This window comes from Sporosarcina sp. FSL W7-1283, from assembly GCF_038003105.1.
GTDB classification, from domain to species: domain Bacteria; phylum Bacillota; class Bacilli; order Bacillales_A; family Planococcaceae; genus Sporosarcina; species Sporosarcina newyorkensis.
Genome location: NZ_JBBOOL010000001.1, coordinates 1,153,430 through 1,211,100 on the forward strand (window position 1 = coordinate 1,153,430; position 57,671 = coordinate 1,211,100).

The 57,671-nt window shown below is 41.9% G+C and carries 62 protein-coding genes (2 of these 62 running past the window's edge); 44 read left to right on the forward strand and 18 right to left on the reverse strand.

The genetic code is table 11. The features are described 5' to 3' along the window. From MKY93_RS05355 to MKY93_RS05365, 3 genes are all read right to left on the reverse strand, one after another. On the reverse strand, positions 1-30 hold the start of the coding sequence (locus tag MKY93_RS05355) for a TlpA family protein disulfide reductase (RefSeq protein WP_078817852.1). The gene continues 426 nt to the left of window position 1, outside the view; 30 of the gene's 456 nt are visible here — the first part of the coding sequence; the start codon lies at positions 28-30; its stop codon lies beyond the left edge, outside the window. Positions 31-134: 104 nt separating this feature from the next. Further along, positions 135-677, reverse strand: a complete 543-nt coding sequence (locus tag MKY93_RS05360; RefSeq protein ID WP_078817851.1) for a peroxiredoxin — start codon at positions 675-677, stop codon at positions 135-137. A 175-nt stretch (positions 678-852) separates the two neighbouring features. Beyond that, positions 853-1,155, reverse strand: coding sequence for a hypothetical protein (locus MKY93_RS05365; RefSeq protein ID WP_040758299.1), 303 nt, complete (start codon positions 1,153-1,155; stop codon positions 853-855). A 202-nt stretch (positions 1,156-1,357) separates the two neighbouring features. Between MKY93_RS05365 and MKY93_RS05370 the strand changes: the two genes are divergently transcribed. From MKY93_RS05370 to MKY93_RS05390, 5 genes are read left to right on the forward strand one after another with little or no spacing between them, the layout of a single operon-like run. Continuing rightward, complete coding sequence (locus tag MKY93_RS05370) at positions 1,358-2,464, forward strand: ABC transporter ATP-binding protein (protein ID WP_009765664.1); 1,107 nt, start codon at positions 1,358-1,360, stop codon at positions 2,462-2,464. Beyond that, positions 2,454-3,278, forward strand: coding sequence for an ABC transporter permease (locus tag MKY93_RS05375; RefSeq protein WP_078817849.1), 825 nt, complete (start codon positions 2,454-2,456; stop codon positions 3,276-3,278). Before MKY93_RS05370 ends, MKY93_RS05375 begins: the two co-directional genes overlap by 11 nt. After that, positions 3,262-4,062: an ABC transporter permease gene (locus MKY93_RS05380; protein WP_340758491.1), complete on the forward strand. Its 801-nt coding sequence runs from the start codon at positions 3,262-3,264 to the stop codon at positions 4,060-4,062. Before MKY93_RS05375 ends, MKY93_RS05380 begins: the two co-directional genes overlap by 17 nt. Beyond that, positions 4,059-5,132: an ABC transporter substrate-binding protein gene (locus MKY93_RS05385; RefSeq protein WP_340758492.1), complete on the forward strand. Its 1,074-nt coding sequence runs from the start codon at positions 4,059-4,061 to the stop codon at positions 5,130-5,132. The genes MKY93_RS05380 and MKY93_RS05385 overlap by 4 nt, the downstream gene beginning before the upstream one ends. Before the next feature lie 45 nt (positions 5,133-5,177). Beyond that, positions 5,178-5,837 carry a potassium channel family protein gene (locus tag MKY93_RS05390; RefSeq protein WP_078817846.1) on the forward strand — a complete coding sequence of 220 codons (660 nt, stop codon included), beginning with the start codon at positions 5,178-5,180 and terminating at the stop codon, positions 5,835-5,837. Positions 5,838-5,891: 54 nt separating this feature from the next. On the opposite strand, the gene rnjA is transcribed toward MKY93_RS05390, so the two are convergent. The 3 genes from rnjA to def form a co-directional block, all read right to left on the reverse strand. Continuing rightward, complete coding sequence (gene rnjA, locus MKY93_RS05395) at positions 5,892-7,559, reverse strand: ribonuclease J1 (RefSeq protein WP_009765658.1); 1,668 nt, start codon at positions 7,557-7,559, stop codon at positions 5,892-5,894. A gap of 4 nt (positions 7,560-7,563) precedes the next feature. Next, entirely contained in the window at positions 7,564-7,773 is a 210-nt protein-coding gene (locus tag MKY93_RS05400) for a DNA-dependent RNA polymerase subunit epsilon (protein ID WP_040758295.1), read from the reverse strand. Between the two features lie 241 nt (positions 7,774-8,014). Next, positions 8,015-8,572 carry a peptide deformylase gene (gene def, locus MKY93_RS05405; protein ID WP_009765656.1) on the reverse strand — a complete coding sequence of 186 codons (558 nt, stop codon included), beginning with the start codon at positions 8,570-8,572 and terminating at the stop codon, positions 8,015-8,017. Between the two features lie 98 nt (positions 8,573-8,670). Between def and MKY93_RS05410 the strand changes: the two genes are divergently transcribed. The 7 genes from MKY93_RS05410 (at position 8,671) to MKY93_RS05440 (ending at position 15,823) form a co-directional block, all read left to right on the forward strand. Further along, positions 8,671-9,306 carry a YkyA family protein gene (locus MKY93_RS05410; protein ID WP_009765655.1) on the forward strand — a complete coding sequence of 212 codons (636 nt, stop codon included), beginning with the start codon at positions 8,671-8,673 and terminating at the stop codon, positions 9,304-9,306. 280 nt (positions 9,307-9,586) lie between these two features. After that, the gene (gene pdhA / locus MKY93_RS05415; protein ID WP_009765654.1) at positions 9,587-10,702 is read left to right on the forward strand and encodes a pyruvate dehydrogenase (acetyl-transferring) E1 component subunit alpha; all 1,116 of its coding nucleotides are present in this window, start codon (positions 9,587-9,589) and stop codon (positions 10,700-10,702) included. 3 nt (positions 10,703-10,705) lie between these two features. Then, a complete protein-coding gene (locus MKY93_RS05420) occupies positions 10,706-11,683 on the forward strand; it encodes an alpha-ketoacid dehydrogenase subunit beta (protein WP_340758493.1) in 978 nt (325 codons plus the stop codon). Between the two features lie 39 nt (positions 11,684-11,722). Then, complete coding sequence (locus MKY93_RS05425) at positions 11,723-13,081, forward strand: dihydrolipoamide acetyltransferase family protein (RefSeq protein ID WP_340758494.1); 1,359 nt, start codon at positions 11,723-11,725, stop codon at positions 13,079-13,081. Between the two features lie 5 nt (positions 13,082-13,086). Continuing rightward, positions 13,087-14,499, forward strand: a complete 1,413-nt coding sequence (lpdA, locus tag MKY93_RS05430; protein ID WP_078817843.1) for a dihydrolipoyl dehydrogenase — start codon at positions 13,087-13,089, stop codon at positions 14,497-14,499. Between the two features lie 76 nt (positions 14,500-14,575). Further along, positions 14,576-15,538 (forward strand): NAD(P)H-dependent flavin oxidoreductase, encoded by a 963-nt coding sequence (locus tag MKY93_RS05435; protein WP_340758495.1) that lies wholly within the window; start codon positions 14,576-14,578, stop codon positions 15,536-15,538. A gap of 12 nt (positions 15,539-15,550) precedes the next feature. Continuing rightward, positions 15,551-15,823 (forward strand): UPF0223 family protein, encoded by a 273-nt coding sequence (locus MKY93_RS05440; protein ID WP_078817841.1) that lies wholly within the window; start codon positions 15,551-15,553, stop codon positions 15,821-15,823. 97 nt (positions 15,824-15,920) lie between these two features. Here MKY93_RS05440 and MKY93_RS05445 read toward each other — a convergent pair whose 3' ends face one another. After that, positions 15,921-16,553 (reverse strand): YktB family protein, encoded by a 633-nt coding sequence (locus MKY93_RS05445; protein ID WP_176132552.1) that lies wholly within the window; start codon positions 16,551-16,553, stop codon positions 15,921-15,923. Between the two features lie 159 nt (positions 16,554-16,712). Between MKY93_RS05445 and MKY93_RS05450 the strand changes: the two genes are divergently transcribed. Then, positions 16,713-16,913: a hypothetical protein gene (locus tag MKY93_RS05450; RefSeq protein WP_009765647.1), complete on the forward strand. Its 201-nt coding sequence runs from the start codon at positions 16,713-16,715 to the stop codon at positions 16,911-16,913. 151 nt (positions 16,914-17,064) lie between these two features. Next, positions 17,065-17,856 (forward strand): inositol monophosphatase family protein, encoded by a 792-nt coding sequence (locus MKY93_RS05455; RefSeq protein ID WP_078817840.1) that lies wholly within the window; start codon positions 17,065-17,067, stop codon positions 17,854-17,856. A gap of 67 nt (positions 17,857-17,923) precedes the next feature. On the opposite strand, the gene MKY93_RS05460 is transcribed toward MKY93_RS05455, so the two are convergent. After that, positions 17,924-18,109 (reverse strand): YlaF family protein, encoded by a 186-nt coding sequence (locus MKY93_RS05460; protein ID WP_009765645.1) that lies wholly within the window; start codon positions 18,107-18,109, stop codon positions 17,924-17,926. 298 nt (positions 18,110-18,407) lie between these two features. On the opposite strand from MKY93_RS05460, the gene typA reads away from it, so the two are divergent. Together typA and MKY93_RS05470 are read left to right on the forward strand one after the other, a co-directional pair. Then, positions 18,408-20,249, forward strand: a complete 1,842-nt coding sequence (typA, locus tag MKY93_RS05465; protein ID WP_009765644.1) for a translational GTPase TypA — start codon at positions 18,408-18,410, stop codon at positions 20,247-20,249. A 24-nt stretch (positions 20,250-20,273) separates the two neighbouring features. After that, a complete protein-coding gene (locus MKY93_RS05470) occupies positions 20,274-20,609 on the forward strand; it encodes a YlaH-like family protein (RefSeq protein WP_245799498.1) in 336 nt (111 codons plus the stop codon). A gap of 859 nt (positions 20,610-21,468) precedes the next feature. On the opposite strand, the gene MKY93_RS05475 is transcribed toward MKY93_RS05470, so the two are convergent. Then, complete coding sequence (locus MKY93_RS05475) at positions 21,469-21,672, reverse strand: YlaI family protein (protein ID WP_078817839.1); 204 nt, start codon at positions 21,670-21,672, stop codon at positions 21,469-21,471. A gap of 13 nt (positions 21,673-21,685) precedes the next feature. After that, a complete protein-coding gene (locus MKY93_RS05480; RefSeq protein WP_078817838.1) occupies positions 21,686-22,186 on the reverse strand; it encodes a hypothetical protein in 501 nt (166 codons plus the stop codon). Positions 22,187-22,537: 351 nt separating this feature from the next. Between MKY93_RS05480 and MKY93_RS05485 the strand changes: the two genes are divergently transcribed. The 3 genes from MKY93_RS05485 to pyc all read left to right on the forward strand — a co-directional run bounded on the left by MKY93_RS05485 (position 22,538) and on the right by pyc (position 27,511). Next, positions 22,538-22,819: a YlaN family protein gene (locus MKY93_RS05485; RefSeq protein WP_040758289.1), complete on the forward strand. Its 282-nt coding sequence runs from the start codon at positions 22,538-22,540 to the stop codon at positions 22,817-22,819. Between the two features lie 64 nt (positions 22,820-22,883). Continuing rightward, positions 22,884-24,050, forward strand: a complete 1,167-nt coding sequence (locus MKY93_RS05490; protein WP_009765638.1) for an FtsW/RodA/SpoVE family cell cycle protein — start codon at positions 22,884-22,886, stop codon at positions 24,048-24,050. Positions 24,051-24,064: 14 nt separating this feature from the next. Next, entirely contained in the window at positions 24,065-27,511 is a 3,447-nt protein-coding gene (gene pyc, locus MKY93_RS05495) for a pyruvate carboxylase (protein ID WP_078817837.1), read from the forward strand. A 119-nt stretch (positions 27,512-27,630) separates the two neighbouring features. Here the strand turns inward: pyc and MKY93_RS05500 are convergent, their stop codons facing one another. After that, a complete protein-coding gene (locus MKY93_RS05500) occupies positions 27,631-28,539 on the reverse strand; it encodes a COX15/CtaA family protein (protein WP_040758288.1) in 909 nt (302 codons plus the stop codon). A 411-nt stretch (positions 28,540-28,950) separates the two neighbouring features. Between MKY93_RS05500 and cyoE the strand changes: the two genes are divergently transcribed. From cyoE to MKY93_RS05535, 7 genes are all read left to right on the forward strand, one after another. Then, positions 28,951-29,868, forward strand: a complete 918-nt coding sequence (cyoE, locus tag MKY93_RS05505; protein WP_078817836.1) for a heme o synthase — start codon at positions 28,951-28,953, stop codon at positions 29,866-29,868. Positions 29,869-29,970: 102 nt separating this feature from the next. Beyond that, positions 29,971-31,038: a cytochrome c oxidase subunit II gene (gene coxB / locus MKY93_RS05510; RefSeq protein ID WP_078817835.1), complete on the forward strand. Its 1,068-nt coding sequence runs from the start codon at positions 29,971-29,973 to the stop codon at positions 31,036-31,038. Positions 31,039-31,071: 33 nt separating this feature from the next. Further along, positions 31,072-32,949, forward strand: coding sequence for a cytochrome c oxidase subunit I (locus MKY93_RS05515; protein WP_078817834.1), 1,878 nt, complete (start codon positions 31,072-31,074; stop codon positions 32,947-32,949). Further along, a complete protein-coding gene (locus MKY93_RS05520) occupies positions 32,949-33,575 on the forward strand; it encodes a cytochrome (ubi)quinol oxidase subunit III (RefSeq protein WP_009765632.1) in 627 nt (208 codons plus the stop codon). Before MKY93_RS05515 ends, MKY93_RS05520 begins: the two co-directional genes overlap by 1 nt. 1 nt (position 33,576) lies before the next feature. Continuing rightward, positions 33,577-33,924 carry a cytochrome C oxidase subunit IV family protein gene (locus tag MKY93_RS05525; protein WP_078817833.1) on the forward strand — a complete coding sequence of 116 codons (348 nt, stop codon included), beginning with the start codon at positions 33,577-33,579 and terminating at the stop codon, positions 33,922-33,924. Positions 33,925-34,154: 230 nt separating this feature from the next. After that, positions 34,155-35,078, forward strand: coding sequence for a cytochrome c oxidase assembly factor CtaG (gene ctaG / locus MKY93_RS05530; protein WP_246602845.1), 924 nt, complete (start codon positions 34,155-34,157; stop codon positions 35,076-35,078). 25 nt (positions 35,079-35,103) lie between these two features. Further along, positions 35,104-35,565, forward strand: a complete 462-nt coding sequence (locus MKY93_RS05535) for a DUF420 domain-containing protein (protein ID WP_078817831.1) — start codon at positions 35,104-35,106, stop codon at positions 35,563-35,565. Between the two features lie 50 nt (positions 35,566-35,615). Here MKY93_RS05535 and ytvI read toward each other — a convergent pair whose 3' ends face one another. Both ytvI and MKY93_RS05545 read right to left on the reverse strand, forming a co-directional pair. Further along, entirely contained in the window at positions 35,616-36,671 is a 1,056-nt protein-coding gene (gene ytvI / locus MKY93_RS05540) for a sporulation integral membrane protein YtvI (RefSeq protein ID WP_078817830.1), read from the reverse strand. Positions 36,672-36,775: 104 nt separating this feature from the next. Continuing rightward, a complete protein-coding gene (locus tag MKY93_RS05545) occupies positions 36,776-37,135 on the reverse strand; it encodes a YugN family protein (protein ID WP_176132551.1) in 360 nt (119 codons plus the stop codon). A gap of 215 nt (positions 37,136-37,350) precedes the next feature. Between MKY93_RS05545 and MKY93_RS05550 the strand changes: the two genes are divergently transcribed. Beyond that, positions 37,351-38,418 carry a CAP domain-containing protein gene (locus tag MKY93_RS05550; protein WP_340758496.1) on the forward strand — a complete coding sequence of 356 codons (1,068 nt, stop codon included), beginning with the start codon at positions 37,351-37,353 and terminating at the stop codon, positions 38,416-38,418. Here MKY93_RS05550 and MKY93_RS05555 read toward each other — a convergent pair. Further along, complete coding sequence (locus tag MKY93_RS05555) at positions 38,415-39,146, reverse strand: amino acid kinase family protein (RefSeq protein WP_009765625.1); 732 nt, start codon at positions 39,144-39,146, stop codon at positions 38,415-38,417. The two genes, MKY93_RS05550 and MKY93_RS05555, sit on opposite strands and share 4 nt — an antisense overlap. Positions 39,147-39,281: 135 nt before the next feature. On the opposite strand from MKY93_RS05555, the gene MKY93_RS05560 reads away from it, so the two are divergent. Together MKY93_RS05560 and MKY93_RS05565 are read left to right on the forward strand one after the other, a co-directional pair. Next, on the forward strand, positions 39,282-40,694 hold the full coding sequence (locus tag MKY93_RS05560; RefSeq protein ID WP_246602856.1) for a UDP-N-acetylmuramoyl-L-alanyl-D-glutamate--2,6-diaminopimelate ligase: 1,413 nt from the start codon (positions 39,282-39,284) through the stop codon (positions 40,692-40,694). 68 nt (positions 40,695-40,762) lie between these two features. After that, complete coding sequence (locus MKY93_RS05565) at positions 40,763-41,206, forward strand: YlbF family regulator (RefSeq protein ID WP_009765623.1); 444 nt, start codon at positions 40,763-40,765, stop codon at positions 41,204-41,206. Between the two features lie 625 nt (positions 41,207-41,831). Here MKY93_RS05565 and MKY93_RS05570 read toward each other — a convergent pair. Continuing rightward, on the reverse strand, positions 41,832-42,710 hold the full coding sequence (locus tag MKY93_RS05570) for a glycerophosphodiester phosphodiesterase (RefSeq protein WP_221836990.1): 879 nt from the start codon (positions 42,708-42,710) through the stop codon (positions 41,832-41,834). A 246-nt stretch (positions 42,711-42,956) separates the two neighbouring features. Between MKY93_RS05570 and MKY93_RS05575 the strand changes: the two genes are divergently transcribed. Continuing rightward, positions 42,957-43,229, forward strand: a complete 273-nt coding sequence (locus MKY93_RS05575) for a YlbG family protein (RefSeq protein ID WP_040758281.1) — start codon at positions 42,957-42,959, stop codon at positions 43,227-43,229. 5 nt (positions 43,230-43,234) lie between these two features. Here the strand turns inward: MKY93_RS05575 and MKY93_RS05580 are convergent, their stop codons facing one another. After that, positions 43,235-43,627 (reverse strand): DUF7147 family protein, encoded by a 393-nt coding sequence (locus tag MKY93_RS05580; RefSeq protein ID WP_445683504.1) that lies wholly within the window; start codon positions 43,625-43,627, stop codon positions 43,235-43,237. Between the two features lie 107 nt (positions 43,628-43,734). Here MKY93_RS05580 and MKY93_RS05585 point away from each other — a divergent pair, with 107 nt between their 5' ends. From MKY93_RS05585 to coaD, 3 genes are read left to right on the forward strand one after another with little or no spacing between them, the layout of a single operon-like run. Next, positions 43,735-45,177: a hypothetical protein gene (locus MKY93_RS05585; protein ID WP_340758498.1), complete on the forward strand. Its 1,443-nt coding sequence runs from the start codon at positions 43,735-43,737 to the stop codon at positions 45,175-45,177. Further along, a complete protein-coding gene (gene rsmD / locus MKY93_RS05590) occupies positions 45,174-45,728 on the forward strand; it encodes a 16S rRNA (guanine(966)-N(2))-methyltransferase RsmD (protein ID WP_340758499.1) in 555 nt (184 codons plus the stop codon). The genes MKY93_RS05585 and rsmD overlap by 4 nt, the downstream gene beginning before the upstream one ends. 4 nt (positions 45,729-45,732) lie before the next feature. Further along, positions 45,733-46,215: a pantetheine-phosphate adenylyltransferase gene (gene coaD / locus MKY93_RS05595; protein WP_040758278.1), complete on the forward strand. Its 483-nt coding sequence runs from the start codon at positions 45,733-45,735 to the stop codon at positions 46,213-46,215. Positions 46,216-46,298: 83 nt separating this feature from the next. On the opposite strand, the gene MKY93_RS05600 is transcribed toward coaD, so the two are convergent. Continuing rightward, positions 46,299-47,186 carry a hypothetical protein gene (locus MKY93_RS05600; RefSeq protein ID WP_340758500.1) on the reverse strand — a complete coding sequence of 296 codons (888 nt, stop codon included), beginning with the start codon at positions 47,184-47,186 and terminating at the stop codon, positions 46,299-46,301. A gap of 128 nt (positions 47,187-47,314) precedes the next feature. Between MKY93_RS05600 and MKY93_RS05605 the strand changes: the two genes are divergently transcribed. Next, on the forward strand, positions 47,315-48,361 hold the full coding sequence (locus tag MKY93_RS05605) for a SepM family pheromone-processing serine protease (RefSeq protein WP_340758501.1): 1,047 nt from the start codon (positions 47,315-47,317) through the stop codon (positions 48,359-48,361). 7 nt (positions 48,362-48,368) lie between these two features. Here MKY93_RS05605 and MKY93_RS05610 read toward each other — a convergent pair whose 3' ends face one another. Next, positions 48,369-49,580, reverse strand: a complete 1,212-nt coding sequence (locus MKY93_RS05610; protein ID WP_340758502.1) for a nucleotidyltransferase — start codon at positions 49,578-49,580, stop codon at positions 48,369-48,371. A 117-nt stretch (positions 49,581-49,697) separates the two neighbouring features. Between MKY93_RS05610 and MKY93_RS05615 the strand changes: the two genes are divergently transcribed. From MKY93_RS05615 to mraZ, 10 genes are all read left to right on the forward strand, one after another. Next, positions 49,698-50,225, forward strand: coding sequence for a YceD family protein (locus MKY93_RS05615; protein WP_340758503.1), 528 nt, complete (start codon positions 49,698-49,700; stop codon positions 50,223-50,225). A gap of 24 nt (positions 50,226-50,249) precedes the next feature. Beyond that, complete coding sequence (gene rpmF / locus MKY93_RS05620; protein ID WP_009765612.1) at positions 50,250-50,423, forward strand: 50S ribosomal protein L32; 174 nt, start codon at positions 50,250-50,252, stop codon at positions 50,421-50,423. An 80-nt stretch (positions 50,424-50,503) separates the two neighbouring features. After that, on the forward strand, positions 50,504-51,307 hold the full coding sequence (locus MKY93_RS05625; protein ID WP_340758504.1) for an enoyl-CoA hydratase/isomerase family protein: 804 nt from the start codon (positions 50,504-50,506) through the stop codon (positions 51,305-51,307). A gap of 136 nt (positions 51,308-51,443) precedes the next feature. After that, positions 51,444-51,659, forward strand: a complete 216-nt coding sequence (locus MKY93_RS05630) for a biotin/lipoyl-containing protein (RefSeq protein ID WP_009765610.1) — start codon at positions 51,444-51,446, stop codon at positions 51,657-51,659. Positions 51,660-51,716: 57 nt separating this feature from the next. Beyond that, positions 51,717-53,228, forward strand: coding sequence for an acyl-CoA carboxylase subunit beta (locus tag MKY93_RS05635; protein ID WP_445683505.1), 1,512 nt, complete (start codon positions 51,717-51,719; stop codon positions 53,226-53,228). A 56-nt stretch (positions 53,229-53,284) separates the two neighbouring features. Continuing rightward, a complete protein-coding gene (locus MKY93_RS05640) occupies positions 53,285-54,181 on the forward strand; it encodes a ketopantoate reductase family protein (RefSeq protein WP_009765608.1) in 897 nt (298 codons plus the stop codon). Further along, positions 54,181-54,561, forward strand: a complete 381-nt coding sequence (locus MKY93_RS05645) for a DUF3397 family protein (RefSeq protein WP_340758506.1) — start codon at positions 54,181-54,183, stop codon at positions 54,559-54,561. Before MKY93_RS05640 ends, MKY93_RS05645 begins: the two co-directional genes overlap by 1 nt. 86 nt (positions 54,562-54,647) lie before the next feature. Continuing rightward, on the forward strand, positions 54,648-56,264 hold the full coding sequence (gene bshC / locus MKY93_RS05650) for a bacillithiol biosynthesis cysteine-adding enzyme BshC (protein ID WP_078817819.1): 1,617 nt from the start codon (positions 54,648-54,650) through the stop codon (positions 56,262-56,264). Between the two features lie 194 nt (positions 56,265-56,458). Next, positions 56,459-56,650 (forward strand): hypothetical protein, encoded by a 192-nt coding sequence (locus MKY93_RS05655; protein ID WP_340758507.1) that lies wholly within the window; start codon positions 56,459-56,461, stop codon positions 56,648-56,650. Positions 56,651-57,532: 882 nt separating this feature from the next. Then, positions 57,533-57,671 carry the start of a division/cell wall cluster transcriptional repressor MraZ gene (gene mraZ / locus MKY93_RS05660; RefSeq protein WP_040758850.1) on the forward strand. The gene runs 293 nt beyond the window's last position, so the window shows 139 of its 432 coding nt (coding positions 1-139); the start codon lies at positions 57,533-57,535; its stop codon lies off the right edge, out of view.

The following is a 57,671-nucleotide window of genomic DNA, read 5'->3' on the forward strand; positions in this document are numbered from 1 at the left end:
GAGTTCAGGCATTTGTGTACGTAATTTCATCCAAAGTTCCTCCTAGCTAAGTGTAAAAGAATAAATTTTATAAAAAAATCCCCACGATTGGTGTCATGCGTGGGGGTGCTTGTCCATCTTGAAATCGGAGTAAATTAAAGTGTTTCTTGACCCGGGCGCCAGTTTGCAGGGCAAAGGCCGCCAGTTTGCAATGCTTGCAGTACACGAAGAGTTTCATCCACATCACGACCAATGTTATTATGGAAAACTGTTTGGTATTGAAGTTCTCCTTCAGGATTGATGATGTAAAGACCGCGTAATGCGATTCCTTCTTCCTCTATCAATACGCCGTAATCACGTGATACTGCATGGTTCGTATCTGCTGCAAGTGGGTAGTTAAGTTGTTCAAGGCCATTATCTTTGCGATCTGTATTAATCCATGCAAGATGTGTATGGATGGTATCAGTTGATACGCCGATTACTTCAGCATCCAAGTCTTCGAATTCATCATAGCGATCAGACATCGCAGTGATTTCTGTTGGACAAACAAAAGTGAAGTCCATTGGATAGAAGAAAAGAACTGTCCATTTGTCGTTTTTAATGTTTTCTTGTAAACTAACTTTCCCAAAAGATTTGTCAGCTAATACTGCCTCCATTGTGAAATCTGGAGCTTGTTTACCTACCATGCGCTCAGCCATTTATAAACCCCTCCAATTAATCTTGTATGCAAAACCTAGTCTGTATTGCACAATTCTTATATAGACTATCAAATAGTGAATCCAAATACAATTAGATTGACTTGAAAATTATAACAATTAGTAAATGTTAGTGAAGATAGTATATGCGAAGAAATTGGGCAAGCTAAGTGTAAGCTTACTCAAAATCTTGTTGGCAGTCAGAGGGCTTCAATGGTCGCGATTGGCAGGTTTGGCAATTGGGATCACAGATCATTTCACGCCATTCATCGCAGTCTTTGCAGTAGCGTGCATCAAACTCATCGCTATAATGCAGAGGTTCCATACACTCAATACAATGAGAGGCCATTTCTTTCCAAGATCGGATTTTCTTCTTGTTTACAAGAAAGATTCCCTCTAGTTGATTTTCTCTCGTTGCTGGTTCTGTTTTCCGATTCCGCTTGGCATCAGAATCCAAATAAAAAAACAAATGGTCTTCCAACTGAATCCCTCCTTAATCAATGGCTTTATTTTACTATGCCCGTTGCAAAAAAACAATTTTCATGACTATTTTCCTGTATGTTATATTTTCGCTTGAAACCATGAGGATATTTGCTTTCGGGATCGTTTTGTGTATAATGATTAGGTTTATAAGTTTTCATGTAGTATATGTAATAAGTAGAGTAGTGTAAGGAGGAATCATATTGACAAATCAACCGATTATCCGCTTTGAAAATGTCACGAAGCGATATGACGAGTCGACGACTGTACTCAATCGCGTTTCATTTGAAATGGAGCGGGGGAAATTTTATACATTGCTTGGCCCTTCTGGTTGTGGGAAGACTACAATCTTACGTTTGATTGCTGGATTTACAGAAGCTACGGATGGCACAATTCTTTTCAATGGAAAGAAGATTAATTCTGTTCCGGCAAACGAACGACAAGTGAACACTGTATTTCAAGATTATGCACTTTTCCCCCATTTAAATGTATATGAAAATGTAGCATTTGGATTACGCATTAAAAAAGTAAAAAAGAATGAAATTGACCGCAGAGTGAAAGAAGCGTTGAAATTTGTCAATTTGGCGGGCTATGAATCTCGAGAAATCACAGAAATGTCAGGTGGCCAGCGTCAGCGTGTTGCTATTGCACGAGCAATTATCAATGACCCTGAAGTGATTTTGCTGGATGAACCTTTATCGGCGCTCGATTTAAAGTTGCGGTCAGAAATGCAGTATGAATTGCGGGAACTGCAACAGAGACTTGGAAAAACATTCGTCTTTGTAACACACGATCAAGAAGAGGCGCTTGCGATGTCGGATGAAATTTTCGTAATGAACAATGGAGAGATCCAGCAATCCGGCACCCCAATCGATATTTACGATGAACCGATCAACCGTTTTGTTGCAGATTTTATCGGTGAATCAAATATTGTATCTGGAAGGATTATCAAAGATTATTTAGTGGAGTTTACAGGTAAGCAATTCGACTGTGTGGACGGTGGATTTTATCCGAATGAGAAAGTAGACATTGTCATTCGTCCCGAAGATCTGGAGATGACCACGATTGAAAAAGGGAAGCTGAGTGTCACAGTAGATACACAGCTATTCCGCGGAGTTCATTATGAATTATCTACTTACGACACGGACGGTAATGAGTGGTTGGTCCATTCGACGAAGCCTGCAGACGTAGGCACGATGATTGGATTGGATTTTGCTCCGGCGGATATTCATGTCATGCGACTGAATGAATCGGAAGAAGACTTTGATGCACGTCTGGAGTCGTTTGGAGTGGCGGAAGATGAAGAATAATCCGCTGCGCTTTGTTTATGCCGTGCCGTATGCTGTGTGGATGCTGTTATTTGTCTTGGCTCCGATAGCGGTCATAGTCTATTATTCATTTTTTGATTTGTCGGGGAATTTAACGCTAGGTAATTATCGTAACTTCTTCAGTTCAATCTATTTTAAGTTGACGATGAGTTCTTTTTGGTATGCATTTCTAATTACTTTTTTTTCTTTGCTGATCTCCTATCCGACGGCTTATTTCCTTACAAAAACAAAGCATAAGCGATTGTGGTTGCTGTTGATCATCATTCCTTCTTGGATTAATCTTCTATTGAAGACTTACGCATTCATTGGTTTGATGGGGCTGTATGGGCCGATCAATGGTTTTTTGGAAACGATCGGAATCGGCAGTCAGCAGATCTTATTTACAGATTTCAGCTTTGTATTCGTATCGGTCTATATTTTTATACCATTTATGATTTTACCAATCTTCAATTCGCTTGATAAAATCAACCCGACTTTGCTTGACGCTTCGAAAGATCTGGGTGCGAGCAGTTGGGTAACGTTTAAGCGGGTCGTATGGCCAATGACGATCGATGGTGTGAAGTCGGGTGTGCAGGTCGTCTTCATTCCTGCGCTTTCTTTGTTCATGATCACCAGGTTGATCGCGGGCAACAAAGTGATTACGTTAGGTACCGCAATTGAGCAGCAATTCCTAGTAACACAAAACTGGGGAATGGGATCGACGATAGCAGTGTTCCTCATTATCTTCATGTTTTTGATCATGTTGCTGACATCAGGAAAAGAGAAAGGAGCCTCCGCTAATGGGAAAACTAAGTAGTCTGCCAAGGATCTATTTGGCCCTAGTTTTTGTAGTTTTATATGCTCCTATTTTCTATCTCATTTATTATTCCTTTAATTCCGGTGGCGGGATGTCTAATTTTGAATCCTTTACTTTGGAACATTATCAAGCGGTGTTCCAGGACACACGCCTTTTGATCATCGTCATGAATACGATAATTATTGCTTTGCTGTCTGCCTTGTTATCTACAACCATCGGGGTAATTGGAGCGTTAGCAATTTATTTTATGAAAAATAAATCCATGCGGCAAACTGTATTGTCATTGAATAATATCTTAATTGTCAGCCCGGATGTAATCATCGGTGCATCATTTTTAATATTATTTACACTGATCGGTGTCAAACTGGGATTTGCTTCCGTCTTAATCTCACACATTGCGTTCAGTATACCGATTGTGGTGATTATGGTGCTGCCTAAGCTGCTTGAGATGAGCACTTCTCTAGTGGATGCTGCACTCGATCTCGGGGCTTCTCGCAGAGAAGTTCTGACACGTGTAGTACTGCCGTATATTAAGCCGGGGATTTTCGCTGGATTCTTTCTTGCGTTGACGTATTCATTGGACGACTTTGCGGTGACCTTTTTCGTGACAGGGAATGGTTTCTCGACGTTGTCGGTTGAAATCTATTCAATGGCTCGAACAGGTATTACATTGACGATCAATGCGCTGTCCGGCTTGATTTTCGTTATTACCATGGTATTGGTGCTGGGTTATTATATCATCGGCAATAAAACGAAATCACCTAACCAGGGGGTGAAGAGATGAAAGGGATTTTAAGCAGTGCGGCAACCATTTTGCTCGTTTCTTTTGTCTTATTGTTCATCAACCTCCAGCTTGAAAATAAACATGGGCGAGTAGGGAAAGATACGATAACCGTCTATAATTGGGGAGAATATATCGACCCGGAACTGTTGAAGCAATTTGAAGAACAGGAAGGTATTAAAGTAATATATGAAACGTTTGATTCAAATGAAGGAATGATGGGGAAAATTGAGCAGGGCGGTACTTCTTATGATATTTCGGTGCCTTCAGAATACGCTGTTCAAATGATGGAGCAAAAGGATTTATTACTGCCTTTGGACTTTGATAAAATCCCGAATATCAAGAATATTGACCCGTACTTTATGAATCTCGCGTTTGATCCGCAAAATAAATATTCGATTCCTTACTTTTGGGGGACGCTGGGTATTGCCTATAATCCATCTCTTTTGGACGGACAGACTTTCGAGAGTTGGGAAAGTTTATGGGACGCATCATTGCGTCAGAAGGTGATTCTAGTCGACAGTGCAAGGGAAGTACTTGGTGTCGCATTGAATTCATTTGGTTATTCATTGAATTCGACTAGCTTGCAGGAGTTGAAAGAGGCTACGGATAAACTTGAAACAATGGGCCCCAATGTAAAAGCTGTAATTGGTGATGAAGTTACCCAGTTGATGATTAACAACGAAGCTTCTGTCGCACTTACATGGTCGGGTCAAGCGGCAGATATGATCTCAGAAAACGAAGACATTGATTATATCGTGCCTGAAGAAGGATCGAATCTGTGGTTTGATAATATTGTTATCCCTCGCACTGCTACAAACATTGAAGGTGCCTATAAATTTATCAACTTCATGTTGGACCCTGAAGTTGCAGCGCAAAATGCGGAATACGTAGGTTACTCTACGCCGAATGTTAAAGCGTTATCCTTCATGGATGAGGAAATCACGGAAGATGAAAGATTCTATCCGGATGAAGAGGCGAGAGAACATTTGGAAGTGTATAAGAATTTGGGACTGGAGACGCTCGGAGTGTATAATGAGTTATTCCTGAAATTCAAAATGGGATTACGATAAGGCAAGGGAGCCGGATGGTTTCTGCGTAATGTGAGGAGCATGGATATGAAAAAAGAATTTGTGGTCATCGGTTTAGGGCGTTTTGGCGGCAGTATTGTCAAAGAACTGATCGAACTTGAAGCGGATGTTATGGCGATTGATAAATCACAGGAACGAGTGGATGAGTTTGCGAACATTGCTACACAAGCAGTAGCGGTCGATACGACAGATGAAGCGGCTTTGAGATCTTTAGGTATTCGAAATTTTGAGCATGTTGTCATCGCGATTGGTGAAAACATTCAAGCTAGCATTTTAACCACGTTGATTCTCAAAGAAATTGGTGTCTCTCGGATCACAGTCAAAGCGCAGAATGATTATCATGAGAAAGTGCTGCGGAAGATAGGGGCAGATCAAGTCGTCCATCCTGAACGTGATATGGGGAAGCGTATTGCAAATAATTTAGTTTCCAATAACATACTGGACTACTTGGAACTGTCGGATGAATATTCCATCGTGGAGATACAAGCAAACGATCATCTTGCCGGATCTTCCCTGATTGATTTGGATATCCGTGCTAAGTTTGGAGTAAATATCGTCGCGATCAAAAGAGGTACGCACATTCTGGTGTCCCCTCAAGCGATAGAACAAATCGAAGTCAATGATATATTGATTGTCATCGGTTCGGATTTAGATATTCATCGTTTTGAACGAAAGGCGCTACACTAATACTTAACAAAAAAGCAAGTGCAGATTAGATGCACTTGCTTTTTGTATACCATTTTATAGTTCCATAATAACCGGAAGAATCATCGGCTTACGTTTTGTTTTTTCGTAGAGATACGGAACGAGTGTGTCGATAATATCGCTTTTCAATTGATTAACGGAATCTGGCTTAGTTTCCAATTTCCGTTTCAATGTTTTGGAAAGCATATATTGCGCTTCGTTGATCATGGCGCCTGATTCACGCATGTAAACAAATCCGCGGGAAATCAAATCAGGACCGGATACAAGGCGGTTTTTCTTCGTATCGATCGTTGCGACAACGATGACTAAACCGTCTTCTGATAAAATTCGGCGGTCGCGCAATACTACATTGCCGATATCGCCGATGCCGCTTCCGTCAATGTAGACATCCCCAGAAGGAACTCGGCCGGCAAGTCTGGCTGTTTGATCAGTAAGTGCAAGCACATCACCGTTCGCCATGATGAATACATTTTCACGCTCTACATCGCAATCTACAGCGAGTTGTTCATGCATCGTCATCATACGGTATTCACCGTGAATCGGCATGAAGTACTTCGGCTTGATCAGACGTAGCATCAACTTCTGTTCTTCTTGTGACCCGTGACCGGATGTATGAATATTATTTAACGGACCGTGGATGACTTCTGCTCCTGCGCGGAATAACGAATTTATCGTCTTGTTGACGCTGAGCGTGTTGCCAGGAATCGGAGAAGATGAGAAAATCACCGTGTCACCCGGCTGAATTTGTACTTGTCTATGCGTACCATTTGCAATACGTGATAGTGCCGCCATTGGTTCCCCTTGGCTGCCCGTACAAAGAATCATCACTTCATTTGCAGGCAGACGATTGAGTGATTGGGAATCGACGAATAAATCTTTTGGTGCATCGATATAACCTAGTTCTCGTCCGATCGTGATGGCATTGTCCATACTGCGTCCGAAAACAGCAATCTTCCTGTTGAAGTTTTGAGCGGCTTCGATCACTTGTTGCAAACGGTGGATATTCGAAGCGAAAGTAGCGAAAATGATTCGTCCATCTACAGTACGGAAGATATCATTCAAGCTTTCTCCGACTTTTCTTTCGGACATTGTAAAGTTCGGAACTTCGGCATTTGTACTATCTGATAGTAGACATAGCACGCCTTCGCTTCCGATTTTCGCCATCTTGTGCAAGTTCGCAGGTTCTCCTACAGGCGTGAAATCGAACTTGAAATCTCCTGTATGCACGATATTGCCGGATGGTGTTTTGATTACAACACCAAAAGCGTCTGGTATACTGTGCGTTGTTCTGAAGAAAGATACGGCTGTTTTACGGAATTTAATAAAATCATCTTCTTCGATTTCATGTAGCTTCGTAGTACGAAGCAATCCGTGTTCTTCTAATTTATTACGTAATAAACCAATCGCAAGTTTTCCTCCATAGACTGGGATATTTACTTTGCGCAATAGATAAGGGATTCCGCCGATATGGTCTTCATGTCCGTGCGTGATAAAAAGTCCTTTGATTTTGTCGACATTACGTTCAAGATATGTGTAATCAGGAATTACATAGTCAATGCCTAACAAGTCATCTTCAGGAAATTTAATCCCAGCGTCAATGATGATAATTTCATCTTGGAATTGCACACAATACGTATTTTTACCGATTTCACCTAGTCCGCCTAGGGCAAATACGGCCGTTTCGTTATTTTTAATCGACTTCATTTATTTAGACCTGCTCGACCTGGAAGTGAGGGGAAGCTTGTTCGTACTCTAAATGTTCGCCTTCCAGCTTTTGAATGTATTCGATCATAATCTGGCGGTCTTGCAACTGATCGCGGACGGCCTTCTCTGTTTCGGCTTCAACGTATAAGCTCTGTGTGTTTTCGCGGACTGGAACTTGGTGTACGTTTTCATGGTAATAAACTTTAAAAATCATAATGAACTCTCCTTTTTTACGTTCGATATAAAACATATTCTTCATAATAGCACTTAATTTCTTTAAAATAAAGAAAAGCCCACCAATTGCTTGGCGGGCGTAAAAGTCTAGGCAATAGTCTTTTTACCGAGCAGGCCATTCAGTCGTCTAAGCAATTTGCGTTTAAGACGTTTGTACATGGCTTCATCACTCCTTGACAAGACTATACCATAATCTGAACTCTCTGTCAAGTTTTATTCCTTTACTCTCTTTCGAATGGGATAGCACCTGGGATATCTTTATAAGGAGCATTCTCATCAATATGGTCATAAAACATAATGCCGTTTAGATGATCCAGCTCATGCTGAAAAGCGATGGCAGGTAACCCTTTTAAACGTTTCTTTATTTCATTGCCTTCTTTATCATATGCTTTAATTGTGATGCGCGAATAACGTGGGACATATCCTGGTACGTCACGGTCTACAGATAAGCAGCCTTCTCCAGAAGAAATATACGTTTTTTCTACAGAGTGGCTTACGATTTTCGGATTAATGGCAATGAAGTTCGTCAAAGGTTTTTCATCGTCAGGTATATGCAAAGCAAATACTCTTTTTGAAGCATTCACTTGAGGTGCTGCTAGACCGATTCCTGAACGTAAGTTATATTTTTCACAGAGCTCTTCATCTTGACTGTTTACTATATATTCTAATAGGTCATCACATAATTGTTGATCTTCAACACTTAATGGGAAAGTCATCTCTTTTGCTTTCGCGCGCAAGGTTGGATGCCCCTCACGAATAATATCTTTCATTAAAATCATTTCTACTCTTCCTTTCGGATATGGTTGTTACTAGTATAAACGAACCTGAAAAATGGTGAAAGAGAAAAGTACGGAGAATAGTTTAGGAGGCTTCTTCTATGAAGAAAATAACATTGATAATTGCAATGGTCGCAGTGTTGAGTGCATGCTCTGAAGACCAGACAGTGGAACAGCAGCTTACAGACACGCTGGCCGACGTGAATGAAAAGGAGAAACAAGGAATAAGCTACGTGAAAAAGCTGAACCAGCAAGAATTAAAAGAACAAAAACGATTCACCGATACGATGGAACTAACCCAAGAACAATATCCAGAAGTGAAAAAGCAAGTTGCATCTTTGAAAAAATCAGCAAGAGAACGAACGATCATAATAGAAAAAGAAGAGAAAGCTTTAAGCGAGGCTAGAGAAGCGGCAGACAAGTTGTCTGCGTTGATTGACATAGTGGACAAAGCAGAAAAAGAGACGTTGGAAAAACTAATTCAAGCTTTAGAAGAACGTTTTGAAAAACATGAGCAATTGATTTCGGATTACAAAAAACTCATTGATGCACAAACTCAGCTGTATACTCAATTGGAAGACCGAGAAATTCGCTCCAGCCAATTACAAAAACAAGTTAAGGAAGTGAATATCTTAACTTCTGGTCTTCAACAGAAAATAGACGAATTCAATAAATCCACAAATGAGGTCAATCGATTACAAACACGTGCGTTTGGAAGTTTAGAGAAAGCGAAATAAGGAAAGAGAAAAGCAGGGAGAATATACCCTGCTTTTTTGGAGAGTCTAATTTCGGGAGGAATATTGACTAGTCAAACAGTGGAATTGCAGCATCTGTACCAATACAGAAGTAATATTGTTTTAGTACAGAGTGTTTTTTGAAAAGACAGGTAATGAGCGGAAACTCTTTAAATACAATGTTTGACCAAGCGCTCAGTTTTGAGTATACTTGGAAATATAGTTAGTTGTATTAATTTTATTCGAAAACAATATAATACAGATACGAAGGAGAGATCAAGATATGGTAGCTAAAAAAGGAAATCAGTATGATCCGGTGAAAGCGCTTCAACTGATTGAAAGCCAATTTGATATGGTGCAAATTCTCAATGAAGAAGGAAAAATTGTAGATAAGGACCTAGATCCGAAACTTCCTGACGAAGAATTAGTTGAATTGATGACTCGCATGGTTTATACACGAATTTTGGATCAACGTTCCATTTCTTTAAACAGACAGGGGAGATTAGGTTTCTATGCTCCTACGGCAGGTCAAGAAGCTTCTCAGCTTGCTTCTCAGTATGTTTTGGAAAAAGAAGATTTCATTCTTCCAGGTTACCGCGATGTGCCTCAATTGCTTTTCCACGGCTGGCCGTTAGATATGGCGTTTTTATGGTCAAGAGGCCATTATGAAGGCAGCGTGATTCCGGATGGTTTAAATATTTTCCCTCCTCAGATCATCATTGGCGCTCAATATATACAGGCAGCGGGAGTCGGTCTGGGTTATAAGAAAAAAGGAAAGAAAGCAGTTGTTATAACATATACAGGTGACGGTGGTACTTCTCAAGGTGACTTCTATGAAGGGTTGAACTTCGCGGGAGCTTACAAAGTACCGGCAATCTTCATTATCCAAAATAACCAATATGCAATCTCTACTCATCGGGATGTGCAGACGGCTGCAAAGACACTAGCTCAAAAAGGCGTGGCTGCAGGCGTGCCAAGTGTTCTGGTTGACGGCATGGATCCGTTGGCGGTATATGTAGCGACTCGTGACGCAAGAGAGCGTGCAATCAATGGCGACGGTCCAACATTGATCGAGACGATGTGTTACCGTTACGGACCGCATACAATGGCTGGGGACGACCCAACACGCTATCGTACATCTGATATTGACAGCGAATGGGAAAAACGTGACCCGATCGTTCGTTTCAGAACTTACTTAGAGGGCAAAGGCATCTGGTCTAAAGAACAGGAAGAAAAAGTTATTGAACGGGCGAAAGAAGAAATTAAAGAAGCAATTAAGAAAGCAGATGCGGCTCCAAAACAAAAAGCAAGCGATTTTATGAAAATCATGTATAAAGGCGATCTGCCATTTAATTTACAAGAACAATTGGATGTGTATGTTGGAAAGGAGTCGAATTGATCGATGGCACAGTTGACAATGATTCAAGCAATTACAGAAGCACTTCGCACTGAACTAAAAGCGGATGAAAATGTTTTGTTGTTCGGGGAAGATGTAGGTGCAAACGGAGGTGTCTTCCGGGCGACGGAAGGCCTTCATAAAGAGTTCGGGGAAGAGCGTGTATTCGATACGCCGCTTGCCGAATCAGGAATTGGCGGATTGGCAATCGGGCTGGCGTTGACCGGCTTCCGTCCCATCATGGAAATTCAATTCTTTGGCTTTTTATTTGAAGTAATGGATTCCGTTAGCGGACAATTGGCTAGAATGAGCTTTAGAACGGGTGGCCACTTCAATGCACCTGTCACGATTCGTGCGCCGTTTGGCGGCGGGGTAGCTACTCCGGAAATGCACGCAGATAGTTTAGAAGGCCTTGTGGCAGCGCAGCCTGGTTTAACAGTCGTCATCCCTTCTACACCTTACGATGCAAAAGGCTTGTTGATCTCTGCGATTCGGGATGATAATCCTGTAATATTCTTAGAGCATATGAAATTATATCGTTCATTCAGACAGGAAGTACCTGAAGAGGAGTATACAATTCCGTTAGGGAAAGCAGATGTTAAGCGTGAAGGAACAGATTTGACGATCATTGCCTACGGTGCGATGGTTCAAGAAAGCCTGAAAGCTGCGGAAGCGTTGGAAAAAGAAGGGTATTCTGTGGAAGTAATCGACTTGCGGACGATTCAGCCACTCGACATCGAAACAATTATTAACTCTGTCGAAAAAACCAATCGCGTGATCGTTGTTCAAGAAGCGCAGCGTCAAGCAGGGATCGCAGCGAATGTCGTAGCGGAAATCACTGAACGAGCAATTTTGAGTTTGGAAGCGCCTGTATTGCGTGTAACAGCGCCAGATACTGTTTATCCGTTTGCAGCTGGTGAAAATACATGGCTTCCGAATGCGAAAGATATAGCAGCAAAAGCAAAAGAAGTACTGACATTTTAATCAGACCAATTGTAAGACAATCCAGAAAGGGTGAATTACGTGACCTATGAATTTCGTTTACCGGACATTGGGGAAGGTATACATGAAGGAGAGATCGTAAAATGGTTTGTGAAACCAGGCGATTCGATCCAGGAAGATGATACATTGCTAGAAGTACAAAATGATAAAGCCGTGGTGGAAATCCCATCACCTGTATCAGGTACAGTTGAAGAAATCTATGTCAATGAAGGCACAGTGGCAGTTGTTGGCGATAAGTTAGTTCGTTTTGACGCACCGGATCATGATATTCCGGATCATGATGAGGGCGCTGGTCAAGATTCTTCATCCGAAGAAGCGAGCGCTGAAAAATCACATGAACAAGTGGAAGAGGCGTTTGGCGCAGCCGAAGCGAAAAAGCCGGAGCAGCCTGCTGATGATCACCAACCTGTCGGAACAAAACAAGAGGGTTCTTCACAATCTGCTGATGAACATCGCAGAGTAATCGCTATGCCTTCTGTCCGTAAGTATGCAAGAGAGCAAGATGTAACGATTTCAAGCGTTACAGGCAGCGGGAAAAACGGCCGGGTACTTAAAGAAGATATCGATGCATTTAAAGCAGGCGGTCAGCAACAGCCAAGCGCAGAAGCTCCTCAAACAGAAGAGCCTGCGGTGGATGAAACTGTTTCAGAAAAACAGAAACCTGTTTTTGAAGGTGAATTCCCTGAAACACGTGAAAAATTGTCTCCTATACGTAAAGCGATATCGAAGGCTATGTCGAATTCCAAGCATACAGCAGCGCATGTTACATTGCTCGATGAAGTAGATGTCACAGCACTTGTTGCACACCGAAAAGAATTCAAAGCGATTGCAGCGGAAAGAGACATTAAGCTGACGTACTTGCCGTATGTTGTCAAAGCTTTGGTAGCGACTCTTCGTGAATTCCCGCAACTGAATACATCACTGGACGATGCGACGGAAGAATTGATTCAGAAACATTATTACAATATTGGGATTGCGGCAGATACAGATCGCGGCCTTTTGGTACCTGTCGTGAAGAATGCAGATCGTAAATCCGTGTTCTCTATTTCGAATGAAGTAAATGAATTGGCTGAAAAAGCTCGTTCAGGTAAATTGCAAGCTTCAGAAATGAGAGGCGCGTCATGTACGATCACGAATATCGGCTCAGCAGGCGGCCAATGGTTTACACCAATTATTAACCATCCAGAAGTAGCTATTTTAGGTGTCGGAAGAATTTCTGAAAAACCTGTAGTAAAAAATGGTGAAATTGTAGCAGCACCTATGTTAGCATTATCTTTAGTGTTCGATCACCGAGTAATTGATGGCGTAACGGGGCAATTAGCGTTAAACTATCTTAAGGAATTACTAGGTAACCCATCACTTTTATTAATGGAGGCGTAAAGCACATGGTAGTAGGAGATTTTCCAATCGAAGTAGACACACTCGTAGTCGGGTCAGGCCCAGGAGGGTATGTAGCAGCAATTCGTGCAGCTCAACTGGGACAGAAAGTAACAATCGTAGAAAAAGAGACGATAGGCGGCGTTTGTTTGAACGTAGGATGTATTCCATCCAAGGCGCTGATCTCTGTCGGACATCGGTATGCAGCAGCTCAAGATTCTGATTCTATGGGGATCACTACTGAATCTGTCAAATTAGACTTCTCAAAAGCTCAGAAATTTAAAGACGGAGTAGTTTCTAAATTGACAGGCGGCGTGGAAGGACTCTTAAAAGGCAATAAAGTTGAAACTGTTAATGGTGAAGCATACTTTGTGGATGCTAATACAGTACGTGTGATGACAGATAACTCTGCACAAACATATAAATTCAATAATGTGATCATTGCAACAGGTGCACGCCCTGTCGAAATCCCATCGTTCAAATTTACTGACCGTGTAATTAATTCAACAGGAGCTTTAAATCTGAAGGAATTGCCTAAAAAACTTGTCGTTATTGGTGGCGGATATATCGGCACTGAGCTAGGTTCGGCTTATGCGAACTTAGGTTCCGAAGTGACGATCATTGAAGGGGCAGATGACATTCTTGCAGGCTTTGAAAAACAAATGACTCAAATCGTTAAAAAAGGCCTGAAGAAAAAGGGCGTTGAAGTTGTCGTTAAAGCATCTGCTAAAGGTGTAGAAGAGACAAAAGATGGTGTAGTAGTAACGTATGAAGCAAACGGTGAAGAAGTAAAAGTTGAAGCGGACTATGTTCTTGTGACAGTTGGCCGCCGTCCGAACACTGACGAAATCGGTCTTGAAGGACTAGGCTTGAACATGACAGACCGCGGCTTGATTGAAGTGGATAAACAGTGCCGTACGAATGTTCCGAATGTCTATGCAATCGGTGATATCGTACCAGGTCCACAACTTGCTCATAAAGCTTCCTATGAAGCGAAAATCGCAGCTGAAGCAATTTCTGGTGAGAAATCTGAAGTAGACTACTTGGCTATTCCGGCTGTCTGCTTTACAGATCCTGAACTTGCTACTGTTGGTTTGAATGAACAACAAGCAAAAGATGAAGGTTATGATGTAGTAAGCGGTAAATTCCCGTTTGCTGCAAATGGTCGCGCACTTTCTTTGGATGCAACAGACGGCTTCGTGAAGCTTGTTGCACGTAAGGAAGACGGTTTGCTTCTAGGTGCACAAATCGTTGGTGAAAATGCTTCTGACATGATTGCTGAAATGGGACTAGCCATTGAAGCGGGAATGACTCTTGAAGATATTTCTATGACGATCCATGCGCATCCTACACTTGGCGAGATTTCCATGGAAGCAGCTGAAGTTGCTCTTGGTAAGCCAATCCATATGATGACGAAATAAAACAACTAGAAATTAAACAACTCATGGGGATTACTTTCTCATGAGTTGTTTTTGAATTGAGAAAAGGGGTGGAGTTGTGATTTGGAAAACAAGGGTGACTGAGTTGTTTGGAATTGAATATCCAATTGTACAAGGAGGTCTTGCGTATTTAGCTTATGCAGATTTGGCTGCGGCAGTTTCGGAAGCTGGAGGTTTAGGGCAAATTACCGCAATGAGTCTACCTTCGCCGGAAGCATTGAAACAGGAAATACGCAGTGTACGAAGGAAAACAGCTAAGCCGTTCGGAGTGAACTTCGCAATTGGTAATCACGGCAGAGCGTATGAATCGATGGTGGAAGCTGCCCTTGAAGAAGATGTAGAGATTCTTTCGGTGACAGGTGGAAATCCAGCACCTTTATTTGATATGCTAAAAGGAACGAGCGTTAAAAAGATGGTATTGGTAGCTGCAAGGAGACAGGCACAAAAAGCAGAAGAAATTGGTGCGGATGCAGTTATTGCTGTCGGACAGGAAGGCGGAGGTCATCTAGGGCGCGATGATATTGGAACAATGGTGCTGATTCCTCGAATTGCAGACGCTGTGAGTATCCCTGTCATTGGTTCAGGTGGAATAGGAGACGGCCGCGGCTGGATGGCTGCGCATGCTCTTGGCGCGGAAGGTATTGAGATGGGTACCAGATTTATCGCCACAAAAGAATGTGTTCATGCATCTGAAGCTTACGTTCAGTCCTTGCTGGACAGCACGGAGCAAGATACTACGATAATTAAAAGAACAATAGGAGCACCGGCACGTGCATTGAAGAATGAATGGACGGAGCAGATTTTGCGGTTAGAGGCTGAGGGCGCCGATTATGAGGGATTAAAATCGTATGTCAGCGGCGAAGCGAACTGTAAGCTCATCCACGATGGAGCTGCAAGCGAAGGCTTTGGATGGGGCGGTCAGATCGCTGGAATGATTGACGACGTCCCGAGTGTTTCTGAGTTATTTGCTCGAATGAAAAATGAAGCTGAAAACATCCGAGAAAAATGGTATATCCAATAAGGGGAGAGCTAAATGGCTGAATATCAATATCCGCTGCGAGCAGATTGGTCTACGGAGGAAATCGTGTCAGTAATCGATTTTTTCACTAAAGTAGAACAAGCCTACGAGTCTTCTGTTGAGCGAGAAGATTTTATGAACCATTATCGTTCATTCAAGAAAGTTGTGCCCTCTATGGCGGAAGAAAAGACGTTGTGTAAAGAGTTCGAGGAAAGCAGCGGTTATGTCGCTTATCGAGTTGTAAAGTTAGCGAGAGAACGCAAAGCTGGAGAGTTGTTAAAAGTGTAATACTTATAAATCTAACACTGCTTGCATTGAAAAAAACATACTGAAAAACACGGTATCAGAAGTAAATTACTGATACCGTGTTTTTTTGTTCAACATATCAATCATAAGAATTTATCACAATATCATAGACAGGCAGAAGGTGATTGAACGTATCTGTGGCAAAGTTGTAAAATTGCTGCTCTGTCATTTCTGCTGCATCCTCTTTAGATAGATGCCGTCCGACTAGAAATTCAGCTTTCTTCACTGTCTGCAAGCGCTCCAACAGCTTTTTAAGGCCTTCTGTACGTACTTCGCTAATTAAGTCGACATCCGGCTTCATATGATCCCCCGAAACAATGAAATCATTCGGCAAAGACGTCAAAACTTCCAAGTTTTTTTCTAACCGTTCTGCAATCCCTTTTTTATCAGGATTTTCATAAATAATTGCCAGCACGATGAATAAATGAGTGCCCCACAAGCCAATCTGAAAGTGAGGTAACGCTTTGTATCCTCTTTTCGCGGGAGCGAATGCCACCCAGCTATCTTTTGGTGGATTTACTGTACGTCTAGCATGTTTTGCAACATGAGGGAAAAATTCTCCTTTACCGTGAGTTGAAAGGGTGTGTGAAAAATGGTCTCCTAATTCCTTGAATTTCGGTTGAATTTTTTGTTGCAGTGCAGCCATGCGTTGATCAAGGCCTTCTATCGTAAAAACATTGAAATCTGTTGCTGACCAATAATTTTGAGTCAATGAAATTCTCCTCCAGTTTGAAATGTCTACGTTTATCTTATCAATAAACGGGGAATAATTTAAAATAACAAGGCTTCTAACCACTTAAAGTCGGAATTTTCACATACTATGATATAAGGCGGTTAGTGAAAGCTAATTAATTAAAAGGGGTGCTTACTCATGAAACAAGTTGTTCATTTCATACGCAAAGAAGATGTGGAAAGAGAATATGTCCGAACGCTGAATTTAGAACTTGATTACGAATTGGCGACTCTGTATGATGCATTGCAAGAAGAGGATTCAAAACAAGTTGAAAAAAGTAAACAACGGCTTGCTGAAATCCACAGCGAGTTGGAGACGCTAAATGTTTTCACAGCGTGAGTGTCGAATTGTAAAAGGCATCCCCATTTCCTTCAGATTTGAAGAAAATGTGACGGATGCCTTTTTACTTAACAGGCTGTAACCGTATTCTCTTCTGTTCTTTCTACTGTATGTTATACTAACACTAGTCGGAATGGGAAGAGGTGGCAAGATGAATCTTAATGCGATCGATCGATATGCAAAATCGTTAATCAAAGAGGCTGGCCACAAAATACGTGTGTCTTTTTTTAATACGATAGACATCGATTCAAAAGCAGATGCAAATGATTTAGTTACAAATATCGACAAGGAAATCGAAAGGTTCGTTGTGGATCGAGTGAAACAAGATTTTCCGGAACATAAAATTGTTTCTGAAGAGGGATTTGGAGATAAAATTACTTCATTGGACGGGACTGTATGGTTCTTGGATCCAATAGATGGGACGATGAATTTCATCCATCAAAGAAGGAATTTCGCTATTTCCTTGGGGATTTATGTAGACGGCGTGGGGATGCTGGGCTACATATATGATGTAATGGGTGATGATTTATATCACGCTGCAAAAGGCGAGGGAGCTTACTTCAATGATGAGCGACTTCCACAACTTGAAATAACGCCTCTTGAGGAAGCGTTAATTGGTATTAATGCAAGTTGGGTGGCGCCAAACACTAAGGTAGATAATGATAAAATCATTCAACTCGTAACTCGTTGTAGAGGAACGCGCTCTTATGGCTCTGCGGCGATTGAGTTAGCATACGTTTCATCAGGCAGGATCGATGCCTATATCTCGATGCGATTAGCGCCATGGGACATAGCGGGCGGCATCGTAATTGCCCAAGAAGTAGGAGCTGTAGCAACAAGCTTGCAAGGCGAAGCGCCTCATTTACTTGGGACGGATACATTTATTGTAACACGACCAGGTTTGCATGAGGAAATACTATCAAAATATATCCGACTAAAATAAAAAAGGGGCTGTTTGTTAAACCGGTTTGGTTTAATGTACAGTCCCTTTACCTGTATGTAAAATATAGTTACAATGTACCTTGTTCGCGCATACGAGCTTTTGTTTTAAAGCCATTCCCCATGATTAGAATAAGGGCGACGATGGCAAGAACGACAACAAAAATGCTCCGCATGCCTATCCCAATGCCGATCGCAGACATAGATAAAACGGCCCCAAGTGAATAAAGAACAAAAATCCACTTAATATCTTTCAAGAAAATCCCTCCTTATCAATTATGCCTCGGTGTAATTGTGTCCAGATTTTGAATTGTGCTTAGGCCTGCGTGACGCAGGCAGTTAACCTTTAACACCATCAAAATCGGAGGCTATCTCTTTGTTCAGCAAGCATTTGAGCACCCGCTGAACAGGAAATAAAACTGCAATCATCCCAACCACCTATAGAGGTGGAAGTCTTCTGCTGAAAAAAGATAAAATTAAATATTATTGAAATGAACTATCTTGTGCTATAATAACACAGTTGAACATCTGAAAAAAGATAAACGGAGTGAAAAAATGACAAACGAACGAGCAGATCTTAGAAATATTGCAATTATAGCCCACGTTGACCATGGTAAAACTACATTAGTTGACCAGTTGTTAAAACAGTCAGGTATTTTCCGATCAAATGAGCATGTAGACGACCGGGCGATGGATTCTAATGAATTGGAACGTGAACGCGGAATTACGATATTAGCTAAAAACACAGCTATTGAATATAAAGATACGAAAATTAACATCATGGATACACCAGGACACGCGGACTTTGGTGGAGAAGTGGAAAGAATTTTACGAATGGTAGACGGCGTAATCCTAGTTGTCGACTCGTTTGAAGGGTGTATGCCTCAAACTCGCTTCGTTTTGAAGAAAGCATTGGAAACGAACTTGAAACCAATCGTTGTAGTAAATAAAATTGACCGTGAATTCGCAAGACCTGAAGAAGTGGTTGATGAAGTACTGGAATTATTCATTGAGCTGGATGCGAACGATGAGCAATTAGAATTCCCTGTAGTGTATGCATCAGGCTTTAATGGTACTGCGAGTCTTTCGCCGGATCCAGCAACACAGGAAGATACTTTGCGTGTTCTATATGATGCGATTTTGGAACATATCCCGGCGCCGATCGATAATCGTGATGAGCCTTTACAGTTCCAAGTGTCTCTATTGGACTATAATGATTATGTTGGCCGTATCGGAATCGGACGAATTTTCCGTGGAACGATGAAAGTAGGCGAGCAAGTCTCCGTATTGAAACGTGACGGGTCTGTGAAAAATCTACGCGTGACTAAATTATATGGATTCATGGGTCTAAAGAGAGTGGAAGTTGAGGAAGCTTTTGCGGGAGATCTCGTGGCGGTTTCAGGAATGGGCAATATTGATGTCGGAGAGACTGTATGTCCGACGGATCATCAGGAAGCTCTACCAGAACTTCATATTGATGAGCCGACGCTTCAAATGAGATTTTTAGTGAACAACAGTCCATTCGCAGGTCGGGAAGGTAAATGGGTTACAGCCCGGAAGATTCAAGAGCGTTTGGATCAACAATTGGAGACGGACGTTTCATTACGTGTAGATCCTACTGATTCCCCGGACGAGTGGATCGTTTCAGGACGCGGTGAGCTTCATTTATCCATCCTAATTGAAAATATGCGTCGCGAAGGATATGAATTGCAAGTATCGAAGCCGCAAGTCATTATCCGTGAGATTGACGGTGTGCGTTCCGAGCCTTTTGAGCGTGTTCAGATCGACGTTCCAGAAGATCATACGGGTTCGATCATCGAGTCGATCGGTGAGCGAAAAGGTGAAATGTTAGATATGATCAATAATGGGAATGGACAAGTTCGTCTAATTTTCCTAGTGCCTGCGCGTGGGTTGATCGGTTACACAACTGAATTCCTTACATTGACTCGTGGTTATGGTATCTTAAACCATACATTTGATAGCTATAAACCGGTCACTTCAGGTAAAATTGGTGGAAGAAGACACGGAGTTCTAGTTTCTATGGAAAATGGAACTGTGACGGGCTACGGAGTTATGCAACTAGAAGACCGTGGTACAATGTTTGTTGAAACAGGTGCTGAAATCTATGCAGGTATGGTAGTGGGCGAGAGCAATCGTGACAGCGATTTGACGATTAACTTAACAAAAGTTAAGCACGCGACTAATGTCCGTTCTGCTACGAAAGATCAAACGGTTACGACGAAAAAACCGCGTATTATGTCACTAGAAGAAGCTCTTCAGTATATTGGGGACGACGAGTATTGTGAAATTACCCCACAAACGATTCGTTTACGAAAGAAAATTCTCGACAAGAGTGAACGTGATCGCGCAAATAAAAGGAAAAAACTTGGGGAATAATATAGATAGAAGGGAATGTATGGAATGAGAGTAGAGGATTCGGAAATGGTCTACAATCGGATGTCGGGAATCGCACGGATGGTCTATGAACTAGCTCCTAATTTCGACATCGCGGGCTATATTCTGTTCGCCCTCGTTTTCATCATGTCTGCTATTGTTTATAAGCTTGGATTTGCGAAAAAAATCAATTTTTGGCAGAATGTCGTAATCTATGCATTTTTGTTTATAGGGTGCTTGGTTTTGACTTTCTTGGCCTTCTTCCTTCCAATCGTAGAAGGATTGATCGTAGCCGCTGCCATTCTTATTATTTACCGTGTTCGTCGTTTAAATGAACATAAAAAAGACTCCGTTGTGCAATGACAACGGAGTCTTTTTATGTGAATAGAAGAATTCGACAGAGGGTACGGCACCGTTGATTTGCGTTCCGGGTGGACGCTTTCCGTGGGGCGCTCGGTGAGCCTCCTCGTCGCTTCTGCGGGTTCTCACCTGTCGCGCTGTCCCCCACAGGAATAGCCGTAACGTGGAACTGCTTTTGCGAACAAAAGCGTAGCGTTGAGAGCATATCTTTGCCTTTCGCCACCCTGCACTCCGATCAACTGCGTATTTAACTGAAGTTATTGAGTGTATCTTCGCGCTCAGAAAGCTATAAAACAAGGAAGAACATCTCGGGACTTAAAGGCTTTTCATTACGAGCAAGCAAACACTTGCTGTAAACGAAGAATTCAATACGTATCCGAGCTAACTATCTAGATTGGAACAAAAGCAAAGTGTTAGCGGCACATTTCGCTTAATGTCTTTGAACATAATCAAGGAAAGATGCCCGTTTTATAATCTGAGTAAGGCTATTCTTCTTAGATTTTAAGAAAAAATCCAGTGAGATTGCTATATGCTTCTACATTCGAAGTAAGGATTGGAGCGGAAGATGGGGCGACTTCGGGAGGATCAGCGTTCTTCTTGTGGCCTTGGACTGTGCAAAGCGTTAGGAGTATGTGCTGTAAAAATTCTGCAAAGAAACACAGTAATTTTACAAATCGGACCCTTCGCTGTTCGATTAGCTCTAGCCACTCCCTACGGAAAATGTCTCCATTTGGAGCGCAAATCCTGAACCGCAATCCCAGCTTTCTTTTATTGATTTTAAACTCCACTACTCAGCACTTAAAATATCTATAAAGCAAAAAACTCCGTTGTGTGATGACAACGGAGTTTTTTGCTTTAAAAATCAAAAATCTTTTTCAGTTAAGTGTGAACTTCGATGGAAAACGAAGTTGCCTGTTGCTATTCTCGACTCGGTTAATTCGCTGATTCGCAGCTTGCATGTGGGACACATATATGTGTGAATGGGCCGATTTCGCAGCTTTTTAGCATGAGGATCATCATCTGCTAACTGGTCGATTTGGTCGCATAGGACGCATTTGACACGCATGCGGTCATCTCCTTCAATCCACTTCGATTGCTTGAACATGACGGATCGGGGAGTGTTGATTCGAGCCGTCCTTAAATAGTACATGTACAGGCCCGTCTTCTCTCAGAGGTTTGCCTTCATGACTGAATTTAAAAAGAATATTTGTAGCATCGGAAAGTGGATACGTGTATTTTTCATTGTCTTTTGTAATGAGTGAAAACGTTGATGCGCTAGCATTCGGCACTGCATTGTGAATGAAAGGCTCTAGAACCATAGCGAAGCTGCCTGTCAACATTTTATCTTTTTCATATCTTTTTTCACTTTTTAAAGTTGGCGGATATGTAGCACCTTCCATGATTTCTCTTGACCAGTGCTTGCCCATTTTTTCTTTATACTCTTCCATTTCATCTCTTTCAACAAAATCCTCTGTAAAGAAAATATCTAGATCTATACGCCGATCGTCAAATATCCAAACTGTAGGGTCCAATGTGATAGCGTGCTTCACATTACCTCTAATTGGTACAATTGATTCCAAAATTCTTCCCCCTCAATCATTATCCATTATGCCACGGCAGAATTATATCCGGATTTTTCGAGCTTGCTCTAAATCTCTGTGACATTCGCCGGAAGCTTTATCTGAATTCAACAAGCGTTTGAACACCATCTGAACAGTAACAAAATTGCATTTCCCTCACTGCCTTTAGAAGTGGAAGCTTTCTGCTGAATTCAAATAAACTATTTTAAGTATACCTTTTCATCATAGAAGTGAAAAGGAATTCATTTTGGTTATATATTTTCATCGGGTAATACTTGCAATTTTTAATTGCAAAAGATACAATTTAGACATCAACACCTTGCGGGAATAATGAATAATGGGGGCGTCTCCATGGATATAGAAGTTCAAGATACTTACAAAGAAAAAGCGATGAAGCAGCTGCATATAGATGCGGAGAAGATTGCTAAGTTGATAAAGGTTCAGATGGACAACTTAACTATGCCGCAATGCCCGCTTTACGAGGAAGTGCTCGATACGCAAATGTACGGGCTATCTCGTGAAATTGATTTTGCTGTGAAACTCGGTCTGGTTGAGCAAGAAAAAGGCCGTGAGATACTCGCGTTGTTGGAAAAAGAGTTGAACGTCTTGCACGAACTGTATACAAAAAAATAAATGAAAGACTCAAACTTCTCATACGGTTTGAGTTTTTTATTTAGGACGATGAGGTAGCTAGTACATGAAGACTTATGTAAACCGAATTCTACGAAACTTTGATTATCCGCTATTTGCAGTCTATTTGATGCTCTGTTTATTCGGATTAATTATGATTTACAGCGCTAGTATGGTATGGTCAGTAAATATTTATAATTTTGAACCAACTCATTTTTATCGAAAGCAGTTAATAAATCTGATTATTGCTATACCTGCATTTCTTATAACAGCCATCATACCTTACAGACATTATCGAAATAAAAAATTCTTGTATCTCACAGTTGGAGTAATGTTTGCTCTATTAATTCTTGTCAAGATGATTGGTTTCGGAGATACGGTAGGCGCGAAAAGTTGGATAGCAATTCCGGGATTAGGAAATCTTCAGCCGACAGAAGTAGCTAAAATTGCATTTATCATTTATTTCTCAGGTGTATTTGCGAATAAATATTATGCAGGTACGCTTGATGAAATTAAGACTACCATCATTCCGACATTCTCCGTATTGACCGCTTCACTTGTTCTAGTCATCCTGGAGCCTGACTTTGGAGCGACTATGATTTTGTTCCTTGTTGCGGTGTCAGTAATTGCAGCAAGTGGAATGAATATGAGGAATTATTTGAAAATTAGTAAGTTTTTTGCTGTATTAGGGGTTGCGTTGAGCCTCCTTTTATGGATAAAGTGGGATGACGTCATGACGGGTTCCCGTATCGGACGTTTTCTTGCATTCACCGATCCGTTTGAATATATTCAAGGGTCGGGTTTACAAATTGTCAACGGTTATATTGCAATAGGTGCCGGTGGCTTGAAAGGGGTGGGGCTTGGAAACTCTATACAAAAACTTGGTTATTTACCTGAACCTCATACAGATGTCATAATGGCAGTAATCTCAGAGGAAACTGGTTTGTTGGGTACGACGGCTGTTCTAGGAGGTTTGCTTTTCATTGTATCGAGGGCGTTTATTGTCGCCTTGCGCACGAAAGATGCACATGCAAGAATGTTGGCAGCCGGTGTCGGTAGTCTGATTTCCATTCAGACACTAGTAAACTTAGGTGGTTTAACAGGATTAATTCCATTAACAGGTGTCACGCTGCCGTTTATTAGCTATGGCGGTACGTCTGTTGTCTTCTTGTCGATTGCGCTTGGTATACTGATGAATGTATCTATGTTTGTGAAGTATGAGAAATCGAAGTAGAGAGGATTGTGTTGTTGGTGGAGAGAAGAGAGATTAAAAAAGTGCTGGTCGCAAACCGCGGGGAAATTGCGATCCGAGTGTTTCGAGCATGTACAGAATTAGGTATTGCTACAGTTGGTATTTATTCAGCAGAAGATCGTGCATCTTTACATCGATATAAATCCGACCAATCGTTTTTAGTAGGTGAAGGAAAAAAACCGATCGATGCCTATCTGGACATTGAAGGGATTATAGACATTGCAAAGAAAGCAAATGTTGATGCGATTCACCCGGGTTATGGATTCCTAGCAGAGAATGCAGAATTTGCGGCTCGGTTGGAAGAGGAAGGTATCATTTTTATCGGGCCAACATCTAAACACTTAGAGATGTTCGGGGATAAAGTGAAGGCGCGCGAGCAAGCAATTGCAGCGGAAATTCCAGTCATTCCAGGAACGGACGGACCGGTAACTTCTGTCGAGGAAGTAGAGGCTTTCGGTGCGCAGCATAAATACCCAATTATTATAAAGGCTTCATTAGGCGGAGGCGGACGTGGCATGCGTATCGTGGAATCTGCAGATGAAGTACAAGAAGCGTATAATCGTGCGAAATCTGAAGCGAAATCAGCTTTTGGTTCGGATGAAGTATATGTAGAAAAGTATATTAACCAGCCAAAACATATCGAAGTGCAAATACTTGGTGATACATATGGGGAGATTGTCCATCTGTATGAGCGTGATTGTTCGATCCAGCGACGTCATCAGAAAGTAGTAGAAATTGCACCTTCCATCTCTTTAACAAATGAATTAAGAGAATCTATTTGTGAAGCTGCTGTCAAGTTGGCTAAAAATGTAGGCTATATAAACGCTGGAACCGTTGAGTTTTTAGTAGCAGACAACGAATTTTATTTCATAGAAGTCAATCCGCGTATTCAAGTGGAACATACTATAACTGAAATGATTACAGGTATCGACATTGTCCAATCGCAAATTCATATTGCAGGGGGCGAAGAACTTCATTCTGGCAAAGTAAATATTCCTGAACAACAAGACATTCCATTGTTCGGTTATGCGATTCAGTCTCGTGTAACGACGGAAGATCCGCTAAACGATTTCATGCCGGATACTGGAAAGATGAGCGTGTATCGTTCCGGAGGCGGATTTGGGGTTCGGTTAGATACAGGAAACGCATATCAAGGCTCTGTCATCAGTCCATACTACGATTCATTGCTAGTCAAAGTTTCTACGTGGGGACCGACATTTGGCGATGCTGCAAGCAAAATGCTCAGAAATTTGAAGGAATTCAGAATCAGAGGGATTAAAACTAACATTCCATTCCTTGAAAATGTAGTATGCCATGAAGACTTTTTATCTGGCGAATACAATACGAGCTTTATTGATGAAACACCCGAGCTATTTGTCTTTGATAACAGACAAGACCGCGGTACGAAAATGCTATCCTATCTTGGAAACGTTACCATTAATGGATTCCCAGGCATTGATGACCCGACACGACCTGTTTTGCACCCGGTGAGGATTCCTGAGATTGACAAGAATGCTCCGCTGCCGAAGGGGACAAAGCAAATATTGGACGAGCAAGGTCCGGATGGGTTGGTCGACTGGATTCGCAAGCAAGAAGATGTGTTACTGACGGACACGACTTTCAGAGATGCACATCAGTCTTTGTTAGCAACACGCATGAGAACATCTGAATTGACTAAAATCGCTACGGAAAGTGCGCATCTACTGCCAGATTTATTTTCCTTTGAAATGTGGGGAGGCGCCACATTTGATGTTGCTTATCGTTTCTTGAAGGAAAGCCCGTGGGATCGTTTGGAAAGACTTCGTGAGCAAATTCCGAACGTATTGTTCCAAATGCTCTTTAGAGGTGCTAACGCAGTCGGTTACACGAATTATCCGGATAATGTCATACGGGAGTTCATTAAGGAATCTGCGGCATCTGGAATTGACGTGTTCAGAATATTCGATAGCTTGAACTGGATCAAAGGAATGGAAGTTGCCATAGATCAGACGCGCGCGTCAGGCAAAATTGCAGAAGCAGCAATTTGCTATACAGGTGATATTCTCGATGATAATCGTGCCAAGTACACGGTCAATTACTACAAAGAAATGGCGAAAGAATTAGAAGCAGTCGGTGCTCACATGTTGGCAATTAAAGATATGGCGGGGTTATTAAAGCCTGAAGCTGCCTATCGACTAGTATCCGAATTGAAAGCTACTACTGATCTTCCAATTCATTTGCATACACATGATACAAGCGGAAACGGAATTTATATGTATGCCAAAGCGATTGAAGCAGGTGTGGATATCGTTGACACGGCAATCGGCGCAATGTCTGGCATGACATCTCAGCCTTCTGCTAACTCACTGGCATATGCACTGCAGGATAACCAGAGGAAAGTTCGTGCGGAAACAGAGTCCTTAGAAAAACTTTCTCATTATTGGGAAGACGTAAGAAAGTATTACAAGCCATTTGAGAGTGGTATGAATAGCCCGCACTCCGAAATCTATGTTCATGAAATGCCGGGAGGCCAGTATTCCAACTTGCAGCAACAAGCGAAAGCGGTCGGTCTTGGTGAGCGCTGGGAAGAAGTAAAGAAAATGTATTCTCGTGTAAACTTCCTGTTCGGAGATATTGTGAAGGTAACTCCATCTTCTAAGGTAGTAGGGGATATGGCACTTTTCATGGTTCAAAACGACTTGAATGAACACTCAGTCATTTCTAAAGGTCAGTCAATTGATTTCCCGGAATCGGTTATTGAATTCTTTGAAGGCTCGATCGGACAACCTTATGGCGGCTTCCCGAAAGAACTGCAAGAGGTAATATTGAAGGGCCGAGAAGCGATTACAGTTCGTCCTGGTGAGCTGTTAGAACCTGTTAATTTTGAAGAAGTATTGAGCGAACTGACGGAAAAGATGGAGAAGCCTGCTACGATGCATGATGCGCTAGCTTACGTCTTGTATCCGAAAGTGTTTGAGGAATTTATCGAAACGAGAAAACAATTCGGCGATGTTTCGGTAATTAATACGCCTGAATTCTTATATGGTCTTCGTTTAGGCGAGGAGATCGAGATTGAAATTGAAATCGGCAAGACTTTGATTGTTAAGCTTGTATCGATTGGAGAGCCGCAGCCAAATGGAACTCGAGTACTTTACTTTGAGTTGAATGGTCAGTCGCGTGAGGTCGTCATTCAAGATTTCCAAATCGAGACGAAGGACGTGAAGAAACAAAAAGCAGACCCTTCAAATGAGACTCATATCGCGGCTACAATGCCAGGAACTGTACTTCAAGTAGCTGTGTCATTAGGCGCTAAGGTGAAACGTGGAGAACATTTGCTGATTACAGAAGCGATGAAGATGGAAACAACGATCCAAGCTCCATTTGATGGCGTCGTGAAAGCAATTTACGCTGGTCCAGGAGACTCTATCTCGACTGGTGACTTACTAATTGAAATAGAACACTAAGAAACAGCTCCTACAGCCTTATGTGGCTGCAGGAGCTGTTCTATGGTCAAACATCCATATGAAAAAGCGTACAGAGCTGTTAAACAACTTTTGTACGCTTTATAGTGAAGTTTAATTGATTACTTCGAACGACTTCTTGAAACAAGGAGCACTAAATACGTCAATAAACCAAATAATAATGTGATGAAAAGCGAATGCAACAAGGCAATGTAAAGGTTTAATTTCGTTAAAACAACGATCATCCCTGTTGTCGCTTGTGCGAGTACTAAAGCAAATGCAGAAATCCAGCCCCAATAAATCACGCGCTGATCGCTATAGTGCTTAATAGCCTTAATCGCGATAAAACCGATCCACACAACAATGAGAGCCGCAGCCAAACGGTGTCCCATTTGAACCCATTCATACATATTAAGAGGTAGGCTGAATTCGTTATTTCGACAAAGCGGCCAATCCGAACAGACGAGACCGGAATTGGTGTGACGAACGAGCGCCCCTGTATAAATAACGAAATAAGAATAAATGGTTACTCCGATTGTATGAAATCGTAATGAGGAACCTATCCTGATTTTATCTGCGTCAAATTTTTGGTCGACCTCGAAAATCAGTAATGTCAACAAAAAGACAGCTGCGAATGAAATAAGGGAAATCCCGAAGTGCAAGGCAAGAATAAAATCACCTTGACCCCATAAAACTTGAGCTGCTCCAATTAATGCTTGGAGTATTAAAAAGAATACGGCCATAAAGGCTAAAAATTTTGTTTCACGTATATGACCAAGAGATTTCCATGACCATACCGCCAAGACTACAATGAAAATTCCTACGCCGCCTGTTACAAGACGGTGGGAAAACTCAATGAGTACTTCAGCAGTAATTTCATCCGGAATCAACTGGCCGTTACAGCCGGGCCAGTGTCTGCCGCACCCCATCCCGCTGTCTGTTTTTGTAACGAGCGCTCCTCCGAGCAAGATTGCAAGCATGCCAATAGTTGAAGCGACTCCGAACCATTTTAAAAATCGATTGTATTGCAAGTATGAGACACCTTCTTCTATGATTTGACCATTTGCATCAGGCCAATCTAAATGATGTTTTGCCCAAAAACGCAAAAACTTAGTAAAGTATATGACTTCGCAAAAGTATAGAAATAACTTGTGTTTCGGGCACACGTTCCAAACATTATGATATCTAAAAAAACAATGAAACACAATGCCGTAGGTCAATAAACCAGCAAGGTGAAAGGCTTTTCACAAATTGTTCATAAAAAAGCCTCTTTAACTTCACAAATGCCCTGTAGAAATGCTTTACTATATAGTAGGTGAAGGACAAAGACGCTTAGGTTGCACTAAACAGCTATAAATTGCGAAATGGTCTAGAAATTTTCGACGAATTTCGATATAGTAAGTGTTAGGGTCTTTGCTGAAAACTTTGAAAGGAGGGTTATTATGTCAAACGGTCGAACGCTTTCGACGGTTGCAAATCCCAAAGTGGAGACAATTACATTATGGAAAGACTTTTTGGCGCTTATCAAAATAGGTATCGTCAATTCAAATTTGATTACTACGTTCACCGGTCTATTTTTGGCATTTCAATTCACTGGGAAGAGTTTTCTCCATAACATCGATCTATTGGTATTTGCAATTTTGGGTACTGGGTTAATCATTGCAGCTTCTGGAGCTCTGAATAATTTGATTGACCGGGATATTGATCCAATCATGTCGAGAACGAAGTCTAGACCGACAGTAACTGGAAGATTTAAAACGCCTGCTGTATTGACATTGGCGATTGTTTTTCTAGTAGCTGGAGAAGTTCTATTGTTCTCTGCTTCCGGGATGGCTGGTTGGCTTGGAATCGCTGGCGTATTAGCTTACGTCGTTCTATATTCCATGTGGTCAAAACGTCAGCATGTCAGCAATACGGTTGTGGGAAGTTTATCGGGTGCAATTCCACCCCTTATTGGATGGGCAGCGGTCGATCCTACACTGCCGATGGGAGCCTGGGCATTGTTCCTGATCATGTTCATATGGCAGCCACCCCATTTTTATGCGTTGGCTATGCGCAGAACTGAGGAATATCGTGCAGCGAACATTCCTATGCTACCTGTAGTAAAAGGGTTTGAACGGACCAAGAAATCCATGCTTATGTGGGTATTATTGCTTTTTCCACTGCCTTTCTTACTTCAAGGACTCGGCACGGGGTTTGTGGTATTTGCAACTTTGTTGAATGTCGGTTGGCTTTATTTAGCTATTAAAGGATTTAAAGCAAAAGAAGATTTGAAATGGGCAACATCTATGTTTGTGTATTCATTGAACTACATGACTATTTTGTTTGTATCCATGATTATTTTCTCACTATTCATCTGAAATACGGAATTCTTTCTTTAAAACAGGAATTCATCATAGAGAGGCTCAAGTCCTCCATTAAGTAGAAAAACATTTTTTTAGAAAGAGAGGTATTAGTTAGCGATGATTAAAGGACTCAAAAAGTGGCGTCTCTTTTCTTTATTAGCGGTTTTCGCAGTGTTCTTAGCAGGTTGTGGACAAGAAGAAATCTCAACTTTCCAACCAGCTGGGCAAGTCGCTAAAGATCAGTTCAACTTGTTGCTGTTAGCTTCAGGAATCATGTTACTAGTCATTATCGTAGTAGTAGCAATCTTTTTAATTGCACTAGTACGCTTCAGACGTTCCAAATTGGGTGAAGATCATATGCCTGAGCAAGTGGAAGGGAGTCATACACTAGAAATGGTGTGGACGTTCATTCCAATTCTATTGGTTCTGATCCTTGCAGTCCCGACGGTTTACTACACGTACAAACTTGGTGACGTAAAAGCAATGGAAGCGGTCGATGAAGATGGAAATGCTGAAAATCTAGTAGTAGATGTTACAGCAAAATTGTATTGGTGGGAGTTCGAGTATCCTGACTTAGGAATTGTTACAGCTCAGGAGCTAGTCGTGCCTACACACGAAAAAGTTTATTTCAACTTGATCGCTGCAGATGTAAAGCACTCATTCTGGATACCTTCAGTAGGAGGTAAACTAGATACGAACGTTGAGAACGTGAATAAATTTTATCTATCATTCGAAAAAGAATCTGAAGGCTTGAAGGATGGCGTTTTCTACGGAAAATGTGCGGAGCTTTGCGGACCTTCGCATGCTTTGATGGACTTCAAGGTGAAAACTTTACCGAGAGACCAGTTTGATGACTGGGTTGCTTCAATGCAAAAAACAGCTGATGAGCCTGTCGTTGCTAATGCTGACGGTGAAGAAGTATTCGCACAGAGCTGTATCGGATGTCACGCAGTTTCAGGAGTAGGGGAATCTGGTGCCCAAGGTCCGAACTTAGCTACATTTGGAGATCGTAACCGAGTAGCTGGTTTCCTAGAGCACGATGAAGAGAATCTGAAAGACTGGATTCGTGATACACAGAAACATAAACCAGGCAATATAATGCCTTCATTTAGCGAAGATCAGATTTCTGACGCGGAGCTAGATGCATTGGCGGATTACTTAATGGGCTTAAAAGTCGAAAAATAATTTTCAAACGGAAATTGAATAGGAGGTAACACAGTGAGTTCAGTTGCTCAAAAAAGAGGCTTTGGCGCAACACTCTGGGATTGGCTGACGACAGTCGACCATAAGAAGATTGGAATTCTTTATCTCCTTGGGGGATTATTCTTCTTCGTCCTTGGTGGTATAGAAGCGATGATCATTCGTCTTCAATTGATGACGCCAAACAACGATCTCGTAAGTGCAGGGCTTTTTAATGACTTAATTACAATGCACGGAACAACCATGATATTCTTGGCAGCGATGCCGATTTTATTTGGTTTTATGAACGCCATTGTTCCGCTTCAAATCGGGGCACGTGACGTAGCGTTCCCATTCATCAACTCATTAGGCTTTTGGATGTTCGCCTTTGGTGGATTATTCCTAAACATTTCATGGCTTTTCGGTGAAGTTCCAGATGCTGGTTGGACATCGTATGCGTCCTTATCACTTCACTCACCGGGTCATGGCATTGATTTCTATGCAATTGGGTTACAAATCGCCGGTGGTGGTACATTAATGGCAGGGATTAACTTCCTTGTTACAATTATCAACATGCGTGCACCAGGGATGACGTACATGCGTATGCCATTGTTTACATGGACTACGTTTGTTGCATCAGCGATGATTTTATTCGCTTTCCCTCCATTAACAATTGGATTGTTCTTCTTGACGTTTGACCGTATGTTCAGTGGTAACTTCTTTGATCATACAATGGGTGGTAACACGATTATTTGGGAGCATATTTTCTGGATATTCGGTCACCCTGAAGTATATATCTTGATCTTGCCCGCATTCGGTATTTTCTCTGAGATCTTTGCGACATTCTCACGTAAACGTCTCTTTGGTTATACAGCGATGGTATTCGCTACAGTATTAATCGGTTTCTTAGGATTCATGGTATGGGCTCACCATATGTTTACAGTTGGTCTAGGACCGACAGCAAACGCGATTTTCGCAGTTGCAACTATGGCGATTGCTGTACCGACAGGTGTTAAGATCTTTAACTGGTTGCTCACAATTTGGGGCGGTAGCATTAAAGTTACAACGCCAATGTTGTATGCTCTAGGATTTATCCCTTCATTCGTAATGGGTGGGGTTACTGGAGTTATGCAAGGTGCTGCACCACTTGACTATCAATTGCACGATACGTACTTTATCGTAGCTCACTTCCACTACGTTATCGTTGGTGGGGTTGTATTAGCAATTTTCGCGGCACTTCACTACTGGTGGCCGAAAATGTTCGGTACGATGTTGCATGAAGGCCTAGGAAAAATAACGTTTGTATTCTTCTTTATCGGCTTCCACATGACATTCCTAATTCAACACTGGTTAGGTTTCTGGGGAATGCCACGTCGTGTTTGGACATTTATGGACGGACAGGGCTGGAATATGGCGAACATGATCAGTACGATCGGTGCGCTCTTGATGGCGATTGGTTTCACTGTAATGGTCATCAATATCGTTATGACAACTATTAAGAACGAGCGTGTTGGAAATGATCCATGGGGCGATGGACGTACACTTGAGTGGGCGATCCCTTCACCTCCAGTGTTCTATAACTTTGCTCAAACTCCATTGATTCGTGGTTTGGACACATTATGGGTTGAGAAGATGGACGGAAGTAAAGAAATGATTACGCCGGCTGAACCTGTTACGGATATTCATATGCCGAATGGTTCAATCATTCCATTATTGATGACATTAGGATTGTTCATCGCAGGATTTGGTGCGATGTTCCACCAAGAGACTTCTTGGGGACTTCCTGTATTGATATTTGGTCTAGCGTTTACATTTGTTATGATGGCTGCACGTTCATTGAAAGATGATCTTGGATTCTATGTAACAAAAGAGCAAATCCTTGAAGATATGAAGAATGAAAAAGGGGGGCGTAACTAATGGATTTGAACAAGAAATTCACCCCTGAAACATGGCCGGCTCATCCTGAGAAGGCTACCCTGGAAGCAAAAAACAAGTTCGTTGGTTTTTGGCTTTTCCTTGGCGGAGAGACAATTCTATTCGCTACTTTGTTTGCAACGTATATGGCGCTGAAAAATAAAGGGCCAAGCGGCTTTGGTTTTACTACGCAAGAGCTGTACACATTGCCATTAGTATTTGTTATGACGATGTTGCTTCTGACATCTTCATTGACAAGTGTTTATGCGATGTATCATTTGAAGAGTTTCAATTTCAAAAAGATGCAATTATGGTTAGCCCTTACTGCATTTTTAGGACTTGGATTCTTGATGCTAGAAGTCTATGAGTTCTCTCACTATGTTCAAGAAGGCTTTACGTTTAATAATAGTGCGTTCAGTTCCTCTTTCTTTACACTAGTAGGTACACACGGTTTTCACGTAGCAATTGGTTTGGTTTGGGTTACATTATTAATTTTCCGTAACTCCAAACGAGGACTGAATTTGTATAACGCAACTAAGTATTATACATTCTCACTATACTGGCACTTCATTGACGTAGTTTGGGTATTCATCTTCACTGTAGTCTACTTGATGGGAGTGATTGGTTAAGATGGCGGATATTCAAATTATTAAAAGATCTCCAGCTGAACAGTCATTGGCACAACGTCGTGCGAAAGAAGCGATGCGTAATCAAGTTGCAATGTTTTCTTTGATGATCTTCTTAACCCTCATTTCATTTTCGATGGTAGTTGCTCATCTATCTGACGTCGTTGGTTTTTCTAAATTCTTTGTCATTCCAACATTATTCCTCTTTGCAGCGGTTCAAGTTGGGTTACAACTTTACTACTTCATGCATATGAGTGAAAAAGGACATGGCATTCCACAAATGTTTATGTTTACAGGCGCAGTACTAGGATTTTTAATTCCATTAACGTTTGTAACAATCGTTTGGTGGTAATTGTACTAAAAAGAGCTTATGGATTCTTCCATAAGCTCTTTTTTTGTTGATCGTGAAATTGTCAAAGTTCGTACATTGAGTTATGGTTTAGTTGCTCGTATAATGGAAAGAGGGATGTTATCCGGGTAACCTTGCTGTGCGAACGTATTGTTTTGCATAATATATACAGCTTAGATTGATACTTAGGAACGCGGATCCAGCAGCTTGATTATAAAAGGAGAGTGACTGTATTGCCATTAAGTATTTTTGGTTTTCGGGCGTTGTGGAGCCCTTATTTCTTATTAGCTATCGCACTTGGCATAGTCCTATATTATCTTATCACCGTTAAATGGAGAGATCGTTTTGAAGGGTCTGAACCAGTAACTAAGCGTCAGATCAGCTACTTTCTAGCTTCGATGGTTTTGTTATATATAGTTAAAGGATCGCCAATGGATTTAATAGGTCATATTCTGTTCTCTGTTCATATGGCACAAATGGCATTATTGCTTCTGGTGGTAGCACCATTTTTCATAATTGGTATCCCCAATTGGGTATGGGAAAGACTGTTAACTGTTGCGATTTTTAAAAAGCTTTTTATGCTGCTAACTAGACCTATAATTAGCTTATTGTTATTCACCCTTATGTTTTCGATGTACCATTATCCACTTATTTTGGATCAAGTGAAGTTAAGTTTACCGTTGCATACCGTCTTCACAGTGACACTTTTCATTTCTGCTATCTTTTTATGGTGGCCAGTCGTTAATACAGTAAAAGGGCAACCTCAATTGCATGGTTTGAAGAAAATTGGTTATGTCATATTAAGTGCTTTACTGATCACGCCTGCTTGTTCATTGATCATTTTCGTGGACGTCCCGGTTTATGAGACGTATAGCAGTGGAGAAGCGTGGCTAAAAGCAATGGCATTGTGTGTGCCTAGCAGTACACTTGCCGGGTTATCAAACATCGGCTTGTCAGGTCCTGAGCTTTTTACGGACATGCCGACACTTTATGATCAGCAATTAGGCGGTATTCTGATGAAAGTCATTCAGGAGATTATATACATTGTAGTAATCGGACGTATTTTCATGAGCTGGGCAAAATATGAAAGAGAGAATGCTGACGAAATTACACGTCAAGATTTGCTAAAGCGTCAGAAATTAACGATGCATGGCTGACTGAGAACAAAAGGGGTTAATAGGGATGGAACTTCCGTTATTACCGACTATTAGTACATTTTTCATTGTATTATCAGCAATTTTAGTTGCAATTGGCTGGTATTTAATTCTTCAGAAGAAAAAGCTGGCTCATCAAAAAACTATGGTTGCGGCAGCTGTATCTGCTGTACTGTTCTTTATCATTTACATTTCACGGACCATATTTATCGGTAATACTTCTTTCGGCGGACCTGATCATCTAAAGATTTATTACACTGTATTTCTGGTCTTCCATATCATCTTGGCTACAGTAGGGGCTGTATTTGGGGTTATAACGATTATTGCCGGATTTAAGAACAACTTGGCGTTGCATCGGAAAATAGGTCCTATTACAAGTATGATTTGGTTTGTCACAGCAATTACTGGGGTAGCTGTCTATCTGCTTCTTTATGTTTTCTATAAAGGCGGCGAAACGACTTCTATGTTTAAAGCTATCTTGGGGATTTAATTGAATAATAAAAGGGTATATCTCATATTCCGAGATATACCCTTTTTGCATTAAATCTTGAAATTCAATTTGATGATGCCAGCTTCCCTCGCTGTATTGAAGAGAATGACGATCATAGGTCCGATAAAAAAGCCCAGGACTCCAAATAACTTCAATCCAATGAACATGGCAATTAAAGTAGGCAATGGAGACAATCCGATTTGTGAACCCATTACTTTCGGTTCGACTGTACGTCTGATGATCAGCAGAATAATCGCCAATATCGCGAGTTTTGTACCCAATGCTATGTCCCCTGAAACGTACTGATAGATTGACCAGGGAGCCAGAATAATGATGGAACCTAGTATGGGAATGATATCAATGATCCAAATGACAAGGGACATCACGACTGCATACTTAGGGGCAATTAACAATAATCCAATAAATGAAACAACAAGAATGATCAGGCTTACCAACAGTTGTGCTTTAGCAAAACCTAATATCACGCTGTTTAATTTATTCGTCATATAGTGAACTTTTTGAGCTGTCGTCTCAGTCAAATGCCGATAAAAAGTATTCTTCAAATTTGGCAGTTCAAGCATGAATAAGAATAAAGCAATCATAAACACGATGAAACTGACTAAGAAATTCGGTATTTCGGAGATCAATCCCAAAATTTTATCATAGCTCAAAAGTGTAATCAAAGAAACACGGAAGGATTCAATAATCTCGTTAAACTCATTCTCAAGCATTTTAATAATATCTTCGGGCATTCCTACTGTGTATTGAAAAAGTTTACTTTGTGTATTAATCCAAACGCTAGAAAGGGAATTCAAGTAATTAGGAATCTCTTTAGTGAAATGGACGATTTTCCCTATGAGTGTATTGACGGTATAGAAAAAGAAAAATATACTGACGCCCACAAAAGCAATAAAATTCACTATAACGGATACTTTTCTTTTCCATTTAAACTTGCGCTCCACCCACTTCACGAGAGGGTCTAGAAAAAGAGCCGTTAAAAATGCTAAAATGATAGGTATTGAAACAGGCAAAATAAAAAACGCAATTACTAATAAAACAACAGTAGTTAAAACAATCATCAAATTTCGTTTCGTGAGTAATTTCAAAAGTCATCGTCCTCCACATAGGTACTGAGTTTATTATAACCAAACAAGTGGAGTAATAATAGGAAAAAGCCGAAGAACATTATGCTCGTCGGCTTTTTTCATTGTTACACACTATATTGCTTTAGCTCGTCATACACTGCTTTAGCAGTTAGTTCACAATCTTTGACTAAGCTTGCGGGAAATTCTTCACCTTCGCCGTATTCGACGCCAAAAGGATAATAATACTTACCAAGGACAGGTTGCTTCAAGCGAACCGTTGCTTTTCTGCCGTCAATATCGCCTTCGACCAATTCGCCGAAAATGCGTAAGTAATATGTACCTTCTCGAATGACATACTTTTTGTCAAAAGTTACACGCTCATAATCCCATTGTCCTTCAAGAACAAGACCATTCTTCAACATAACTTCTTCCATTAACTTTAGATCCGTTACAAGGCCATCAATGCCTATATTTTCAACATACATCTGTAAATCCCCTTTCATGTTCGTCCAAACGAATACTTATACCATTATATCATAGAACAAATTAAATTTACTTGCAATGACAACATTGTGTCAACGCTTTCTGTACCATCTTATATAGGTGACTACAGCAGTCGGATTCTGTACAATAAGGGAAAGAAACGTTCTAGGGGAGATAACGGTTTAAGTATACTAGTAATAAAGGAAAGGGAGATTACATGTGGAGAGTAGGTTGGAAAATACTTCTCATTTTAGTTGTCGTTATGGGAATTTTTTATGTAATGAGTGACAGGATTAGTGAAAACGAGCCGCTTGAATCACCTGTCCAGCATGGCTCTCCCATTGCTGTACCTGAAAAAGGCCAATCGATGGGAGGGCAAAATATGCCAAGACCCGAGGAAGGAATATCTTTACTTGTCGGGCAAAAGTCAGAAAAGCTGGAGGAAAAGTTCGGCAAGCCCGCACGGATCGAACCTTCAAGCTTTCAATATGAATGGTGGGTATATACGGGCGAGCCGAGTTTTCTGGCGGGAGTTCTAAATGGAAAAGTGAACCAGATCTATACATCTGATGAAATTGCAGACGTTGCACCTTTCACGATTGGACAAAATGTACAGGAGATCCATCGTTTCACACCCATAGAGTCAGAAATAGATGTAGCGATAGAAGAGAATGTATATACTTTTTCATTGAACAGTGAAGATATTAAAAACCGAATTTTGATCCCATATGAAGGCTTATATGTACAGCTTTATATCGACCAAGTGGATGAAGAGTTAGAAGGGGTCCGGTTCCTCAGCCCAAGTACGCTAGTGAAGCATCAGCCTTATGATATGACGTATTTAGGAGAAATAATTGAAGCTCCAAAGCCTTCCTCTGCTGTTCAGACAGAAGTCGATCGGTCGATGGAGCGGCAAACATTTGAGCTAACGAATCAACTGAGAGAGAAACATGATCTGCCCATTTTGGAGGAAGACACGAAATTGGCTACGCTATCGTGGGAGCATAGCCAAGAAATGATTTTCCAGAAGTACAGCTCACACAGTGAAGAGCCAGTGGAGAATTTTTCCGAGCGTTTGAAAGTGATGGAAATTCAAGCGAATAAAGCTGGAGAAAATACTGCTTTTAATTATATTGATGCGATTGAAACAGTTCATGGCTGGCTGAATTCACCGAAACACAGAGAAGTTTTACTCAATCCATCTTTCACGCATACAGGTATCGGAGTGTATAACAAATACTACACCCAATCATCCATTGCAAAGACACAGGAATTAACTGACTAAGGAAGAATCCAAGTACCTTCCTCATTAGACGCGATGCCTCTTATATGGAGAGGCGTCGCTGTTTTTTTTGCATGAATGGCGGCTTTCTTCTGAATAATGGGCCGGCTGCAATCTAATAATGGGAGAAATTCGTCGAAGGTTAGTTTATCAAAACGTTCATAATGAGTTACTGTGCGCGGATCTGCAGACATGACGGCCGGCACATCCTTATAAAATTCTACATGGCTTGCTTGGAGCGCGGCTGCGAGAGCGATAGCCGTTAAATCACTTCCACCCCTTCCGAGTGTCATGAATTGCCCTTGTTTATTCATCCCTTGAAAACCCGGAACAATTAAGCAAGAATGAGTCTCCAGCGTTTTCAACAAATGGGATGTATTAATTTTTTCAATTGCTGCGTTACTGAAATCACCGTTTGTCCGAATGCCTGTATTTTGTCCATAGATGATCGTGTTGTCTATTCCCTCACTTACTAATTCCGCGGACATCACGGCGGATGCGATGAGTTCTCCGCAAGCAGCGGCTAAGTCTTTTGCTTCGCTGGATTTTTCGAAAGCGTCTGTTACGTTCAGCAATCGATCCGTTGAATACGCATCATCCCCGCGCCCCATTGCAGAAACAACTACGACTACTGAACGATACTTTAATAAAGCTTTTTTAATATGTTGAATGCACTTCGCCCGTTGTTGCTGATTCTGCATAGCGACACCACCGAATTTTTGGATAATCATAGAATCCCAACTTTCTTCGTGACATTCTTCTTACAGCCCTCATAAGATACAGTGAAATTATGTTTCGTTTCATTATATTCTGCTTTGAACAAAATGTTCGGGAAGGGGCGAGACTCCGTGCTTTTATCTGAATTAATGAAGGATTGGCCATGTACGTTGCTTAAAGGTTCTATCCGTCAAAAAATTAATGGTATCACTGAATCTTCAGAATGTATTAAGGAGGGATATGTGTTTGTAATAAGGAAAGGCACTGTACGCGATGGATTGGACTTTGTTGAGGAAGCATTAATCAAAGGGGCGAATACGATCGTAGTGGATCGAGTCAATTTGGATCTTTCAAATATTCCTTCGGAGATCACCGTTCTACTGGTTCCGGATAGCTCCTTATTTATCTCTTATGGAAGCGCGAAATTGGCTGGGACCCCAGGTGAGGAACTGACGATCATTGCGGTTACAGGGACGAATGGAAAGACGACTGTCAGTCATTTCATTGGTCAATTATTAATGGCTGCAGGATGCCGGACAGCTATAATTGGTACGACGGGGGTTTATATGAATGGAGAACTGACAGAGACCATACAAGATTCCATGACTACAATGCCGGCAGAACGTTTGCATCCTATTCTAAGACAATGTGTAGATCGACAAATCACTCATGTTGTACTTGAAGCTTCTTCTTTAGGCCTATCTTCTAATCGATTGGCGCATTGTCCTATTTCAATTGGCATCCTCTTGAATATAGGGGTTGACCATTATGCTGAACACGGAGGAAAACAGCAATATATAGAGGCGAAAAAGCGTTTGATTCTGTTAGCTGAAAAGCTGATTGCCAATGAAGACGACCCAATTTGTTATGAGATGAGCAAGGACTCAGCGAGCAAGCCGATGTATTTCAGTGCTGCGCATTTGAATGGTAAGCCTTATCCTGCCGACAAACTTAAGGAGTCTTCTTTTTCTGTGTTGGGAAAGCATAATGAAATGAACGCAAGAGCAGCTATTTGTGCATTATTGGCATTAGGGTATTCATATAATGAAATCCATTCCAAATTGTCTGCGTTGTGCTTGCCAAAAGGGCGACTTGAGAGATATAGCCAAGACGGGGTAGAAATCTATGTAGATTATGCGCACACACCGGATGCTTTGCAAGTCGTACTAGAGGCTTTGTGTGCGCATGCAAGCCAGAGGGTAATAACGGTGTTTGGTTGCGGCGGAGATCGGGATCATGAAAAGAGACCTCAAATGGGGGCGATAGCCGCACAGTACAGCACGCATGTCATACTTACTTCAGATAATCCGAGGTCTGAGGAACCTTCGCAGATCATCTTAGACATCTTGGCAGGTACTACAGGCTTTCCTACGCCGATAGATGTCCTGCTCAATCGAAAATATGCGATTCAGTATGCGATACGAATAGCTCAAGCTGGAGATGTCGTATTGATTGCTGGGAAAGGTCATGAACAGACACAGCAGATTGGCGATAACGTTTATCATTTTTGCGATATGGAAGAAGTAAAGCATGCTTTTTTCGATAAAAACCGTTTGGATTGAAATTCTTAATGAATAGGCGAACGGGTTCTTTTTTGGTATGATGGTGGAGATAGGAGGTGCGGCAATTTATGATGATGACGGATGAATGGATGCGTGTCATCGATATGGCGGAAGAACTTTCCGATATGCTGCTGCGTTCTGAGGTTGTGAAAACCTATCAAGACGCGTACGCCCGTGTGTATTCAAATTCTGATCTGCGGAAAAAGATCATTGATTTTAATAAAATGAAAGAACAATATGAAGAGGTTCAACGTTTTGGACGATATCATCCTGATTATAAAGTGATCATGAAGGAAATACGTCTTCAAAAAAGAGCCTTGGATTTGCGCGAAGAAGTGGCGGCTCTACGTTTGGCAGAAAACGATGTCCAATCGCTTTTGGATGAAGTCGGTATTCTGATCGGAAACTCCGTGTCAGAAGCTGTGAAAGTTCCTGCTGGAGACGGAGCATTTACAAACAGCTCCTGTGGCGGAGGTTGCAGCTCAGGCGGCAGCTGCTCCTGCTCAGCGTAAAAACTTCTACAATTTCTTTCTACGAGAAAACCCTGCATTTTAAATGCAGGGTTTAGTTTGTTGGCGAATATTAGAGTAATAAAGTCGAATTAATGCCGGAGAAAAATAAAGCAAGAGGAAGTAGGCTTGCGTTCCGGAGATTTGCGCTCCAGATGGGACGCTTTCCGCGGGGCGTGCGGTGAGCCGCTTCCCTCGCTTCGCTCAGTCCAGGGTCTCACCTGTCACGCTAATCCCGCAGGAGTCGCCCATTTTCCGCACCAATCTCTAAAAGTGAATTGTGACACATAGTGAACTCTCTGTAGATAGTGTGAAGTGCGAGTTAGAGCCCACCTGAACAGAAAAATACCAGTGCTTTCACTTGGACGTTACTTCTTGTATTTACAACATTCTTAGGATAGACGGTCAACTCATTAAAGTTAGGAAGATACGCTAGTTGATCGTAGTGGAAGGCGACTCCTGGGGGATCAGCGTGCGCCTTGAGACCCCGCAGGAAGCGAAGCGAACGAGGAGGCTCAAGCCACGCCCCCCGGAAAGCGTCCGCCTGGAACGTAGAACAACGGTGCCGTACCCACTTGCCAAATCTTTTGTTAAAAAGCTTAACCCTTGCAAAAACCATGCAACGGTTTTAGTTTTCATTGAAATAGCTCAAGACCTGTTTAGGTTCTGTTGTGATAAATCCGGCGATTTCCAGTTTAGATAGTTTTTGAATATCAACTGTGTCGGTTAACTCATATAGCACTGTGATATTCAATTGCTGCAAAAATTGCACGAACCCATCCGATGCAAGAGGGAATACTCCGATTTTCTCCGGCAGGCAAAATAAGTCCGCGTTTGGTTTGTATAAATGACCAAATTTACTCGAATACGCCACGTAAGCTTTTTTAATTTCCTCGTTGCCGGCACCCAACGCAACAGAGTTTTGTGCATATAAATTAAAGCGATCGATTTGTTCATCATATGAACTTGTCACTACAACCCGATCCGCAGCATCCATCTCTTTCAGCAATCGCCACAACTTCGAAGGGATTAAGCTGCCTTCATATGTATCAGGCGAGTCACTCATTGAAATGACATGCAAAAGCTGCGGGAACGTTTCCAGCAGTTCGCGCAGAGATACAATAGATGAGGCCTCTTGATCTGCAAGCGATTCGGAATCATCAATAACAGGAAGTTTCTCATTCTGTAATTCTGCTAACGTATAGTCTGCAATAACACCGGTAAGCTGTAGATCATGGCTCGGTGCTAAAATAATTTCTTCATCTTTTGTAAGCCGGATATTCACTGCAAATCCGTGTACGCCCAAATCGGCTGCATTTGTGTATGCTGTGAGCAAATGGACGGAAGGGTCTTCGGCAATATCGACATTTGCTAATACTGCTATTTCAGAAAATTGAAGCGCTTTCTTCTCTGCCCGCGGCTCTTGTTTTACAACAACTTTTGAAGCCGCCCAAGCAGCAACACTCGCGGCTCCTACAGTTAAAGCAACTTTTGTTTTCCTCCCCACTCAAAAACCTCCTCAGTAGTCAGTCATTCTCCACTGTATTTTTTTCTCACCCAGCTTTTACTGAATATATACCTTACCTAGTGTAACTCATTCATTGGAATGTGCGCAATCATTGATTGATGGATATTTAGCCGATGAAGATGTCCGCTCTCATGGTATGCAACATAATATAAACATTAATCATGCAAGGTTGCAGGACTTTTCTCACCTATGGTATTGTATGGAGTAAGAAAGAGGGGGAGAATTATGATTGATCGGCAAGGAATAATTGTCTATCTCCATCATTTAAAACAAGCAAAATCATTGCGTAAATTTGGGCATGTTCACTATATTTCTAAAAAAATGAAATACGTCGTCCTATACTGTGATCAAGACGACGTGGAAGCTACGATGGGCAAATTGGAACGTTTGCCCGCTGTGAAAAAGGTTTTGCCTTCCCAGCGGCCGTTCGTAAGCACCGTATATGAAAATGCCAAACCTGATAAAGCCAAAGAATATGATTATAAAACTGGCCTATAATGTTTTCACTGAAGTGGCGGCAACAAATGATTCAAACGTAAAATGCCGATAATGTACTGGTAAAACAAATCTTTTTCAGCAAATTGAGATGAATGCTTAACTTCTACTCTAATAGGTGATGCATTCATCGCTTCTGCATGCTCAACAAACAAATTATACCGTTTGGATGGTTTATCTGCGGAATATGTGATGCCTTCACGGCAAATATAAATCGGCATATAATGGCTGTCTGCCCGCGCTGGTGAAAATGATACGGCAAATGAAAGACGCTCAGCCGAACCGTCTCCGGATGAAAAAATATAGGCTTTATAGATCCTGTGGGAATTCGTAGACATTAACTCAAGTAATTCGTAAATGTCACTATAGCCTTCTCCCAATTCGATAAAACGTTGTTGAATCATTTTAAAATTCTTCCTTTCATGCAATTGGTTCATGCAACTGCCGTTGTAGTTATAGTCTTGTGAATGGATCATATCCATCATACCATGTGATGAGGTGTTGTACTTTGAAAATCATCTTGAGGATTTTGCTTCTTTTACTAGGAGTAAATGCAGGTCTTCTTTATTTGCATTATAGTCAGTCGGCTGCAGCAAATGGGGCGAAAGATCATCCGGATACGTACCGCCAAGAAATAGAAGTCATTAATCGGGCGGATGGATTATACATCCGTCATCACTTTTATGACTTAGCAACAGGCCGATATGAAATAATTTGGCCTGAGGGGAGTGTAGAGCAAGAATGTTTGACTGAGGGATCTGTTTCCTGCTCTCGATTGAATGAAGCGGGTATCGCTTTCGATGAAGGAGAAGGAGATCAGCAGTCCATTGCGTATAAAATACCGAAAAAAGAGTCGTTAAAAGATCGGAAGTTATTCAAACGACCTTTTGTGTTGCTTCAAGATGCCAAACCATTGACAACGGTCTTTCATATGACGGATGAACAAAATATCGGTGGCATGTGGGTGAATGGTTTGGAACGAGTCGGCAAAGCGGATAAAGAGCGGATTTCCTATCGATTATATCGTGGAGTCGGCTTTGTTAATGAGTTGTATTGGCAACCGCAAGATGTACCGATTGCGTATTCCGGTAATAAGTTGTCTGTATACGGCGAAGGAATCAAAGAGAAGCAAATCAAAGAGATGGAGAGCATACTGGAGGAGATCGGCGGTGATCACGTGAGCGTGGTATTGTCGCCTCTCAATAAAACTCTATATGCGCAGCGCTTTGTAGTAGAGAAACCGATGAATATGGACCAGGTAGTAAAGCAAGTAGCTCGAATGAGTGTCCAGTCGCGTTTTATGATACCGGCGAATGAGCCATCGATGAATAGTATGCTGGCATCCATTCTTGGCGATCAGGCAATTGGGACAAAAGCTGAACAAGGTGCTTTTAATCGTCTGAAGGAATCATTGGACGAAGAGAAATACAATGCATTACGTCAAAAAGTACGTGGGCGAGTTGGACAAGAATTGTCGGCTGCGCAGTTAGATGAGGAATTGCAGAATGTGACGAACTTTGATTCGCAGTATTTCCAAAAAACGATGCATGAACAGCAATATAGTTATCCATTTTTGTTGTTGGACTCGCGAAATGTGTTGTTGGATGGAGAAGAAATAAAAGATCTAAAAGCGGTTGTTCAAGATGAGAAAAGCTTTTATCCGGCAGACGAATTATTAACACGGATGGGTTATCAAATCACTTCAAATGAGCAATCCATCTATATTGAAAGTCCAAAACGTAATTACCGCTTTTCCAAGATCGAACCTTTTTACGTCATGAATGACCGGAAATACGACTACCAAGAAGAACCGTACAAGTATATCAATGGAAAGTTATATTTCGATGAAGTTTGGTTAAGACGGATATTTTTAGTGTTAATCGAGAAGTCCGATGAGTCAATCACCATTGAACAGATTGAACGGCTAATAAAGGAGATGGAAAAAGAGTGAGGGTCATTTCTGGTTCCAGAAGAGGTACGCCGCTAAAATCTTTGCCGGGTACTTCCACGCGTCCGACATCCGACAAAGTAAAAGAATCAGTATTCAATAAAATTGGACCATACTTCGATGGAGGGACTGTCGTCGAACTTTTCGGCGGCAGTGGCTCTATTTCAATCGAGGCGTTATCTCGAGGAATGGATCAAGCGATTGTTTTTGAGAAAAATCCGAAAGCCTGTGCAGTCATCAAAGCCAATACCGAAAAATGCCGATTGGAACAGCAAGTACATATTGAACGAAAAGATGCAAGACAAGCTGCTGCGGTCCTGAAGCAAAAGAACGTGCGGATTGATTTGTTATTTGTCGATCCACCCTACGCAGCAGTGGATTACTATGATGGTATAAAAGAACTCGTCGATCAGGGCCTGATAGCGGAAGATGCAACGGTAGTTTGTGAACATGAGAAAGAAGTGACATTGCCTGAACAGTATGAAGCGTATACCCAAATAAGCTCTAAAATATATGGAAATACAGCTATCACAATTTATGAGAAAAGAGGATAATCGCATGTCAAAAATCGCAATCGTACCGGGAAGTTTTGATCCGGTGACGAATGGACATTTAGATATTATACAAAGAGCAGCCAGGACATTCCCGCAAGTGCATGTGGCGGTCATGAATAATTCTTCTAAGAAACCGCTTTTTACAGTGGAAGAACGGATTGCGCTGATCCATGAAGTAACTTCTCAGTACGACAATATAACCATCGATTCATCTTCAGGACTACTCATTGATTACGCGCATAAAATCAATGCATCTGTTATCGTCCGTGGCTTGCGGGCGATCTCAGATTTTGAATATGAAATGCAGATTACGTCTATGAATAGAGTGTTAGATGAAAGTATTGAGACGTTTTTCGTTATGACGAAGAGCCAATATTCTTTCTTGAGTTCTAGTATTGTTAAAGAGGTTGCTCAGTATGGCGGCGATATCTCTTCTCTCGTTCCGCCGCATGTGAATAAGGCATTGATTGAAAAATTCCGTAAGTAATAGATAGTTGAAAATTAGATATACTACAGAATGGTTATGATGGATTTTTCATCATAACCATTTTTCCTTAGTATGGTAACTACTTAATAAATCAAGATAAACAGCAGAGGGACCAGAACGGTATTCCAAGCTCTTCCGATGATGTAGGGTAGGATGCTGATGCCGGCACCTTTTGCCAGCGTCATGACTTGTATGTGGATGCTCAGACCGTTAATTGAAATGATGGCAGCTATGAGCATCGGATACATTGCGTCACCGCTAAAATGTTCCGTGGCGGACTGAACACCAGAAGTCATTTCAAAGACCGCTAATAATAAGGTTTTCGAAATACCCATATCGATAGGGAAAACACTCGAGACTAAATGCGACAGGACATTTCCCAATGAAGAAAAGAAAATCACTGTAGTGGCTACCAACAAAATGACTGAAGAGCTATCTTTAATTGAACCCAGCAGAGGAGATGTCTTTTGATCGCGTTCAACAGGTGGCTGCGGCACTGTCTTCACCCGTTGTTTCCTCAAAAACACCAGCAGTAAAAGGAAGAACATAATATTCGCCAAATGTATGGCGATAAGCAGTTTCCAGCCGCTCGCTACGCTACCGAAAAGTTCGTTCCCAACAAATCCGATTATAAACATCGGTCCAGGCGCATGACAGGACGCAAGCAGCAAACTGCTTTCGGTTGTAGAAATCTCTCCGTTCTTCTTCATTTCGCTGACTGTCACAGCACCAACCGGAAAACCTCCGAAAGAACCGAGTACATACGCTTTTATGTATCTGCTCCACTGACTCGAAGAAAGATGATTGCTGGGCATTTTCAATAGCCATTGCGTTAAAATGATATAGGGCAGCAAGTAGGGCAGCAGGGCATGGACAAATAATTGAGCACCTGAAACAGCGCCTTCGTGTGCAATATCGGGCTGGATAATGAAGAGGATGATCAAAGCCCAAATGACCGTAACATTTATCATAGGCAAGTGTGGCGGATAGGAAAATGGCTATTCAAATCTCTCTCTCCTTCCTATATTTTGAACTACAATGAAATCTACCGTAATATATATGTTGTATTCGTACAGGCTATTAATGGAGGTGTGCTTTTATGAAGATGCGTAAGTGGGGGATATTGGCTGTAGTCCTTGTCCTCGTAGCGGTTCTGGCCTTATATCCATTAGATATGTATATTTCCCGGCCGGGAGGCGCTTATAATTTGGAGCCGCTTGTAGAAGTGGCGGGAGGAGATTCAGACGATCGCGGGACTTTTAGTCTTATGACCATCGCAATTGGGAAAGCAACGCCTATAACTTACGCGTTTTCATTTGTGTCAGATAAAATGAAACTGATGCCTGCCACAAAAGTGAGAAGGCATGGGGAAAGCGACGAAGAATACTCTGTGCGGCAAAAAAAACTAATGACAGACTCCAAAATACATGCGATTTCTGTCGCGTTTGATAAAACGGGACTGCCGATGGAACGGATTTTTAACGGTGTGTATGTTGCTGGAGTGATCCCGAACGGGGCCGCTGACGAAAAATTGCAAGTCGGTGATTTGATTGAGTCGATTGATAAAAAAAAGCTGTCTTCTGCTGAAGAATTTATGGATGAAATTAGCGCAAAAGATGAAGGAGCCGAAGTAAGCCTTCAAGTAAAGCGTGGAGACCAGAAGTTGACTATTCCTCTGCAATTAAAAAAACTTCCAGGAACCGATCAACGCGTGGGTCTCGGCATTCAATTCGAAGAACAGATTGAGCTTCAAACGGAACCGAAAGTGGATATCTTTACAGAAGACATCGGTGGTCCTTCAGCAGGCCTGATGTTCACGCTAGAGCTGATGAACCGCTTGTTGGATGAAGATTTGACGAAAGGATATAATATTGCTGGAACAGGAGAAATGTTGGAAGACGGATCGGTTGGGCGAATCGGTGGAATCGACTTTAAAGTAATTGCGGCAGATCGCCAGGACATCGAGATTTTCTTTGCACCTGACGATGAACTGCCTGAAGAAGTTAAGAAGAAAAATCCGCAGTTGGTGTCCAATTATGAAGAAGCAAAAGCGACTGCAGAAAAAATCGGTACCAAAATGAAAATCGTACCCGTAAAAACAGTGGATGATGCGCTGCGCTATTTAGAACAGTTAGAAGAAAAGTAAAAGGACGTTAGAGAAAAATCGGCGGCGTCCTATAATCCTTTCCGAGCGTAAGGGCAGGTGATTGGATGCCGGACATGTAAATATCCGTACTTTTTACATCCATCAGCAAAGCAGGGTCGGACAGCGAAGCCACTCTGCTGACAAGGGGTAATGGCAGTTGTTTCTTTATGGAACGTAAATAGCTTCGTCCCGACACTGTCATGCCGAGCAATCGGATATAAGAGGGATCTGTGATTTGCTCGCGTGTAGCTTTCCGATAACCTGTTAAAATATGAACGAGCATTCGTTGGATACTCGTCCACGTGTAACGTTTGGATTTGACAGCTTGCATAAACCCTTGAAAAGTGGTCTGTTCTTTTGCTGCGCGAAAAAAAGAAAATTCAATGCCCTCTCTAATGTCAGCGATTTCTATAAGCCGTTGTGGCTCCTCGCGAAGAATGCTATAACGGAGAAGGGGATAAAGCGCATCCCAACTATGAAAACCATACAGATCTTCCCAGTTTTTCAATAAACGATAGCTTGTTGACGGCATAAAAGGTTGCACGTCTTCAGCCGATTCGTTTGTGAAAATGGACTTCCGGATGCTTGTCGCACTCGCTATGGAGTCGGCAGGCAAAGCGGGATCATGGTAATGCGTTCCTTTTCGTTCGATTGTCAGCGGGATCATGGAAGAGTGGATGTCATTTGCTGCTTGCATATAATGAAATCCTAAAATGTTATTTGGTTCGGATAAATCGGCTAAGTCGATCGATGTATCATGGGATATGGCTTCATAGCCTTTTCGCAATGCGTTCGGATAGCTTATCCCCTCTCTCATCGCTTCTTTTATCACATTTTCGTAAAGTTGCTGATGTGTAGAAATTAATGTGAGACTGTTCGTAAAAGGTGCAATGGATCCTTCCTCGCTGCCAAAACAAAAATAACTGCAATACAGCGCGTCAAGAAGTTGGATGGCACCTTTGGCGAACTGAGGAGCATGAGCAGTAGCAAATGCATACGGCAGTTCGATGACGAGGTCGGCTCCGCCGGCAAGTGCCATTTTTGTCCGTGTCCATTTGTCCACTATGGCAGGTTCTCCGCGTTGCAGGAAGTTTCCGCTCATGACGGCAATAATGGTGTCGGCGTCTGTTTGTCTTTTTGCCTCTTGTAAATGGAAAAGATGGCCATTATGAAATGGATTATATTCGACTACAATTCCAGTAGCTATCAATGGAATCATCCTTTCTGCTTGTGTATAGTGAATTATAACGTTAAGCTTGATGAAGTGACAAGAAAATATCTTGACATCCATTATTTAAAATACTATAATCAACATTGTTGTCTTGAGGTGATAGACATGAAATGGTCCATTCATCAATTACGGAAACATAGGCAAGGCCCGCTACTGCTTGACGAAGCAGTAAATTTAGATTCCGTCAAAAAGCGGAATGAAGAAATTAGGGCAATTCAGCCTGTTCGAGTAAGCGGAACATGTTCAATTGGTGAGAAAAAGTTAACATGCCAGCTCCGGCTAGAAGGTTCGATGATTTTGCCTTGTGCACGTACGTGGGAAGATGTCGATTATCCTTTCTCCATTGAATCGATAGAACAATTCAGTTGGGATCAGGAAACGCTTTTGACAGATGATGAAATTCATCCTGTTGAAGGAGAAATAATCGATTTTACGCCTGTATTGGAAGAACTCATTTTGCTTGAAATCCCGTTACAAGTATTCTGCAAATCAGCAGAAGATATGCAGCAGGCAGAAGGCAAAGGATGGTCCTATACAACCGATGAAGAATTGGAAGCGAAACGGCAAGCAGAAGAAAAAGTAGATCCTCGTTTAGCGGGATTGGCTAATTTTTTTGAAACCGATAAAGAGTAAACCCTTATAAGGAGGTGCCCCCCAATGGCAGTACCAAAAAGAAGAACTTCTAAAACGAAGAAAAATATGCGTCGAACTCATTTCAAAATTGAAGCGCCAGGTATGACTACTTGCGAAAACTGTGGCGAAATGAAATTGGCACACCACGTTTGCAAATCATGCGGACACTACAAAGGAAAAGACGTTGTAGGCGAATAATTTAGATTCTACACAGCGAATAGAAGACTGCCCTGAGACCATGGCTCAGAGCAGTCTTTTTTGTTTTTCTTAAAAATGGTATGCTAAGTGGAAAAGGGGGAATTGTTTTGTCTTTTTCATTTGTAATCGAACCAACCATAAATGGGGAGTCCATTGCGTATTTTCGTATCATGAGACCTGAAATGAGAAATGCGGTTAACTATGACGTTATGTCAGGTTTGGAAGAATTCTTGGATCGGATTGAGGACGACCCGGAAATTTCATTTGCAGTCATTTCTGGTGAAGGCAATTTGGCGTTTTGTTCGGGGGGCGACCTAAGTGATTTTCATGGCTTCCAAACAGCGGAGGATGCTTGGCCGATGTTAAGCAGAGGAGCTAAAATTCTCTATCGTATTGCGACATTGCCGATGCCGACGATTGCCTTAATAAATGGAGCAGCAGTTGGCGGTGGCTGTGAGCTTGCCACGGCTTGCGATTATCGTCTGGTTGCCTCCCATGCGAAGGCAGGTTTCATTCAAGGTACTTTGGCAATTACTTCGGGCTGGGGCGGAGCTACATTATTGTTCGAGAAGAATAGCCCTCATGATCAACTTCTTCAGTTGACAAGCAGAGCGAGTGTTCATTCGGCAGATAAGTTGAAAGAACTCGGATGGGCTACGGAGGTCTATAATGGAGATGCTGATGCGGCTTTGGATCAATTTTTAGCACCTATGCTAAAAGTGCATCGCAATGTACATCGTGCATATAAATCTATCGCGACAAGAAAATGGCAGGCGAATAATTTGAGAGAAGCGATGCAAGAAGAAGCGCGTGTCTGTTCTGTGCTTTGGGAAAGTGACGCGCATCATGAGGCAGTTCAAAGGTTCTTGACTAAAAATAAGTAAAGTTTGACAACCGAAAAACATACACTGTTGGGGCACTATCTATTTACTTGTAAACGATTTCATAAATAAGTTACACTAAATGGAATAAGCCTTATGCAACAACCATCTCGACAAATAGAATACGAGGAGTGATTGTATGCAAGAAGTGAAAGCTGCTATGGCAGGCACGATTTTTTCGATTGAGATAAAAGTGGGAGATGTTGTAACGAGAGGACAAGTCGTTTTGATCATGGAATCTATGAAAATGGAAATCCCTTTGGAAGCGGAAGTTGACGGCACCGTTACCGCAATTAACGGGAATGAAGGCGATTTTGTAAACGAAGATGATGTGTTGGTGACAATCCAATCTTGACGGAAGGTGGGGAGTTTATTGACAAACAATTCGACAGAGACAGCTTATAATGCAAAATTGAAGGAAAAGGCCAACCGAGTCTTTACTGGCGGAGCCGAAAAATATCACAATAAACTTGAATCGCAAGGAAAATTATTTGTCAGAGACCGCCTTCGCTTGCTGTTTGATGAGGGGAAATATGCGGAAGATGGCAAGTTTGCCAATTGTGAAGCAGTCGACCTTCCAGCAGACGGAGTCGTGACAGCGACAGGTAAGATAAATGGGCAGACAGTCTGTGTCATGGCCAATGACTCCACTGTAAAAGCAGGTTCGTGGGGAGCACGGACGGTTGAAAAAATCATACGCATTCAGGAAACTGCTGAGAAACTACGGGTTCCGCTGCTGTATTTAGTGGATTCTGCCGGCGCCAGGATTACAGACCAGTTGGATATGTTTCCGAACCGCCGAGGGGCAGGACGGATCTTTCACAATCAAGTTCGCCTATCGGGTATGATTCCGCAAGTGTGTATTTTATTTGGACCATCGGCTGCTGGCGGTGCGTATATTCCCGCATTCTGTGATATTGTCATCATGGTTGAGGGAAATGCGTCGATGTATTTAGGGTCGCCTCGGATGGCAGAAAAGGTCATCGGAGAAAAAGTGTCGCTTGAAGAGATGGGCGGCGCGCACATGCACTGTTCAGTCAGTGGATGCGGGGATGTCTTGGTTGAAAGTGAAGAACAAGCGATCGTTGAAGCCCGGAGATATCTATCCTACTTCCCGGCACATTACGAAGCCCCTGCCAGGGCAGCGAAGCCTGGAGAAATAAAGGAAGGACGTTCACTGGAAGAAATTATCCCTGAAAATCAAAACGCACCATTCGATATGTATGAAGCGATCGATCGATTGGTTGATGAAAATAGCTTGTTTGAAATTAAAGAGCTGTTTGCCGCGGAAGTGATTACGACACTCGCCCGGCTTGACGGTCGTCCGGTCGGAATTATCGCGAATCAGCCAAAAGTAAAAGGCGGCGTATTGTTTGTTGATTCGGCAGATAAAGTGACCAAGTTCATCACGCTTTGCGATGCATTCTCCATTCCGCTGCTTTTCTTAGCGGATGTCCCTGGCTTTATGATCGGAACGAAAGTCGAGCGGCAAGGAATTATTCGCCACGGTGCCAAGCTCATCATGGCGATGAGCTCCGCAACCGTTCCCAAAATTTCTGTGATAGTACGTAAAGCGTACGGAGCAGGCTTATACGCAATGGCAGGTCCTGCCTTTGAGCCGGATGTCTGTATCGCGCTGCCGACTGCCCAAATAGCTGTCATGGGCCCTGAGGCGGCTGTCAACGCGGTGTATTCCAATAAAATCGAAGCGATCACCGACCCGAAAGAAAAAATTGTATTCATTAAAGAAAAACAGCAGGAATATAAACAGGAAATCAATATTTATAAAATGGCTTCTGAAATGATCATCGATGAAATCGTTGCGCCGCATAAACTTCGAGAAGTACTAGCGGATAGGTTTGCATATTATGAAACGAAAGAAATCGCTCGTCCCCCGAGAAAACATCCCGTTTATCCTGTATAATAGAGTCAATCGAGAGAGGCGCCTTTGATGGGTCTCTCTTTTCAAGGAGGAAAAATATGCGGTTTGTAGTAGTAGGTGCAGGCTCCATAGGGTTATTGATCGGCTCTTATTTGGCGCAAAATAAAGCAGACGTGACATTTTGGGTGCGGCGGGAAACGCAGGCAACCCAGCTGAAGCAAGGCTTGATTCGATTGGATGGTTCTAAAGCGCGCACCCGTTTTGAAGTGGCTGCCGTGACCAATATGGAAGATCTTCCGCTAGACGCCTTATGGATTATTGCAGTGAAATATGATGCATTGCAAGAGGTATTGCCGGCTATCAGCAGCCTGCCGCGACAGCCGGATTTGCTATTTATCCAAAATGGTATTGGTCATTTGTCGCTCGTCGATCAATTTGAACTTGGCCATGTTTCCTTCGCCACAGTAGAACACGGGGCAGGAAGAGTGGACGATCGAACGGTTCTTCATAATGGGATCGGTCCGATCACGATCGCCGTGGATGAAAAAAATGAACAGACAATCAAGTGGCTGGAAAAAATTGATCCACAGTGTTTTCCTATACAAATACAAGAAAATGCCGAGAAATTGCTGCTCAGAAAAGTGTTGATCAACTGTGCGATTAATCCGCTGACTGCGATCTTGCAAGTGAGGAATGGACAGTTGACGGAAAACTTTCATTTCTATCAGCTTTTTCGTCAGCTGTGCGAGGAATTACTCACCAATTTTCCGGAGATGGAAGATATGTTGACATTTGAGGACATCGCATTGGTCTGTCAAAGGACAGCCAATAATCAATCCTCTATGCTAGTGGATCGAATAAAAGGAAATGCGATGGAGATTGAAACGATTGTTACAGCAGTTTTACATAAAATTGAACAAAGGAAAGGGCACGCCCCAATCTTGAAAAATCTTGAAATGATGCTGCTCGGTATTAATGGGAGTGAAGAAAGCTAATGCTGCAAAACATACTTGGCGGACTTTTGTTATTTCCGTTTCTCATATTAATCGTCTGTTTGATACTTTCAAAAAAAATAGGCGTATCGCCGTCGAGACGATTCGGTTTTGCTGTTGATTGGACTACACCATTTTTAGGCGTTTCAGTGACAGTGCTCATACATACGATTTGGGACCAGTGTCTTGGGTTCTATGTAGCAGGAACCGTCTGTATTTTGGCTATTTTATTTTCTATTGTTGAGCGTTTACAGATGAAAGAATTTCGGACGTTTCTTGTACTCCGCAAGACATGGCGAGTCTACTTTCTGCTTTTGACATGTGCATATATTCTCTTGCTCGGGATAGGGATTGCATTGCAAATCATACAATATGCCAATTGATCAACATCTCTTCAGGCGTATCTATTCAACCTGTCTGAGTGAGATGATATACTTGCGTTAGTATTTGACATAAAGGAGTTTATGAGATGGAACTGGACACAATGGAATTGCCAAGAAAAAACAAATTAATGGAAGCTTATCAACATGATCCTCAATTTTCTCATAGATTTTTCGATTATGAACTGTCGGCTGCTGGATATGAAGCCAGAGCACAGGAGCTGATGCAACGTTCTTTCCAAAGGGCCGAGCTTGCAGCTGTGATCGAACAATATATGCAGCCGCACGGAATTTCCCCGCTAGCAGCGCAGTATATTAAAGAGCTTTCTTCAGACGCATTCGTAGTGATCGGCGGTCAGCAGGCAGGGATTTTAACAGGACCTTTATATTCTGTACATAAAGCGGTTTCGGTCATTTTAATGGCTCGTCAGCAAAGAGAACTTCTTCAGAAACCTGTTGTGCCCGTTTTTTGGATTGCAGGAGAAGATCATGATATTAATGAAATCAATCATACATATACCGCGAACCTAGGGAAGGCGGTGAAGCGGCAATTCAAACAGCCGACCGTGCTGAAAACCATGGCTTCAGATACCGTGTATGACCAGAAAGAACTGACTGCGTTTATCAAAAAAATCTTCAAAAGCTATGGAGAAACAGCTTACACGCATGATTTATTGGAGAACGTACTGCGAACTGTGGAGGAACAGCAGACGTATACCGGATTCTTTACTTCGCTAATGAACGAGTTGTTCACTCAGCATGGTTTGTTATTTCTTGATGCTGCCTACAAACCGCTTCGTCAGTTGGAGTCAAAGTACTTCTCGCAAATGATTGAGAATGCGGATAAAATGGCTTCAACCATTTATTCGGCAGAGCAGGACCTGCATGCCATGGGTCATAAAAAGCCGATCGAATCCGAAGCGCAGGATGCGAACCTGTTTTACGTGCATGAAACAGGCCGTGTGCTGCTGAAAAGAAAAGCGGGGAAATTCGTTAATGAGCAGACGGGTCTGTCTTTTTCAGAGGAAGAGATGCATGAAATCGCAGCCGAGCAACCTTGGTTGTTAAGCAATAATGTGGCAACACGGCCACTCATGCAGGATCTCGTGTTTCCGGTTCTGGCTTTTGTCGGAGGGCCGGGGGAAATTGCGTACTGGTCATTATTGCGTGAGGCTTTCCATACGCTGGGGATCCGTATGCCCGTTATCGTCCCAAGATTATCCATCACATTAATTACGAGAAAAACGCAAGAAGCTTTGAAACAGACAGGTTTAACAATCAATGAAGTACTTGATGGTCAACTTCCTTGGCGCCAAGAACAATGGATGAATGAGCAGCGGGATGAACAGTTCGACTCACTTCTTGAGGAGTCAAAGAAACTGCTCGAATTGCAGTATGAGAAGATGCAATCCCATTTATTGAAAACGGATCCAGGGCTGCTGCCTGTAGTGAAGAAAAATCTCCAGTTCCATCAGAGTCAATTTGATTACCTTCAAAAGACGAAAGAGCAGTCCATCTTACGGAAACATCATGTGCAATATGAGCGCTACCAGACGCTTAGTGAACAGCTCTTCCCGGAAGGTTCTTTGCAGGAACGCTTGTATTCACCTTACTTTTTCATCAATCAATATGGGGAAGGATTCATCGATCAATTACTGAAACAGCCTTATCAATTCGATGGTTCTCACCAATTGGTTTATCTCTGATCTACTAATAGCGTGCCTATATATTTAAATGCCCAGCTAACTCTCCAAGGATTAGCTGGGCTTCTTAATCATGCCTGTTTGTTAGTGAATTCATAAAACATCCTTTGAAGTTATTATTAGCAACTCTAATCGACTGATTTTTCACTCAAAATTTGTTAGAATATAAATAATAACTAGAAAGGAAGGGATTAGAGATGACACATCAAGACAGAACTAAGATCAAAATAGACAAGGATAAAGAGATGCGGACAAAGGAAATAGCAAAAATGATCAGCGAAGGTGGTTTAGGAGCTGAAAAATATTATGATATTAAGATAAAATCTTCAGCAAATGAGAAAGAAAGAGAGGCGAGTGAAAAACCGGAAAAAAGTAAAGAAGACCACTAGAAGTTTGCTCATTTTTAGGTTTTTTTAAAAAAACCATGCATCATTATCACCTTAAAAGCAAAGTGATTATTTCGACAAACAGAGGTTGGGACAAAAGGGTTCCAAACGATTAAAAAACCGAACGATTACAAAACATTCGATCATAGTTTTGTAATCGTTCGGTTTTTTCTAATGCAAAAGTATTGCAGACTTGGAGCCGCCTATGGAATTTCCGCTGCGGGAAAATCCTAACCGCACGCTAAGTAACCCGAACTTTATTGTGTTTTTTGCGATCGTTCGTCTTTCATTATGAACAAATTAGTTTTATCTTAGCCCTGTTTGTTTATCTAAATGCTACATAATACGGATATAAAACTACAACCCGCACAAACTGTAGTGCACGGCATAAACCTGTCTATCCAATTGAATGGTTGGCTGATTGCAAGATATCTGCACATCCATCCATCTATCTTCCTCAAAGTTACACTTCATCCTTTCCCATAGCACATTTCATGACCCTATCTGTAAGTTAATTCAGCACACATCATATACCTCAATAAGAAAATATGGTCTTCCAAAATTCGTTAAGGTTCCCCCTTCGACGGAGAGATCGACAGTGACTGACAAGTTGTAGGTCAAAAGTCACTTTAGGAGCTTCAGACTTTCAGGAGAGCTTTTTACCGGAGCTTGAAAGATTTTGAAAGTATGTACGCTGAACTGAAATTGATTAATAAACTCGCAGAACATGCGGAAAAACATGAATACATAGCGAGAAAACGCGCAAACCAATAACTAAAGAAGTACTATTGACACATTTTATTAATTATGCAAAGAAAAATAGCCAAGTGGGTGGAGGAAAGTGGGGGGATGTGGTACATTATTTCATATAGTGGGGTGAAGGGTATGTTCATGGGGGAATATCAACATACGATTGATATGAAAGGCCGTTTAATCGTTCCTTCCAAATTTCGGGAACAGTTAGCAGAAGGCTTTATTTTGACCCGCGGACTAGACAATTGTCTATTCGGATACCCACTGGATG

Bases quoted from the DNA above. Each gene is read 5' to 3' on its own strand.
- cyoE (WP_078817836.1), top strand. From the start codon at position 28,951: ATGTCAAACGGTCGAACGCTTTCGACGGTTGCAAATCCCAAAGTGGAG.
- MKY93_RS05420 (WP_340758493.1), top strand. From the start codon at position 10,706: ATGGCACAGTTGACAATGATTCAAGCAATTACAGAAGCACTTCGCACT.
- pdhA (WP_009765654.1), top strand. From the start codon at position 9,587: ATGGTAGCTAAAAAAGGAAATCAGTATGATCCGGTGAAAGCGCTTCAA.
- MKY93_RS05600 (WP_340758500.1), bottom strand. From the start codon at position 47,186: ATGATAAATGTTACGGTCATTTGGGCTTTGATCATCCTCTTCATTATC.
- rnjA (WP_009765658.1), bottom strand. From the start codon at position 7,559: ATGAAGTCGATTAAAAATAACGAAACGGCCGTATTTGCCCTAGGCGGA.
- MKY93_RS05565 (WP_009765623.1), top strand. From the start codon at position 40,763: ATGATGATGACGGATGAATGGATGCGTGTCATCGATATGGCGGAAGAA.
- MKY93_RS05400 (WP_040758295.1), bottom strand. From the start codon at position 7,773: ATGATTTTTAAAGTTTATTACCATGAAAACGTACACCAAGTTCCAGTC.
- MKY93_RS05380 (WP_340758491.1), top strand. From the start codon at position 3,262: ATGGGAAAACTAAGTAGTCTGCCAAGGATCTATTTGGCCCTAGTTTTT.
- def (WP_009765656.1), bottom strand. From the start codon at position 8,572: ATGATTTTAATGAAAGATATTATTCGTGAGGGGCATCCAACCTTGCGC.
- MKY93_RS05490 (WP_009765638.1), top strand. From the start codon at position 22,884: ATGAAGACTTATGTAAACCGAATTCTACGAAACTTTGATTATCCGCTA.
- bshC (WP_078817819.1), top strand. From the start codon at position 54,648: ATGGAACTGGACACAATGGAATTGCCAAGAAAAAACAAATTAATGGAA.
- MKY93_RS05410 (WP_009765655.1), top strand. From the start codon at position 8,671: ATGAAGAAAATAACATTGATAATTGCAATGGTCGCAGTGTTGAGTGCA.
- typA (WP_009765644.1), top strand. From the start codon at position 18,408: ATGACAAACGAACGAGCAGATCTTAGAAATATTGCAATTATAGCCCAC.
- MKY93_RS05455 (WP_078817840.1), top strand. From the start codon at position 17,065: ATGAATCTTAATGCGATCGATCGATATGCAAAATCGTTAATCAAAGAG.
- MKY93_RS05390 (WP_078817846.1), top strand. From the start codon at position 5,178: ATGAAAAAAGAATTTGTGGTCATCGGTTTAGGGCGTTTTGGCGGCAGT.
- MKY93_RS05520 (WP_009765632.1), top strand. From the start codon at position 32,949: ATGGATTTGAACAAGAAATTCACCCCTGAAACATGGCCGGCTCATCCT.
- MKY93_RS05550 (WP_340758496.1), top strand. From the start codon at position 37,351: ATGTGGAGAGTAGGTTGGAAAATACTTCTCATTTTAGTTGTCGTTATG.
- MKY93_RS05645 (WP_340758506.1), top strand. From the start codon at position 54,181: ATGCTGCAAAACATACTTGGCGGACTTTTGTTATTTCCGTTTCTCATA.
- MKY93_RS05630 (WP_009765610.1), top strand. From the start codon at position 51,444: ATGCAAGAAGTGAAAGCTGCTATGGCAGGCACGATTTTTTCGATTGAG.
- MKY93_RS05655 (WP_340758507.1), top strand. From the start codon at position 56,459: ATGACACATCAAGACAGAACTAAGATCAAAATAGACAAGGATAAAGAG.
- MKY93_RS05575 (WP_040758281.1), top strand. From the start codon at position 42,957: ATGATTGATCGGCAAGGAATAATTGTCTATCTCCATCATTTAAAACAA.
- MKY93_RS05545 (WP_176132551.1), bottom strand. From the start codon at position 37,135: ATGTATGTTGAAAATATAGGCATTGATGGCCTTGTAACGGATCTAAAG.
- MKY93_RS05360 (WP_078817851.1), bottom strand. From the start codon at position 677: ATGGCTGAGCGCATGGTAGGTAAACAAGCTCCAGATTTCACAATGGAG.
- MKY93_RS05450 (WP_009765647.1), top strand. From the start codon at position 16,713: ATGAAACAAGTTGTTCATTTCATACGCAAAGAAGATGTGGAAAGAGAA.
- MKY93_RS05525 (WP_078817833.1), top strand. From the start codon at position 33,577: ATGGCGGATATTCAAATTATTAAAAGATCTCCAGCTGAACAGTCATTG.
- MKY93_RS05615 (WP_340758503.1), top strand. From the start codon at position 49,698: ATGAAATGGTCCATTCATCAATTACGGAAACATAGGCAAGGCCCGCTA.
- MKY93_RS05470 (WP_245799498.1), top strand. From the start codon at position 20,274: ATGAGAGTAGAGGATTCGGAAATGGTCTACAATCGGATGTCGGGAATC.
- MKY93_RS05475 (WP_078817839.1), bottom strand. From the start codon at position 21,672: ATGCGTGTCAAATGCGTCCTATGCGACCAAATCGACCAGTTAGCAGAT.
- MKY93_RS05485 (WP_040758289.1), top strand. From the start codon at position 22,538: ATGGATATAGAAGTTCAAGATACTTACAAAGAAAAAGCGATGAAGCAG.
- coxB (WP_078817835.1), top strand. From the start codon at position 29,971: ATGATTAAAGGACTCAAAAAGTGGCGTCTCTTTTCTTTATTAGCGGTT.
- MKY93_RS05640 (WP_009765608.1), top strand. From the start codon at position 53,285: ATGCGGTTTGTAGTAGTAGGTGCAGGCTCCATAGGGTTATTGATCGGC.
- MKY93_RS05625 (WP_340758504.1), top strand. From the start codon at position 50,504: ATGCTAAGTGGAAAAGGGGGAATTGTTTTGTCTTTTTCATTTGTAATC.
- MKY93_RS05560 (WP_246602856.1), top strand. From the start codon at position 39,282: ATGAAGGATTGGCCATGTACGTTGCTTAAAGGTTCTATCCGTCAAAAA.
- coaD (WP_040758278.1), top strand. From the start codon at position 45,733: ATGTCAAAAATCGCAATCGTACCGGGAAGTTTTGATCCGGTGACGAAT.
- MKY93_RS05440 (WP_078817841.1), top strand. From the start codon at position 15,551: ATGGCTGAATATCAATATCCGCTGCGAGCAGATTGGTCTACGGAGGAA.
- rpmF (WP_009765612.1), top strand. From the start codon at position 50,250: ATGGCAGTACCAAAAAGAAGAACTTCTAAAACGAAGAAAAATATGCGT.
- lpdA (WP_078817843.1), top strand. From the start codon at position 13,087: ATGGTAGTAGGAGATTTTCCAATCGAAGTAGACACACTCGTAGTCGGG.
- MKY93_RS05555 (WP_009765625.1), bottom strand. From the start codon at position 39,146: ATGATTATCCAAAAATTCGGTGGTGTCGCTATGCAGAATCAGCAACAA.
- MKY93_RS05385 (WP_340758492.1), top strand. From the start codon at position 4,059: ATGAAAGGGATTTTAAGCAGTGCGGCAACCATTTTGCTCGTTTCTTTT.
- MKY93_RS05375 (WP_078817849.1), top strand. From the start codon at position 2,454: ATGAAGAATAATCCGCTGCGCTTTGTTTATGCCGTGCCGTATGCTGTG.
- MKY93_RS05610 (WP_340758502.1), bottom strand. From the start codon at position 49,580: ATGATTCCATTGATAGCTACTGGAATTGTAGTCGAATATAATCCATTT.
- MKY93_RS05605 (WP_340758501.1), top strand. From the start codon at position 47,315: ATGAAGATGCGTAAGTGGGGGATATTGGCTGTAGTCCTTGTCCTCGTA.
- MKY93_RS05535 (WP_078817831.1), top strand. From the start codon at position 35,104: ATGGAACTTCCGTTATTACCGACTATTAGTACATTTTTCATTGTATTA.